General features: G+C 50.6%; 57 protein-coding genes, 1 tRNA gene, 1 other RNA gene and 1 other annotated feature (1 of these 60 cut by a window edge). Of the genes, 6 read left to right on the top strand and 53 right to left on the bottom strand.

Translation table 11 applies throughout. The annotated features are described in order from the left end of the window. The first annotated feature begins 112 nt into the window (after window positions 1-112). Window positions 113-196 (top strand) — tRNA-Leu (locus tag DW677_RS03150). 472 nt (window positions 197-668) lie between these two features. Here the strand turns inward: DW677_RS03150 and rplT are convergent. The 8 genes from rplT to DW677_RS03110 form a co-directional block, all read right to left on the bottom strand. Beyond that, window positions 669-1,025 (bottom strand): 50S ribosomal protein L20, encoded by a 357-nt coding sequence (rplT, locus tag DW677_RS03145; protein ID WP_117566480.1) that lies wholly within the window; start codon window positions 1,023-1,025, stop codon window positions 669-671. A gap of 37 nt (window positions 1,026-1,062) precedes the next feature. Beyond that, window positions 1,063-1,260 (bottom strand): 50S ribosomal protein L35, encoded by a 198-nt coding sequence (gene rpmI, locus DW677_RS03140; protein WP_021906099.1) that lies wholly within the window; start codon window positions 1,258-1,260, stop codon window positions 1,063-1,065. A 27-nt stretch (window positions 1,261-1,287) separates the two neighbouring features. Next, window positions 1,288-1,782, bottom strand: coding sequence for a translation initiation factor IF-3 (infC, locus tag DW677_RS03135; protein WP_015554700.1), 495 nt, complete (start codon window positions 1,780-1,782; stop codon window positions 1,288-1,290). Window positions 1,783-2,265: 483 nt separating this feature from the next. Next, on the bottom strand, window positions 2,266-2,580 hold the full coding sequence (locus DW677_RS03130) for a DUF1540 domain-containing protein (protein WP_015554701.1): 315 nt from the start codon (window positions 2,578-2,580) through the stop codon (window positions 2,266-2,268). Between the two features lie 166 nt (window positions 2,581-2,746). After that, window positions 2,747-3,205 (bottom strand): DUF6560 family protein, encoded by a 459-nt coding sequence (locus DW677_RS03125; protein ID WP_021906097.1) that lies wholly within the window; start codon window positions 3,203-3,205, stop codon window positions 2,747-2,749. Window positions 3,206-3,290: 85 nt separating this feature from the next. Then, a complete protein-coding gene (locus tag DW677_RS03120; protein ID WP_117566479.1) occupies window positions 3,291-3,905 on the bottom strand; it encodes a YcxB family protein in 615 nt (204 codons plus the stop codon). 10 nt (window positions 3,906-3,915) lie between these two features. Beyond that, a complete protein-coding gene (locus tag DW677_RS03115; RefSeq protein WP_117566478.1) occupies window positions 3,916-4,485 on the bottom strand; it encodes a hypothetical protein in 570 nt (189 codons plus the stop codon). Window positions 4,486-4,570: 85 nt separating this feature from the next. Continuing rightward, a complete protein-coding gene (locus DW677_RS03110; protein WP_117469802.1) occupies window positions 4,571-5,488 on the bottom strand; it encodes an AEC family transporter in 918 nt (305 codons plus the stop codon). A gap of 325 nt (window positions 5,489-5,813) precedes the next feature. Between DW677_RS03110 and DW677_RS03105 the strand changes: the two genes are divergently transcribed. The 3 genes from DW677_RS03105 (at window position 5,814) to DW677_RS03095 (ending at window position 6,602) form a co-directional block, all read left to right on the top strand. After that, window positions 5,814-6,008: a hypothetical protein gene (locus DW677_RS03105; RefSeq protein WP_015554706.1), complete on the top strand. Its 195-nt coding sequence runs from the start codon at window positions 5,814-5,816 to the stop codon at window positions 6,006-6,008. Beyond that, window positions 5,971-6,285, top strand: coding sequence for a DUF3837 domain-containing protein (locus DW677_RS03100; protein WP_117469803.1), 315 nt, complete (start codon window positions 5,971-5,973; stop codon window positions 6,283-6,285). Before DW677_RS03105 ends, DW677_RS03100 begins: the two co-directional genes overlap by 38 nt. A gap of 71 nt (window positions 6,286-6,356) precedes the next feature. Beyond that, window positions 6,357-6,602 (top strand): hypothetical protein, encoded by a 246-nt coding sequence (locus DW677_RS03095; RefSeq protein ID WP_015554708.1) that lies wholly within the window; start codon window positions 6,357-6,359, stop codon window positions 6,600-6,602. Window positions 6,603-6,748: 146 nt separating this feature from the next. On the opposite strand, the gene DW677_RS03090 is transcribed toward DW677_RS03095, so the two are convergent. From DW677_RS03090 to pheS, 21 genes are all read right to left on the bottom strand, one after another. Further along, on the bottom strand, window positions 6,749-7,021 hold the full coding sequence (locus DW677_RS03090) for a hypothetical protein (protein ID WP_117566477.1): 273 nt from the start codon (window positions 7,019-7,021) through the stop codon (window positions 6,749-6,751). A gap of 272 nt (window positions 7,022-7,293) precedes the next feature. After that, window positions 7,294-7,637, bottom strand: a transfer-messenger RNA (tmRNA) gene (gene ssrA, locus DW677_RS03085). 193 nt (window positions 7,638-7,830) lie between these two features. After that, entirely contained in the window at window positions 7,831-8,301 is a 471-nt protein-coding gene (gene smpB, locus DW677_RS03080) for an SsrA-binding protein SmpB (RefSeq protein WP_015554767.1), read from the bottom strand. A 137-nt stretch (window positions 8,302-8,438) separates the two neighbouring features. Beyond that, window positions 8,439-10,769: an RNB domain-containing ribonuclease gene (locus DW677_RS03075; protein ID WP_117566476.1), complete on the bottom strand. Its 2,331-nt coding sequence runs from the start codon at window positions 10,767-10,769 to the stop codon at window positions 8,439-8,441. Window positions 10,770-10,998: 229 nt separating this feature from the next. Beyond that, a complete protein-coding gene (secG, locus tag DW677_RS03070) occupies window positions 10,999-11,232 on the bottom strand; it encodes a preprotein translocase subunit SecG (RefSeq protein ID WP_021906090.1) in 234 nt (77 codons plus the stop codon). A gap of 224 nt (window positions 11,233-11,456) precedes the next feature. Further along, a complete protein-coding gene (locus tag DW677_RS03065) occupies window positions 11,457-16,010 on the bottom strand; it encodes a type II secretion system protein (protein ID WP_117566475.1) in 4,554 nt (1,517 codons plus the stop codon). After that, entirely contained in the window at window positions 16,011-16,577 is a 567-nt protein-coding gene (locus DW677_RS03060; protein ID WP_117566474.1) for a type II secretion system protein, read from the bottom strand. Window positions 16,578-16,580: 3 nt separating this feature from the next. Further along, the gene (locus tag DW677_RS03055; protein ID WP_117566473.1) at window positions 16,581-16,925 is read right to left on the bottom strand and encodes a hypothetical protein; all 345 of its coding nucleotides are present in this window, start codon (window positions 16,923-16,925) and stop codon (window positions 16,581-16,583) included. A gap of 27 nt (window positions 16,926-16,952) precedes the next feature. Beyond that, window positions 16,953-17,678 carry a hypothetical protein gene (locus DW677_RS03050; protein WP_117566472.1) on the bottom strand — a complete coding sequence of 242 codons (726 nt, stop codon included), beginning with the start codon at window positions 17,676-17,678 and terminating at the stop codon, window positions 16,953-16,955. A gap of 3 nt (window positions 17,679-17,681) precedes the next feature. Beyond that, complete coding sequence (locus DW677_RS03045) at window positions 17,682-18,374, bottom strand: hypothetical protein (protein ID WP_117566471.1); 693 nt, start codon at window positions 18,372-18,374, stop codon at window positions 17,682-17,684. Beyond that, window positions 18,371-19,009, bottom strand: coding sequence for a hypothetical protein (locus DW677_RS03040; RefSeq protein WP_117505353.1), 639 nt, complete (start codon window positions 19,007-19,009; stop codon window positions 18,371-18,373). The genes DW677_RS03045 and DW677_RS03040 overlap by 4 nt, the downstream gene beginning before the upstream one ends. Window positions 19,010-19,020: 11 nt before the next feature. Next, window positions 19,021-19,986, bottom strand: coding sequence for a pilus assembly protein PilM (pilM, locus tag DW677_RS03035; RefSeq protein WP_181968286.1), 966 nt, complete (start codon window positions 19,984-19,986; stop codon window positions 19,021-19,023). Between the two features lie 16 nt (window positions 19,987-20,002). Then, window positions 20,003-20,779, bottom strand: a complete 777-nt coding sequence (locus DW677_RS03030; RefSeq protein WP_117566469.1) for an A24 family peptidase — start codon at window positions 20,777-20,779, stop codon at window positions 20,003-20,005. Window positions 20,780-20,821: 42 nt separating this feature from the next. Continuing rightward, window positions 20,822-21,385 (bottom strand): type II secretion system protein, encoded by a 564-nt coding sequence (locus DW677_RS03025; RefSeq protein ID WP_158553094.1) that lies wholly within the window; start codon window positions 21,383-21,385, stop codon window positions 20,822-20,824. A gap of 39 nt (window positions 21,386-21,424) precedes the next feature. Then, window positions 21,425-21,850 (bottom strand): prepilin-type N-terminal cleavage/methylation domain-containing protein, encoded by a 426-nt coding sequence (locus DW677_RS03020; protein WP_117505344.1) that lies wholly within the window; start codon window positions 21,848-21,850, stop codon window positions 21,425-21,427. 56 nt (window positions 21,851-21,906) lie between these two features. After that, window positions 21,907-22,332 (bottom strand): type II secretion system F family protein, encoded by a 426-nt coding sequence (locus DW677_RS03015; RefSeq protein ID WP_117566468.1) that lies wholly within the window; start codon window positions 22,330-22,332, stop codon window positions 21,907-21,909. After that, window positions 22,329-23,123: a type II secretion system F family protein gene (locus DW677_RS03010; protein WP_117566467.1), complete on the bottom strand. Its 795-nt coding sequence runs from the start codon at window positions 23,121-23,123 to the stop codon at window positions 22,329-22,331. Before DW677_RS03010 ends, DW677_RS03015 begins: the two co-directional genes overlap by 4 nt. A gap of 137 nt (window positions 23,124-23,260) precedes the next feature. Continuing rightward, on the bottom strand, window positions 23,261-24,316 hold the full coding sequence (locus DW677_RS03005; protein WP_117503068.1) for a type IV pilus twitching motility protein PilT: 1,056 nt from the start codon (window positions 24,314-24,316) through the stop codon (window positions 23,261-23,263). Between the two features lie 22 nt (window positions 24,317-24,338). After that, window positions 24,339-26,018 (bottom strand): GspE/PulE family protein, encoded by a 1,680-nt coding sequence (locus DW677_RS03000; RefSeq protein WP_117566466.1) that lies wholly within the window; start codon window positions 26,016-26,018, stop codon window positions 24,339-24,341. A gap of 230 nt (window positions 26,019-26,248) precedes the next feature. Beyond that, entirely contained in the window at window positions 26,249-28,663 is a 2,415-nt protein-coding gene (pheT, locus tag DW677_RS02995) for a phenylalanine--tRNA ligase subunit beta (RefSeq protein WP_117566465.1), read from the bottom strand. An 18-nt stretch (window positions 28,664-28,681) separates the two neighbouring features. Continuing rightward, a complete protein-coding gene (pheS, locus tag DW677_RS02990) occupies window positions 28,682-29,704 on the bottom strand; it encodes a phenylalanine--tRNA ligase subunit alpha (protein WP_015554773.1) in 1,023 nt (340 codons plus the stop codon). A gap of 230 nt (window positions 29,705-29,934) precedes the next feature. After that, window positions 29,935-30,162, bottom strand: a binding site (T-box leader). A gap of 414 nt (window positions 30,163-30,576) precedes the next feature. Here pheS and DW677_RS02985 point away from each other — a divergent pair. Next, a complete protein-coding gene (locus DW677_RS02985; protein ID WP_117469810.1) occupies window positions 30,577-31,041 on the top strand; it encodes a methylglyoxal synthase in 465 nt (154 codons plus the stop codon). A 295-nt stretch (window positions 31,042-31,336) separates the two neighbouring features. Here DW677_RS02985 and DW677_RS02980 read toward each other — a convergent pair whose 3' ends face one another. The 3 genes from DW677_RS02980 to DW677_RS02970 all read right to left on the bottom strand — a co-directional run bounded on the left by DW677_RS02980 (window position 31,337) and on the right by DW677_RS02970 (window position 34,905). Continuing rightward, window positions 31,337-31,813, bottom strand: coding sequence for a DUF523 domain-containing protein (locus DW677_RS02980; protein ID WP_117566464.1), 477 nt, complete (start codon window positions 31,811-31,813; stop codon window positions 31,337-31,339). A gap of 249 nt (window positions 31,814-32,062) precedes the next feature. After that, a complete protein-coding gene (typA, locus tag DW677_RS02975; protein ID WP_015554775.1) occupies window positions 32,063-33,904 on the bottom strand; it encodes a translational GTPase TypA in 1,842 nt (613 codons plus the stop codon). Window positions 33,905-34,251: 347 nt separating this feature from the next. Then, a complete protein-coding gene (locus DW677_RS02970) occupies window positions 34,252-34,905 on the bottom strand; it encodes a YigZ family protein (RefSeq protein ID WP_117566463.1) in 654 nt (217 codons plus the stop codon). 303 nt (window positions 34,906-35,208) lie between these two features. On the opposite strand from DW677_RS02970, the gene DW677_RS02965 reads away from it, so the two are divergent. Beyond that, on the top strand, window positions 35,209-37,902 hold the full coding sequence (locus tag DW677_RS02965) for a transglycosylase domain-containing protein (RefSeq protein ID WP_117566462.1): 2,694 nt from the start codon (window positions 35,209-35,211) through the stop codon (window positions 37,900-37,902). 378 nt (window positions 37,903-38,280) lie between these two features. Here DW677_RS02965 and DW677_RS02960 read toward each other — a convergent pair whose 3' ends face one another. From DW677_RS02960 to DW677_RS02860, 21 genes are all read right to left on the bottom strand, one after another. Continuing rightward, the gene (locus DW677_RS02960) at window positions 38,281-39,249 is read right to left on the bottom strand and encodes an electron transfer flavoprotein subunit alpha/FixB family protein (protein ID WP_117552896.1); all 969 of its coding nucleotides are present in this window, start codon (window positions 39,247-39,249) and stop codon (window positions 38,281-38,283) included. A gap of 84 nt (window positions 39,250-39,333) precedes the next feature. Next, window positions 39,334-40,110 carry an electron transfer flavoprotein subunit beta/FixA family protein gene (locus DW677_RS02955; protein WP_117566461.1) on the bottom strand — a complete coding sequence of 259 codons (777 nt, stop codon included), beginning with the start codon at window positions 40,108-40,110 and terminating at the stop codon, window positions 39,334-39,336. A 137-nt stretch (window positions 40,111-40,247) separates the two neighbouring features. Then, on the bottom strand, window positions 40,248-41,384 hold the full coding sequence (locus DW677_RS02950) for an acyl-CoA dehydrogenase family protein (RefSeq protein WP_015554780.1): 1,137 nt from the start codon (window positions 41,382-41,384) through the stop codon (window positions 40,248-40,250). A 208-nt stretch (window positions 41,385-41,592) separates the two neighbouring features. Continuing rightward, window positions 41,593-43,029 carry an FAD-binding oxidoreductase gene (locus DW677_RS02945; protein ID WP_117566460.1) on the bottom strand — a complete coding sequence of 479 codons (1,437 nt, stop codon included), beginning with the start codon at window positions 43,027-43,029 and terminating at the stop codon, window positions 41,593-41,595. A gap of 415 nt (window positions 43,030-43,444) precedes the next feature. Next, complete coding sequence (locus tag DW677_RS02940; protein ID WP_117484045.1) at window positions 43,445-44,113, bottom strand: GntR family transcriptional regulator; 669 nt, start codon at window positions 44,111-44,113, stop codon at window positions 43,445-43,447. Between the two features lie 241 nt (window positions 44,114-44,354). Further along, window positions 44,355-44,960: a bifunctional phosphoserine phosphatase/homoserine phosphotransferase ThrH gene (thrH, locus tag DW677_RS02935; RefSeq protein ID WP_117566459.1), complete on the bottom strand. Its 606-nt coding sequence runs from the start codon at window positions 44,958-44,960 to the stop codon at window positions 44,355-44,357. Window positions 44,961-45,136: 176 nt separating this feature from the next. After that, window positions 45,137-46,354, bottom strand: coding sequence for a hydantoinase/carbamoylase family amidase (locus tag DW677_RS02930; RefSeq protein ID WP_117484043.1), 1,218 nt, complete (start codon window positions 46,352-46,354; stop codon window positions 45,137-45,139). 268 nt (window positions 46,355-46,622) lie between these two features. Continuing rightward, window positions 46,623-47,795 (bottom strand): PucR family transcriptional regulator ligand-binding domain-containing protein, encoded by a 1,173-nt coding sequence (locus tag DW677_RS02925; RefSeq protein ID WP_117566458.1) that lies wholly within the window; start codon window positions 47,793-47,795, stop codon window positions 46,623-46,625. A 663-nt stretch (window positions 47,796-48,458) separates the two neighbouring features. Next, window positions 48,459-48,815, bottom strand: a complete 357-nt coding sequence (locus tag DW677_RS02915) for a SpoVA/SpoVAEb family sporulation membrane protein (RefSeq protein ID WP_015554806.1) — start codon at window positions 48,813-48,815, stop codon at window positions 48,459-48,461. A gap of 125 nt (window positions 48,816-48,940) precedes the next feature. Next, window positions 48,941-49,999 carry a stage V sporulation protein AD gene (locus DW677_RS02910; protein WP_117469819.1) on the bottom strand — a complete coding sequence of 353 codons (1,059 nt, stop codon included), beginning with the start codon at window positions 49,997-49,999 and terminating at the stop codon, window positions 48,941-48,943. A 288-nt stretch (window positions 50,000-50,287) separates the two neighbouring features. Next, the gene (locus DW677_RS02905) at window positions 50,288-51,694 is read right to left on the bottom strand and encodes an ATP-binding protein (protein WP_117502936.1); all 1,407 of its coding nucleotides are present in this window, start codon (window positions 51,692-51,694) and stop codon (window positions 50,288-50,290) included. A gap of 90 nt (window positions 51,695-51,784) precedes the next feature. Then, complete coding sequence (locus DW677_RS02900; protein ID WP_015554808.1) at window positions 51,785-52,228, bottom strand: SpoVA/SpoVAEb family sporulation membrane protein; 444 nt, start codon at window positions 52,226-52,228, stop codon at window positions 51,785-51,787. Between the two features lie 149 nt (window positions 52,229-52,377). Then, window positions 52,378-52,800, bottom strand: a complete 423-nt coding sequence (locus DW677_RS02895; RefSeq protein ID WP_117502937.1) for a stage V sporulation protein AB — start codon at window positions 52,798-52,800, stop codon at window positions 52,378-52,380. Beyond that, entirely contained in the window at window positions 52,790-53,422 is a 633-nt protein-coding gene (locus DW677_RS02890) for a stage V sporulation protein AA (RefSeq protein ID WP_117566456.1), read from the bottom strand. The genes DW677_RS02895 and DW677_RS02890 overlap by 11 nt, the downstream gene beginning before the upstream one ends. Then, a complete protein-coding gene (locus DW677_RS02885) occupies window positions 53,419-53,643 on the bottom strand; it encodes a hypothetical protein (protein ID WP_117502939.1) in 225 nt (74 codons plus the stop codon). Before DW677_RS02885 ends, DW677_RS02890 begins: the two co-directional genes overlap by 4 nt. A gap of 104 nt (window positions 53,644-53,747) precedes the next feature. After that, window positions 53,748-54,467, bottom strand: a complete 720-nt coding sequence (locus DW677_RS02880; protein WP_117469822.1) for a SigB/SigF/SigG family RNA polymerase sigma factor — start codon at window positions 54,465-54,467, stop codon at window positions 53,748-53,750. 4 nt (window positions 54,468-54,471) lie between these two features. Next, the gene (gene spoIIAB / locus DW677_RS02875) at window positions 54,472-54,903 is read right to left on the bottom strand and encodes an anti-sigma F factor (protein ID WP_117484338.1); all 432 of its coding nucleotides are present in this window, start codon (window positions 54,901-54,903) and stop codon (window positions 54,472-54,474) included. Between the two features lie 83 nt (window positions 54,904-54,986). Then, window positions 54,987-55,328: an anti-sigma factor antagonist gene (locus tag DW677_RS02870; RefSeq protein WP_015554814.1), complete on the bottom strand. Its 342-nt coding sequence runs from the start codon at window positions 55,326-55,328 to the stop codon at window positions 54,987-54,989. Between the two features lie 259 nt (window positions 55,329-55,587). Next, complete coding sequence (locus DW677_RS02865) at window positions 55,588-56,892, bottom strand: tetratricopeptide repeat protein (RefSeq protein WP_117566455.1); 1,305 nt, start codon at window positions 56,890-56,892, stop codon at window positions 55,588-55,590. Window positions 56,893-56,895: 3 nt separating this feature from the next. After that, entirely contained in the window at window positions 56,896-57,039 is a 144-nt protein-coding gene (locus DW677_RS18225) for a hypothetical protein (RefSeq protein WP_015554816.1), read from the bottom strand. 141 nt (window positions 57,040-57,180) lie between these two features. Then, window positions 57,181-57,671 carry the 3' end of a folylpolyglutamate synthase/dihydrofolate synthase family protein gene (locus tag DW677_RS02860; protein WP_147324917.1) on the bottom strand. It continues 865 nt past the right edge of the window, so only the last 491 of its 1,356 coding nucleotides appear in the window; its start codon lies off the right edge, out of view; the stop codon is at window positions 57,181-57,183.

The raw sequence follows: 57,671 nt of genomic DNA, 5'->3' as shown, positions 1-57,671 counted from the left end.
TTTGAATTTTGTAAAAAAAATGTTTTTTTAGCAATATTTAAAAAACTCTTGACAAATCCCACGCCTTATACTATAATATGTTTTGTCAATGAGATACGTCATCTGACGAGATGCAGAAGTGGCGGAATTGGCAGACGCGCACGGTTCAGGTCCGTGTGATAGCAATATCATGAGGGTTCAAGTCCCTTCTTCTGCACGAAGGCTTAAGTCGAAAGACTTAAGCCTTTTTTAGTTTCACATCAACAATCTCGCGATGCCGCGGCGCCCAAAGGGCCCCGCGTATCGTCTGGCTTCCGCCAATCCCATCTCTCCCTCCACACCCTTCCTTTTCCTTCCCTCATCCCGCCAATACACAGCGCCGACGGGCATCCGGGCACGGACGAGCCTGGGTGGAGGGAGCTGGTTTCCTCTTGGCTCGCAGGAAAATGCGTTGGAGGTCCGAGGACACTTGTTTGAGCAACGAAAGTTGCGAGTTGTGTCCTCGGACCTCCGCCCTTAGCATTTTTCCGGGAGCTTAGAGGAACCCTCCCGGAATCCCGTGAAGCGTCCGCGCCCGGAGGCCCGTCGGCGCGTAACTCCCACCACTATGAACCTCTCCCCAAAAAACGCAAAAAACCTCCCCGGCAGATCACTCCACCGGAAAGGTTTTTTCTATTCTCATCGACTAATTAAGCCAGTTTTGTTTTTGCTAACTCAGCAAGCTTTGCAAAGCCCTCTGCGTCGTTGATAGCCATATCGGATAATACCTTACGGTTCATAACAACACCAGCCTGCTTTAAGCCGTACATGAACTTGCTGTAGGAAAGGCCGTTGATTCTAGCTGCAGCGTTGATACGAGCGATCCAGAGCTGTCTGAACTGTCTCTTTCTCTCTTTTCTGCCAGCGTAGGAGCTTGTTAAAGCTCTCATTACGGACTGCTTTGCTACTCTATACTGTTTGGAACGAGCCCCTCTGTAACCTTTGGCTAACTTGAGCATTCTGTTATGTCTCTTCTTGGCATTTAAGCCACCTTTAATTCTTGCCATTGCTTAATTTCCTCCTTAATCTTAATTCCGAAACAAATTATAAATACGGTAAAATCTTCTTCATTACCTTGCTGTTTGTGATATCGGTAACGATGTCTTTTCTAAGATTTCTCTTACGCTTTGTGGATTTCTTAGTTAAGATATGGGACTTATAAGCTTTATTTCTCACTAACTGACCAGTTCCGGTCTTTTTGAAACGTTTTGCAGCTGCTCTGCTTGTTTTCATTTTAGGCATTGTTGTTTCCTCCTTAAAATTGTTCCCTTATCGTTTTGCAGTTAAAAACATTACCAGGCTTCTTCCCTCTACCTTGGAAGGCTTATCGACAACAGCGATATCGGAAAGTTTCTCAGCGAAATCATCCAGAATATACTTTGTCTGGTTCATATGAGCCATCTCACGACCGCGGAAACGAAGCGTAACTTTTACCTTGTTGCCTTTTTCGATGAACTTTCTCGCAGATCCGATCTTTGTATTAAGATCGTTTGTATCGATGTTCGGGGAAAGACGTACTTCCTTCACCTCGATCGTCTTCTGCTTCTTTTTCGCTTCCTTCTCCTTACGGATCATCTCATACTTGTACTTACCGTAATCAATGATCTTACATACCGGCGGCTTCGCTGCCGGAGCAATCTTTACAAGATCCAGTTCTGCGTCTCTCGCCATTTTATAAGCGTCTTTTGCAGACATGATTCCAAGCTGCTCACCATTTTCTCCAATTAAACGAACTTCCTTATCACGGATCTGCTCGTTAATCATTAACTCGCTAATAGCCGTACACCTCCAACTCTCATACTCTACATATGTCGATAGAAAAGAAAAAGCAGATAGGTAACTATCCGCTCGTAACTGCATTGGTTTGGCATGCTGCTGCATGATAAAAACCGATGTCTATGAACCCGGGTCACTTACTCGTGCCAGGGTGAGGCGGATACCTGCTTTCCTGTCAGTTGTTCTCACAACTTTTGTTATTTTACTATACCGCTATCGTTTTGTCAATCACTTTTCCCAGAATTTCCAATACTTTTTTCGGTTCAAGTGCACCTTCCATGATTCTGCCCGGTATTCTCCACAGACCTTTCATACTGCTCCCATGGATCTATCTTTGCAAAGACCCATATCGCAAATCCATAGTGCCTTTCTTTCAGGCAAAACAGCGGCTTTCCTGCTAAGTAAAAAAGGAACCGGCAACGGTCAGTCTGCTGTCATCAGCTTTCTCCGCAGCCAGTTCCTTCATTATTCCTACTTCTCCCTAAAGCTTGCACATTCCGTCTGCCCGACAGCCATGGCGCCGTCCCCGGCGATCGTGATCCGCTCTGCCCTGCACTGATGGTCATCATTGTAGAGACAGTTCGCTACATCACATTCCACCTCAAGCTTTGATTCCGGCGTCTTAAAAAGATTCTTAAAAAGACCGCCCCTGTTCTCCTCAAAGCTTCCGCAGCAGGTATCACAGCAGTTCTTCGCCTGCGCTCCCTCCACGAGGATTCCGCTCTTGCAGCAGCACTTCTCCGCATTATGGACACATGTCGTCACGGTACAATCCAGTTTTGTCATAAAATGGCCTCCTTTTTCCTGTTTCATCAGAGGTCATTATGCGCAGAAAGATCCCGAAGTATTCACTCTCCCGGGATTTTTCCTAAAACCAGCATAATTATTCAGTACCTTCATAGTTACGCGCAAAAATCCATTCCAGTTCAGCTTCCCTGATGGGATTTCTGCCTTATGCTTCCTCCACCGGATATTTCAGGCGTTTCAATCTCTCCATCAATGTACTGCTGTCCTTCATAAGCGGATAGATCGTAACGATGGACTGGTTATTCTTATCGATCAGCTCATAACTCACGATAGATCCCGTCTTTTTCTTCTTATAAACAACCGCTTTTTTCAAATCTGAAAACGGGACCACCTTTTTCTTTCCTATTACCGGGTTTACCTTGATCGTCTTGCCGTCAATCGTAGTCTTCCACAAAAGTCCCCACAGTGCAAATAAAATCCCCGCAATTCCGCAGATCACATAGAACGCCTTGATGAGCAGTTTTCCATCTGCCGCCGGATTCATAAAGAAGCTCCCCATAGTCAGCGCATCCACGATTCCCATGAACGGCACGACCAGCGTATATTTTAACTTCAATGTCGGCAGCTTTTCGATCTGCATTTTCTCTTCTTTTTTTATTTTCATCCCCAAAAGATCCTCTCCATTTAATTTTACACAGCTCCACCGTTCGGAACTATGGACTTCCATATAGAAATGGTCCTCCGTCCGTCTATACGTTTCTTACCTTCTCGATCACCTTATTGCACCGTTTTTCAAGGAAAGATCCGAATGTCTCCTTCTTTCCGCGGTAGAATCCCGCCTTCTCCACCGGGATCGCGAGGGATCTGTTCCAAAAGATCATATAATACTTGCTGGTCTCTTTGATCCATGCGATTCCCTCGTACTGGTACTCCGTGATGATGCCAGGCCGCTCCACCGTAAAGGTGTCCTCATAAAAATTCATGGTGCATCGGTCACCCTTTAATCCAGAGCTCTCCAGAAGCTGCAGAGCCTGATTTTTATCGGCAGATACGGAATTCGCCTTCTTTCCGGAAGTCTCCCCGTTCTGTCTCTCATTCATTCGCCGAAGTACTACAGCCGCCACAAGTCCGCAAAGCACCGCCTGCAGGATCCTCGTGGACTGATCAAGCTGTCCGAACGCCATGTAAACAGCTGCGCCCACAAGAAGCGCCATCAAAGTATCTTTCAGTCCGAAATCAGGAAGCTGGAACTTGATCTTCTTCCCATCGTTCTCCTTCGGCATCATCCGCGGCTTGGAAGCCACAACCTGGTGATAAAACATATCTTCATCATATGTAGATTTTACTGCGTATATCGGTTCCATCCCGCACCTCCTATCGTACTGCGATCTGTTCCATCGGAAGATGGCACTTTTCTGTCAGGAATCCTGCAAGCTCCGCGGAATTTCCCTGTACCGCGTCATCCTTCATGAAGTAACGCACCACATTTCCGCGCTCCACCAGCACATACATACCGGACATATCAATAAGGCGTCCCACGTTTTTATACTGCACACGGGATTTCTCATTCTTTCCGATAACCTCATATCCGTCCTCGTAGAAGCGGTATTCCCATTGATAGTTATCTTCCATCCTCCCCGCCTCGAACTGGAGATGGATCTGCTTTTTCGCGTCCAGCCAGCCTTTCAAAAGGGCATAGGTTCCAAACACGAATCCCATGGCACAGAGAATGCCGATCATCATGAGTGCGTCCCCGATCGTTCCGCCGATTACGACTTTTGCTGCCATGCAGAGCAGGAAAAGCCCAAGAAAGATCGACATGATCCTCTTTCCGCCGGACTGGAAACCGAGTTTCCGGACTCCCTTTTCCAGATGAAGCAGCTTTTCTTCCGTCACATGATGCCGGATGATAAACCGCGCGTCCTTTTCGTTCCGTAATTCCATTGTGTTCCTCCTTATTTTGTGTGATACAGCTATGCAGCGCCTCCGCGGTATACCTGATGCCGCCCTATGCACGACTATAAATTTCTTAGAAGATGATGATCGCCGCTGTCAGGCTCACGATTCCGAGAATGATTGATGCCGAGTTCACCGCGCTGGCAAGGTTCACATCTCCCTCAAGCATGGAGGTGTACGGAACGCCAAGGGCCGATACCGGGCCAAACATCAGGATTGCCAGGGTTCTGCGGATCTCCAGGGAAAACGGCAGAAACTGATAAAACAAAACTGCCAGGACTGCAGAAACTGCAAATCTCGTTCCCAGGATCTTCGCAACACTGCCCGTCTGCTCTCTCGTCATATGTAACTCCAGTCCGAGACCGATCATGGTCATAGAGAGGAAGGTGTTGGCGTTCCCCACAGTCTCAGCTACCTGGTCCATGAAGACCGGAATACGGAGTCCCGCCATCGTCAGTGCTGTCATAATTACATAGCAGTCAAACGGGATGGATTTTAAGAGCTGGATCACGATCCTCCGGATCTGATGCTTATCTCCGGCACCGCCTTTTCCTGCCACTGACGCAGCCACCGCATAGGAACCACCAGTACAGACCACCGCGTTTCCCGTATCAAAAAGGCTGGTACAGGCCACGCCCGGCGCTCCTAAGAATCCCTGGACGAAAGGCATCGTAAAGCAGCCGATATTGTATCCCGACGCGTTTACGAGGCCAAACGCCTTCTGGTCCCTCGTCCCTTTCGCAAAAAGTCCGTATCCGATCACCGCATACGCACCGCTGCACAGGAAACCGATCAGCACGATCACCAGCATGGAGACATCCATGGTCGCCTGGCTGAAGTTATGGATGATCGCTGCCGGGAGTGTGATCTTCGTGACGAGCTTCGAGAAGACCGGAAGATCCGACTGGCTTAAAAGACCAATTTTTTTCAGACCATATCCCATCAGGATGATCAGGAAAAAGCAGCCCGCTTTTAGTAAAACTGAACTCATATTTCATGTTCCTCTTTTTATGTATTTTCTCGCAGAAATAGAAACAAAATTTGTAACTGTTCAGTAGGTCTGCGCACTTGCTGCTCTGACCGTAAGGAAACATAGGCTGGAAGGCAAAAATCCCATCAGCGAAGCTGATCTGGAATGGATTTTTGCACGTAACTATGAAGGTACTGAATAGTTACCAAAATTTATTATATCTCAAAGTCACACTTGAATCAATCATTCTTTTTCCGCCTGTTTTGCCCGCTCCTCCACTGGACATGTTTCCATTCTGATGTTATACTTGTTCTGTTCTCATACAGTTTTCAGGGAGGTTTTTACCATGTCCGAAGAAAAAGATGCAAAAATCCAGGAACTGGAAGCCGAAATTGCCCGTTTAAAGGACGAAAATTCAAAGCTTCAGGAGACCGTCCAGTGGATGCACGACCTGATCTGGAAGATGGTCCGTGAACGCGAGGGACAGAAAGGAGATCCGTCCGATGGTACATACGCTTGTCCCGATGTCCGTGAAAATTAAGATCAAAAATTTTGAGACACCGGCGAGACTGATCAACCATATGGAATTATCCTGCGCAGTCGGCATGGCGTGCCGTCAGGCTTCGCTTCCGTGTCCGGAGGGAACTGCCGGAACAGATCTCAAGGAATTCGTAAAGTCGGTTCCGGACACGATCTATTCGAGTTCTGCCGTTGACGAAAAGCTGAAAGTGCTGATCCGCGATTATATCTACAAAAAGGGCGAGGTTCTGGATGATGATTCTCTGGTCACCCTGAAGCTCGGATATGAAAACACTTAAGTGATCGTGAGGATCCCGAATCATCACGCACTACGATCCAAGTCCGGATCACAGGAAAGGAGTTTGCAGCTATGGATTTTACACCAGCAGAATTTCCAACCACTGGAGTTTCTGAAAAAGAATTCATTGATAAGATGATCGCTCTGGCAAAGGCCGGCGAAGACGAGATGGAGCATTTAAAATGCGTATTCTACACATGGGCTGTTTTTTATGAGGCTGACGAGGAGACCACCAGCGGTATCGCTGAGTTCCTCGCAAATGCGGCTGAGATTGCAGAGAAAGACGCATTTATCAAAAGTCTGACTTGCATTTTATAAGAATTCGCACGTCCGCGCAGTGCAGAGGCTGACTATTTTTTCTATGCCGTGCTCATATAAAAAGATACCGGTATGACCGCGAAACGCACAGCTCATACCGGTATCTTTTTTGTTTAACAGGAAGACACATTCTTTTTTATCTTCATTTATTCTTCAGTGCTGTCCTCTTCCGGGCAGAGATACTCAATCAGAGCGTCCTGCTCTTTTCCGGAAAGGCGGAAGAAACCTTCGCCCACGCAGAGGTAACCGTCCTCAACATAAACTTCGCTGGAATCGAAATACTCGCCCTTCGCGAACTTGCGGTTTAACTCCGCGTTGATCTCGCCATAGTTCTCCACCTGAAGGATCTTGTTTTTCTTCTGCTCGATCTTCATTAAGTGATAATATGCTTTCTTTAAATAGTTGCCCCGTTTTTTCATTAGAGTTCTCCTTTACTTTCGTTTCATATTTCTCCCGGCAGTTCTTGGTTCCGGGAAGTGTTCTGTAATTTAAAGTGTAAAGCATGAAAATAATTTTGTCAATCTGTGCTGTTCTCTTTCCAGTATAAATAGCTTTTCATGTAATATTTCGTGTGATACTTCCCCCGTAGATATGCACTTTTAGCGTTTTATTTGAGCTGATAACATCTTTTAATATTTCTCGCAAACAGGCATAAAATAAGGGAAATCCCGATTTCTCAAGACTTCCCTTATAGTGGACCTGAGGGGAATCGAACCCCTGTCCGAAAACCTATTCCCTGTTCTTCTACTATCATAGTCTGTTATTTAGAATTCCCGCCCGAACCCGAAAGCAGACATCCTGATCCGTTTGGTAGCTTCATCATACGCCCGCGTGCGCAAAGCTTTGCACGTGTCGTTTCCTGCTTTAAATGATGCCGGTTACTTAAAATGCAGGTATTCTAAGGCCGACAGCTGCCTAAATTAGGCTGCGTATGCTAATTCGTCGTTAGCGTTTATATTTAGGTTTGCCATTTAACGCATTGCATGCGGATAGCTTCACCAGCTTCAAAGCCCCCGTCGAAACCAGTACAAGCCCTTACTGGCACTCTCTTCGGAGTTTATCGCATCGCCCGATCCGCAATGGACCGCAGACATTCTTCCGATGCGTTCGCTTTTGACAGTGTTCAAAATCCAGGCGACCCCGAATTCTATACTGGTACTGTTCTCGCGTAACACAAATTTTACCATCACTCGCCCAAATTGTCAAGGGTCCGCAGTATAGATCCGCTCTAGTACAGGTTTTTCACCTTGAATTCCTTCTCCAGCTCTCTTCTCTGATCCTTCTTCGCGATATCAGCGCGCTTATCGTAGAGCTTCTTACCTCTTGCGAGACCAATCTCCACTTTTACGAGACTTCCCTTAAAGTATACCTGGAGCGGCACTAAGGTATAACCTTTTTCCTGGATCTTTCCCTTTAATTTGTTGATCTCGTAGCGGTGCATCAGGAGTTTTCTCTCGCGGAGCGGGTCCTTGTTGAAGATATTTCCCTTCTCATACGGGCTGATATGCATGCCGTAGATCATGACCTCGTCGTTTGTGATCCGCACGAAGGATTCCTTGATGCTGCACTTGCCCATACGCATAGACTTTACTTCCGTTCCCGCAAGGGCAATACCGCACTCGAACTTATCATCGATAAAGAAGTCGAAATACGCTTTTTTATTGTTCGCGATCAGCTTAAAGCCGCTGCTCTTTGCCATAATCCTATCCTCTTTTCTGTTCCAGCCGGGAACTCATCCGACCGGAACTTATCTCTATATTATAATACCATTTCACTGCAAAGCAATGTTTTCCGGGAAATTTTCGCCGCCAATCCGTCGTGTCCGAATCATTTCGCCTAATCAAATTTTCTTACCGGCAGAAAATCAATGGTCTTCAAATATCTGTCCACAGAGACCACCTGGATCTTCACCGTCTGTCCCAGCTTATATTTCTTTCTCGTCCGCTCTCCCACTAACTCATAGTGTTCCTCATCGAACACATAGTAATCGCCATCCAGGTTCGCAAGGCGTACCATGCCTTCCACAGTATTCGGGAGTTCCACATAGAAACCGTAGTTGCTGATTCCAGAGATCACACCGGTGAATTCCTCGCCGATATGGTGTTCCATGAACTGGACCTTCTTCGCCTTGTCGGTCTCCCGCTCCGCCTCGTCCGCAAGGCGTTCCCTGGATGATGTCCAGACCGCAACCTCCGGCAGGATCTTCTCGTAGTGGGCCACGCGCTTCTTCGTAAGCTCACCGTGAAGATTCTCCTTGATGATACGGTGGATCTGAAGATCCGGGTATCTGCGGATCGGGGAGGTGAAGTGGGTATAATAGTTCGCCGCAAGACCGAAATGTCCCATGCAGTCCGTCGTGTACTTCGCCTGTTTCATGGAGCGGAGCGCCAGTCTCGCGAGAAGCGCCTCCTCCGGGGATCCGGCCACCTTTGCAAGAAGCTTCTGCATCTCCTTCGGGTGAAGCTCCCCGTTCTGGAGACGGATCGAGTAACCGAAATTGTTGATCAGGATTCCGAAGCGCTTGATCTTCTCCCCATCCGGCTTCTCATGGCTGCGGTACAGGAACGGCGCCTGCTGCCAGTAGTAATCTTCCGCCACGGTCTCGTTGGCCGCCAGCATGCAGTCCTCGATCAGCATTGTCGCCGCGTTCCGCTCGTATGGCTTGATCTCCACCGGGCGTCCCTTTGCGTCCAGGATGATCTTGCACTCCGGGAAATCGAAGTCCACAGCACCTCTCGCCATGCGCTTTTCTCTTAAGACGCGAGCGGTCTCGTCCAGAAGCAGGAACATCGGGACGAAATCCTCGTACTCTTCCAGGCACTTTTTCGCGAATTCAGCTTTCTCTTTCGCTGCGTCTTTCTTTTTCTCGAGATCATCTGCCTGTACATTTTTCAGACTCCGTTTCGATTTTTTCTGTTCATCATTCTCAAAACGCTCGTCCTGGTTCCGTCCTTTTGTCTCTTCTAACTCAGCGTCCTCCCCGCTATTCTTTCCATTCTTCGCTTCCAGGATCGCATTCACCGCCGTGTACGTCATTCTCCGGTCAATGTTCACCACAGACTCGCAGATCTTATGCCCCACAATAATACCCTTTTCATCGATATCCATAAGACAGCTCATCGCCAGCCTGTCACATCCTGCATTCAGGGAACAGATTCCGTTGGAAAGTCTGTGGGGCAGCATCGGGATCACGCGGTCCACAAGGTACACGCTGGTTCCCCGCTTGTACGCCTCCTCATCGAGAGGACTCTTCTCCTTTACATAATGGCTCACATCCGCGATGTGAACGCCGAGATGGTAGATCGTCTCCCCGTTTATCGTCTCCTTCGACACACTGACTGCATCGTCCAGATCCTTCGCATCCTCTCCGTCGATGGTCACCATCGGCACATTTCGAAGGTCCACTCTTCCGTTCTTCTCGATCTCCTCCTCCACATATTCCGGCGAGAGCGCCTCCGGAACATGGGAGACCTCCTCCATCACCTCTTCCGGGAACTCCTCCGGCAGCCCGTAGGCCCGGACGATGGACAGGATATCCACTCCCGGATCATTGATATGACCCAGAATTTCCTTTACATGGCCTTCCGGATTTTTATTTTTCGCCGCGTAAGTATCCAGCTTTACCACAACTTTGTGCCCGGATACCGCGCCATTTTCCTTTCCCTGGGGGATAAAGATATCCATGGTGATCCGCGGGTTGTCCGGGATCACGAAACCGAAATTCTTGTTTTTCTCGAAGGTTCCGATCAGGGTCTCGTTGGCATGCTTCAATACCTTTAAGACTCTCGCCTCCGTCCGGCCGCCTCTTCCGTTCTCATTGATGACGACCTGGACCGTATCCCCGTCCATGGCATCCCCGGTATCATCCGGCGGGATAAAGAGATCATCCTCCCTGCCCTCGATAGTCACAAAGCCGAAGCCCCGGTGATGAGCCGCAAAAACTCCCGTCTGGGCGAAGACCTCGGATCTCGCATATTTTCCCTTTTTCGAGATTCCAACCTTTCCAGACGCCACCAACTCATTTAAAACTTCTTCCAGCTCGCCGCGCTGCTCCTTTGTGACACCAAGAAGCATCGCCAGCTCTTTTAATTTCATCGGAACATATGTCGGATCCTTCATCAGGTCCAGCAGCATATTTTTCCGCTCTTCCATTAACTTTTCTTCCATTCTTCTCCTTAAATAATATCCGGTAAAATCCAAACAATCTAAAAGTTCCCAGTGCAGTATTCACACCGGGCAGCCGCAAATGATCAAATTAATAAGATTCTGCAGACCATATTATAAATAATAAAGAGCGCGCCCTTTTGTCACCCGGAATCTTCATCGAAATTTCCTGTTAAACAAAAAACACTCCTGCACGGAAGTTATCGCTGCAAGAGTGTTCGTCATCTTAGAATTAAATTACCTTTAAATTTAATACCAGGGCAAGTACAAAAATCAGGATTGCCGCAATTTTTGTAAACTTTTCAAGGTTGCCTTCCATAGAACGGCCTTTATTTTTTCCCCAGTAGCTCTCAGCTACACCACTGATCGCGCCAAGTCCGGAAGTCTTTCCTTCCTGCATTAACACGATCACTGTCATTGCGATACATAAGATAACGAATACGATCGTCAGAATAATTCTAATCACCGACTACACCTCCTGTCCACAGATAAAGCCATCATAACATAAAAACTCAGGGCTGTCAATCTCCAGCTTGCGCGCTGAAATCTCAGGCAGCATGCAGGCAGTTACTGACATTGCCCGTGTACAATAACTACGGACTTACTGTCTGCCGCGCTCGAAAGCGCATGGGGACGGTACGAAGCAGGCAGGCAGAAGAATGCCTGCCTGCTTCGGAAGTTTTTTACGGATCACTGGAGCTTTTTCCAGTCGATCCAGTCGCCGTAATAGACGGTCTGGTCTTCCCCGTTTTTCGTCCATATCTTATATGGGTAGGAGCTCCCCGATAAGTCTGCGCTGAAACTGAGCGTTTTATCCGCATTGTTTTCGTTTCCGGAAGATAAGATATTAGACATGGACTCCTCTCCCGGCACTGCCGCCAGATTTACAGCAGGCACACTCCTGTTTCCAACCATGTATCTTCCCTTCAGACCAGGAATCGCCAGATATGTACAGCTATAAAATGACGTTTCCGATCCGTTGACGTTTCCGGCCATGATCCCGGTATTTCCCGGCCAGTCCCTGCTGATCGTCGGACCGCCGTCCTGTTTTTCCGTCTTTCCGCGGCGGTCAATATTTCCCGCAAAGTAACAATCCTGAAATTCCAGTTTCTTGTTTCCTGTGACACATCCGATCAGACCGCCCGTTCCGCCGGAATACCCGCCGGAACTGCCGGAATCACTGATCCCGGCTGCCACAAAACACTGCCCAACCGTCATTTTTCCATCCAGAGTGCCGATCAGGCCGCCGACTACCCAGACTCCTGTGATGCTGACTCCATCCGTGAGATCCCATGTACGTTCTGCATCCGTCCGATGATCAAGCCCAGCATATGGGTAGGAGTCATTTCTTCCCGCTACGTAAGAATTTTTGATCATTCCCTCTGATGCAGCGAGTTTCCCGATGAATCCACCGCAGCCCTCCGTGTTCGTTCCGCCCGCAATATACCCGGAATAGATACACTGATCCATCGTAAACGTTTTCGTCTTCACAGAGCCTATAAAACCGCCGACAGTCCCTCCGTTATACCTTCTCCGGACCAGGGCATTTCTGCCATGAAGAGATACCCGCTCCACATCGACCTCATCGACATCCGCGCTGCCCACAAGACCACCCGTAGAGTTTCCATATCCGCCGGAAGCGATCTGGATATCGTCTCCATATATCTCGATATCTTTTAATACGAGTTTTTTCTCATCGGCATTTCCGCTTCCAACGCTCTGGATCAGGAGCGCCGCGTTTCCGCTTCCCTTCGCGATTGCCCTGGGATCCTTCAATTTCAGGTTTGAAATCTCCATGCTGGGAGCGCTGACAAATAAGGACGCACCCTGATCCTGGTGAGTACCACCCATCTCCATGTTCAGTCCCGCGATCGTAAATCCACCTCCATCATAGAAACGGATCTCCGGATTATTGATCGGAACAAAACATCCCTTCTCAGAAAGTCCGCTCGTGCCGCCGTAAATGATCCAGTTTTCATACGCCGCATCCATCTCCCCGCAGTACGGTCCGGCACCGTATTTTGTCACCGCTCTGATCTCATCATCTGCTGTCCAGATAATATTGTCCCTTTGGATGACCCGCGTTACCTTGATCCTATTATGCTTCCACTCTGTATTTCCAAAGAAATTTAAGTTTTCCAGATGTCTCGCGTTGGAGACATAAGCCGTGTATGTCTCATCCCCGTCGTCGTTCGGCGCGATACTCTGAAACAAGCTGTTCACTGTTGTCCGCTCCGGTTCTTCCGGAATCCGGATCCCATCGCAGACACCGATCTCGATATCTTCCCCGGCTTTCATATCCATCCTGTTTTCGCCATTCCAGTTGTCCCATAAGGCCTGATATCCGCCGCTGTTCACCGAAAGGTTGTCCACATACAGGCGGATCTTCATTTTCCCATCCTCAGTAATGGAATATTCCAGCCTCTTTTCAATATCATTGCTCTCGTTCAGCCACACACCCGGTTCGAGAGTAAAACCATCCTGCGTTTCCGCCCGGACGATAGAAAATTTTGTTCCGGAGAAGTCTTCTCCATTTGAGACTGGCTTCACGATATAGTAAATACTCTTTCCACTCTGGGTTCCTGTCACAGAAAACGTCACATACCTGTTTCCATCTGCCGGAAGATCGATCTCCTGCTCCACATAGAGCCGGTTTCCGTTGGTGACCGGTGAATCGGCTGGCTCTGGATCAGGAGTCGGTATCGGCTCTTCCGATCCGGCCGGGATCATCCGGACCCAGTCGCCGATATGGACTCTCACATATTTTGACAGACCATCCCGCTCACCCGCAGACACAGAACCATCTTTCTTCATCAGATCGAGGACCGTCGGCATCGGATATGTCTTTTCCAGTGTTCTGTCATAAGGAAACCCCTTGCTGTCTCTCGTTTTATCCGACGCAAACTCTCCGTTCAGGTCCTCTGAATGCACCGCTGCCCTGGCTCCATTTACATAAACAGAACTGTAACAGAACGGAAACTCCGAGGCTGCCCGTCCGGAAACTCCGAAGTTTCCCGCAATAGAACCATAAACTCCCACAAAAGCAGCTTCTCTCTGCGGCTGGTCCGCATCCGGAGCTTCTCCCTGTTCCGTGTTCCGGGACCTTGTGACGGCGTTTGAGTACACCGATGCCGTCACATAGGAATGGGAAACTGCGCTGCCCGCCGGAAGAACTCCCGCCAGACCGCCTGCTCTCGTGTTTCTAGATACGATGTTATACCGGCCTGTTGTTTTCTCAAATTCTGCCTGCCCCGGCACAGGATCTCCTAAAAATTTCCCTTCCGAAGTATGGCCGCCGACATAGCAGCCGTCGATCATGACTTTTCCAGCCGTGACAGCACTTCCAATAAGACCGCCAACGTAATCCTTTCCATCTACATAGACGGATGACGCACTGGCGGAGATCTTTAAATTTCCATCTGTCACACTTCCGATGAGACCGCCAGCCGCTCCATAGGAGGAAAAGATCCTGAGCGCGGCCTCTTCCTCCCCTGAAAGTTCTGTCCGATCCGGTTCAGATCCGGCGGACACTTTGCTGCGGAAGCTGTTCTCCACAAGAACTCCTGTAAGAGAAAGACTCTTTCCATCAAAAGTCCCGACAACACCTCCCGCGTCCACGCTTGCGCCGGATGCTGCGTTCCTGGTTCCATTTACAGAAATTTCCGGGTACTGGATCAGGACATCGCTCACGTCGATCTGGCTCTCCCCGCTTCCGCGCCCGATCAGTGCACCGGCACAGGCTGTCCCATTTGCAGTGACGTTCATCCGGCGCAGTATCAGATGATCTACCGTCAGATTCTTTGTCACATTTCCAAAGAGACCGCCGTTCACCCCGTCCTCTGTTTCGATCCGGATCCCGTCGACAGAAAAGGTATTTCCGTGGTAATCCAACGCAAACTGTGGATCCACCGGCACAAAACAGCCAGCTTTCGCGCTTTTCTGCTCTTCCCGCTCTTCTCCTGCTGTCATGTAATAGACGGAGATCTGGGATGGATCGATCTGTTTTCTCCGGAAGTTTCTATGGATATCTGCCGCGTCTTCCCGGAATTCTTCCCAGGAAAGGGCCTTCTGCTGCACAGCCGCGTATCTCTGGTCCGAAGAGTCATCTCCTACTGTGGATAATGCCAGCCTTTCCCCGTTTTCAACAGGATCAAACTCTGAGATTCTGTAATCGAGGTTTTCCAGATGGCGCAGATCCCCGATCGCAACTTTGTCTTCTTTTTTACTCTCAAAGAGACTGTTTGCCTCAAGAAGCCCGCTGCTCTGAAGGACACGTGATCCACCCGGTGCGAACAGTTTTGCGCATACCCGGATATCCTCTCCGGGAATCAATCGTTCTGTTCCCTCGAAATTGCTCGCAAGCTCTTCATTCAGATCCGCAAACCGCAGGCCTTTTTCCGTCACATCATCCAGCACATAGTAATAAGCTTCACTTGTGGCGATCCCATTCTGTCTGGAACCATCTTTCTTCAGATCAAACCAGCATTCCGCCCCGCTGGACATTCCTTCCAGAAACAGTTTCAGATCATAATCCTTATTTGAGAGCATGTTCGGATCATATACTTTCACATAGAGGACCGGCCCGTCAAAAAGCTCCATGGAGATCGGCTGAAACTCCGGCGCTGTCGGCTGATCTCCACTCCCAGAGCTCTCACCGCCATAATATCCGACTGCCTGTCCATGACCCGCAAAAGCGTTGTTTGTTCCGCAAAACCGTTCTCTCTTATCGGGATCGGCGGCCGCCTCTGTGAGTGCTTCACTTCCGATATCCTCCCGTACAAACTGATATCTGTCGGAATACCATACCCCCCGGACACTTCCCGTTCCTGGTTCATAAAATACAAGATAGTTTCCGTCTGTCCTCACGGTCTCATCGATGGAACCAAACGGGAGAAGTCTCTCCCTGATCTCACCGGTGGAATCATTTTCCCCTCCGTCATACAGGACCACATAGACCGCATCGGAATCGCTGGCCTTTATCCCGAGCTTCCCCTCAGACTCCCCCTGTTCCAGCAGACGGGCCATGATTCCCTGGGAGCTTTCCAGACTAAGCCTGTTCTGGGCCGCGAGGAAGATCTCTTTCGCGGTCTGGTCCATCTCCAGCCTCCGCAGACGGCTTTGATAGCGGAGCACTGCCACAAAAGAAGCACCGGCAAGGATCGTGATGATCGCGACGACCACCAGAAGTTCTGCCAGTGTAAATCCCCATTTCCCCCTTTTTCTATTATTACCCGTATCTTTCATCTAACGTTCCTCCAGATTGACTGCCCTTACTTTTAACTCCGGCAGAACAGCCACAGGGGTTCCTGTTCCGGTCCCCGATCTATTTTTTTCGTACACAGAAATATTTTTTACTGTAAAACAGGCATTTCCATAGGTACATCTCTCAAAGGCCGTATAAAACCGGTCAGCCATCGCTCCCTCTGACAACAGAGGAATCCCTCTTTCGACAGTCCCATTTTCATACACTCTGCTGATCCCGTGCTCCGGGTCCACGGAAAACCGTACCCACGCGTGTTCTTTTCCGCTCAGAAACAGGCTGCTCTCTACAGGATCTGTCTCCGCGTTTTCATCCACGTCGAGGGCAGAAGAAAGTTCCCCTGTCATCAATTCCACCGTCGTTGCAAGAACCTGTTCCGCATCCGCCCTTCTCACGACCTTTTCATAGGCATGCTTTACTGCCATGACACCGCCGCTGATCACCAGGGTCAGCATGGAAAGGATCAGGAGTGACGCTAAAAGTTCTGTGAGTGTCATTCCTGAATCAGAAAAAAGCCGCCGGATACCGGCATTCGTTTCATTTTTTTTCATAGGCTATCTGACATACCTCCAGATCTTTTTCGAATCGATATCCGCATGATAAAGTTTCACCGGGTATGTTCCTGTTCCGTTCTCTCCGGACGGCGAACCAATATCTACCCGTTTTCCTCCTGTTTCCGCGACAGTCAGGGTTCCCCCGGCTTCCTTTTCGCTTTTTTCCCCCTCCAGGCCATTTCTCTCCGAATAGTAGGTTTCGATCTTCTCCGTCCCAAGAATCAGCATTTTTCTTGAAGCCGTGAGGGCCGCGGCAAACATTGAGAGTCCAAGGGCGATCACCAGGACAGAGATCAGGAGTTCTGTCAGGGTCTCACCATTCTCGGATGTCAGCTTTTTTCCCATTCTCTGTCCTCTCCTCTCCATTTCCTCTTACATCTCCTCGATCGTTCCGCGTTCCCATCGGATCGTAGTCGTCTGGGTCGTGGTCGTGATCGTCCACTCTTCAATAACATTTCCGTCCGCGTCTTTTGTCTCATTGTGCTCCACGGATACATCGGTATCGGTCTGGACTTTAGATGGAACCGTAAGTTTTCGTCGGCAGAGATCCTCCGGATGATCCGTGTCTGTCTCTGCATCGGAGATGACCGCTGTTATCCCGTAATCTGAGGACATGGAAACATGAATATCCGCCTTCAGCTTTTTCAGGTCTTCCTGTCCCGCTCCGCTTCCACTGTTTAATGATACCGAAAGGTCCTTCTCCGAACCATCACCGCCCGGAACTGCATCTCCTAACGGTTCATAATTTGCTCTCACATAGGATTCCAGAAGGGAATTTCTTCCCTCCCCGCTTCCACCGGCTAGAGAAAATGAGATCTGGTCACTGACAGGCTCCGACATTCTGGAATCCTCCACCAGAATTTCCTTCACGGTGATCACATTTTTATCATCCTTCAGTTCGTCCCGGAGAAATGCCGCCGCGGATTCCACGGCAAACCGTTTCTGGTCCGCTGCCGGAAGCTGGCCCATTTTTCCCGCGGTCGATGAGGCAGCCGCCAAAATGATCGAAGCTCCCACCCCGCACAGTACAAAAAACAGGAGTGCCGCGGCGAGGCTGGCGCCTTCTTCGCTTTTTAATCTGTTTCCCGTCTTTTTCATTCGTTAATTCTCCAAAACAGCTTCCGCAGCCGTCTCAAGATCCGATCGTTCCAGATCCGACACATCCGCATTTGCGAGACCGCCTGCTTTCTCCGTACTCTCCTGGGACTCCAGGCCCTCCACAGTATCCGCTCCATAGCTTGTCTCATAAGCCGTCATAAGAAACGTCACTGTCACAGGATCCTGTTTGATATCATCCTGGTGATCCGCGCTTGTTCTGGAATTACTTGAGATCGAAAGGTCATGGACCATGGTGCGGAATGGACTGTTCAGGATCTCTTTCACCATTTCCTTTGCTGCCTCGAAATTTTTCGCGTCGAATTTGACCGCGACATTTCTCCGGATCAGGCTGCCGTCCTGCTCCGGCTCAGAAAACTGAAAATCGAAATCAACCGCGTTCCCAAAGATCTTATTCAGTTCCGCAATCTCCTCTTTAAACGAATTATATGACGGGATCTCCGGAAGCCCAGCCTCTTTATTCGCTGTGATCTCCTTCTGCATCGATTGGATCTTTAGGGCCTTCATCTCCTCAATGGAGAGCTCATCTTCCAGCTCTGTGGTATCCGCCGCCTGGATCCTCTGCCTGATCGGACGGTAGATCCCGAAAAACCATATGCTGCCCAGACACGCGAGGACAACAAGGACCAGGAATATCTTTTCTTTTTTCGTCAATACATGGTTTAATATAGATCTCATGATGTCTCCCCGCTCTCTCCTGGAAGTTTAAACATGACAGTCAGTGTCGCGTTTACCGCTTTCTGCGCCGCCAGACGATCATCTGCTCCCGCAGTCTGATCTTTTTGTGTCGATTCGATGGATGCGGTCACATACCTCACCGCATCATCCTGCTCGATCCCACCTACAAGCTCCGACAGGACAGTTCCTTTCGGCAGAATACAGCTGATCACCATCTGGTCATCGCTGACCGAAATATCAGAGATCGACTTGCACTGCGGGAAGATCTTTGTTTCCAGCGTGTTGATCATCACCAGGCGGTCCGGTGTATTTTTTTCCTCGTCACTCATAAAGGAACTTCCGTAGTGGGCATACTCTGCGGACACATCATTGAAAATACCGTTGGCGGCCCGCATCGTCTCAAGCTGGGATGCCATATTCTGATAGACCATCTCCGCGTGGTCCGCCTGCTGCATCGGCAGAAGCACTCCAACACGTACAAACACGTACAAGGCAACCCCGAACAGGGCAAACGCCGCAAGTTCAAGTACCACCGTACTTTTTTTGATCCTGCGCTGATACAGATTGATCCTTCTTTTTTCCGGGTATCTGGAGCCGCCGATCTGCATTCCGGCAAGCATCTTTAAATCAGCCATTTTTCTCCTCCTTATGCCAGTAAAACGCCGTAGGTCTGTGGGCTGTCCAGCCACTCCGGCATCTTTTCAAGATCCACCTCCGGGGCAAGCTCCCCAAGACTCTTCACAGGAAGATCCAGGTTCGCCCGGATCGCATCGGTCAGCTCCTTGAATCTCGCGCCGCCGCCGCAGTAATAGAGCGTGTCAATGGTATTATCCGTATTGTTGAAGCTGTAAAAATTCAGGACACGCATGATCTGGATACCGATGCTTCGATACCGTTCATCCAGTGTACTTTTCAGATTCTTTTTATCATTTTCATCCCAGGCGGATTCGTCGGGGTCCAACCCCAGTTCCCGGATCATCTCCGGGTCCCGGTTCCAGATCTTCTCGATTTCCATGCATCCGGTCTCCATCGTTCTGGTGATCTCATAGATACCGTCGTTGAAGAAATGGACCATGACAGCCCTGGTTCTGAGATCAAGCACTGCAAAATCTTTCTTTTCTCCATGAAGCGCCCGCTCCAGGATCCTCTCCAGACCGATGGCGGAAGGAACGATGCCCACGATCTTTAATTTTGCAAGTTTTGCAATTTTTTCAAACTGCTGGCACAATTCTTTTCTGCAGGCAGCCGCGAGAAGCTCCATCCCATCGTCCGTCCGATCGATCATCGCGTAATCATACTGAAACGCGTCGAGCCGCTCTCCGATATAATCCTGGAATTCATATGGAAGATTCAGCTTTAACTGTTCCGTTGTCATGAGCGGCAGCTTAAATTTTTTCACGTAGGAATCCTCCTGGCGCAGCACAAAGACAACCTTTTTGCAGCGGATCATTTTTTGAGCCAGAAGATCCCGGATCGTCTCCGCGCAGAGTCTGGCAGCCGGTTTCGCTCCTTCTTCGATCCGTTCTGAAATATACTCCTTCAGTACGCCTTTTTCCATATACGCGATCTTGATCCGGTAATTTCCAATCTCAATTCCCAAACAATTTTTCATCTTGAAGTTCTCCATTTCAGAACAGGCCAGTATACCAGCCGGTCAATTTTTCTCCGTATAATATCATAATAAAACAGGCCGCCGCGATCGCAGGGCCAAAAGGAACACGTTTTTCTTTCCGGAAAAACGCGAACCCCAGACCAAAGAGACAGCTTAAGATCAGGTAAAACAGGATATCCCAGGCCGAGCTCAGGTAAAGTCCTGTCATAAAAAACAATTTGATATCGCCCCCGCCAAGACTTTCCTTCCCTGTGAGCTTGTCAAAGACCAGAGATACGAGAAGCATCCCCCCGCCGAGGATCAATCCAAGGAAGAGACCTCCAAAGATTCTCTGGATCGGGTCCGGGAGAAGCAGGGCGGTCGCTAAAAATATCACACAGCCCGCAATCTGCAGGCGGTCGGGGATGATCCATCCATGAAGGTCGGTCAGGCTGAGGATCATAAGGACTACTGTCAGAAGAATTCCCCTGAGACTCATCACAGACATGTCATAGCGATACACGATCATACAGCAGGCAATTCCCGCTACCAGTTCCACAAAAAAGGCTTCTGCCGGTATCTTTGCCCTGCAGTAGCGGCAGTGTCCTTTTAAAAGGAGCCAGGAAAACAGCGGGATCAAGTCCAGCACTCCCAGGACATGCCCGCAGTGGTCACAGTGGGACCGCCCGGCAACCACTGACTCTCCGGAAAGAAGCCGTCCCGCCGCGCAGTCCGCAAAGCTTCCGAGGCAGCAGCCCAGGATGAATGTGATCGTTAGGATGTATATTGTAATTCCCGGGCTGATGTGCAGCATATTGATACTCCTTTATCTTTTTGCTAAGGATCCTTTGTAGTCCTATTTTCGAGGGCCGAATGGGTTCTGTCCCTGGATCTTTCCTACGTTTCCATCCTCGTCGTAGTACGGGGCTGTCTGGATAATATTTTCGCCGGCATTTTTTTCATTGTTCAGGTCTAGGAAAACATAGATATTGTCACAGACCTGGTTGTTTATGGCTTTATTATACTCTTCTTTTGCTTTTGCGTTAATATCATTCCAATGGACGTTTGTATAAGTATCTGTAATGATTCCTTCCTTTACATTATAAACAAGATACATATACTGATTTTCTTCCGTCCCTGTCAGTTTTTCAGCTTTCCCTCCATATAACTCACTTGCTGCAGCTGCTTTTGCCGCACGGATATTCGCCTGATTCGCCGCCCTGACTGCTTTTGTCCGTTGCGCGGTGAAGATTGGAATGCTGATAGCAACCAAAATTGCAATAATCGCTACTACTACAAGAAGCTCAGAAAGGGTAAAACCTCTTTTTTCCTTCATTTGTTTCATAAATAATCCCCCGAGGGTCTTATGTTTCAATTGAATATTTTGTTTTGGTATGAAGAAAGGATGGGGACCCCCCATCCTTTCCTTCCACTGATTGTGGTTCCCAAATTTCATTTATCACTTTGCGTACAAGGTCACACTAGCATCAGCATCAGCAGCTTTATCATTTACTACCCTACTAGACACTTTTACAAAAATTTCATCATAAACTTTTGTTGTAGAAATTGATGCACTATTGATTTCTACTTCATCAATACCCTTTGGAAGTGTATCTACAGCAACAGTGCCCTCTTTAAGATCATATTTATATGTTTCTGATGCACCATTGTTTTTAGTACTATCTGTCATATATGCAGCAATTGCTGCAACTTTAGCTGCTCTTAAGTTGGCATTATTCGTTGCCCTTCTAGCCTTACCAAGCTGGGAAGTAAAAATCGGCACAGAAATCGCAACAAGAATTGCAACGATCGCAACTACAACAAGTAACTCTGCCAGTGTAAATCCCTTTTTATTCTCACGGAACTTCTTCAATAAACCTTTCATCGTTCTCTTCTCCTTTGAGTATATTTAAACGGGTTTATGACCCGTTTTTATCAATTTTACATCAGATCATACATCGTAAAGATCGGCAGATAGATCGAGATCACGATAAAACCTGCAAAGAACGAGAGCATCACTAAAAGTGCCGGCTCCAGCATTGTCAGGAGTCTCTGGGAACGGTAGTCTGCCTCATTGCTGTAATAGTCAGCAACATTCTCCAGGTTTTCCTCCAGTTCACCTGTCTCCTCTCCGATGGAACACATATCGATCATGGTCTGGGGAAAGTACGGTCTGTTCTGCAGGCATTCCGTGAGGGAACGTCCCTGCTCGATCCCGCCTTTCATGGAGTGGACTTCTTCCTGAAACAGCGCGTTGTCCATCACTCTCGCCGTGGTCTCCACCGCCTGATCCAGCGTGATTCCAGCCGCCAGGAGCACAGACATCGTATTTGCGAACTGGGCCGCGGAACTCATCTGGTTGATCACCCCCACCAGAGGAACCGTAAGGGCGGCCTTCGCCTTCCAGATCTTTCCTTCCTTTGTCCTTCCAAAAGCTTCAGACCTGCCCAGATAAGGAACAGGACTCCGAGCATCACAAGCCACCACTTCTCGAAGAAATCAGAAAAGCCGATCATCATCCGTGTCATCAGCGGAAGATTTCCTCCGAGATCCGCAAACACATTCGCGAGTGTCGGAATAACCTTCGCCATCACGATGATCAGGACCACCACTGCGACCGCCACAACAAACATCGGATACATCAGTGCGCTCCGGATCTTCTCCGTTGTCTTGTACGCCTTATCATAGTACTTATGTAATCTGTCGAAGGAGCGGTCCAATGTACCGGACTGCTCTCCCGCACGGATCGTCTCAATAAACGTCAGTGGGAAGCGCTCGCTGTACTGTTCCAAGGCGGATGCCACGGTACTTCCGGAATCCACCTGCTCCGCGGCCTTCTCCATCACCTTCTGGAGACGCTTGTCTCCGCACTGCCCCGCCAGCATCCGCATCGCGCGTCCCACCGGCATTCCGGAGCGGAGCGTGATCGCGAACTGGGAACACAGGATTGCCAGTGTCTTCGTCTTTATCCTTTTATTTCCGATCTCCATACTCAGGATCCCGGAAATCTTCTTTTTCTCATCATGCGGACTGACGTTTAAAAGGACCGGGTAATTGTGCCGGATCCTGGCGATCGCATCCGCTTTATTCTCTGCCTGGAGCACACCGCGGACTTCTTTTCCGTCCCTGCCGAGCGCCCGATAGGAAAATTTCGGCACTTTCTGTACCTCCGGTTCTTACGATATCTCCTTCTTTGACGATATCTTAACATCCCCAACAGATTTTGTAAATAACTTCCATATGCTTTTCTGCTAAATTGTCGCAAATTTCGTCACAATTGCGACCTTTCTGCCATCTAAAACCGCAGCAGATTCTTATTCATCCCGGCAGGATCGTCCGCGGCTTCCACCGCCGTCTCCGGCATAATGATCCCCTTCCCCGCAAGCTCCATCAGCGAGTGGTCCATGGTCACGGATCCATCCTTCGCTCCCGAGAGCAGGAACGATGACATCTGCGGGGTCTTGCCGTCACGGATCAGGTTTTTGATCGGCGGAGTGATCATCATCAGTTCGCAGGCCGCTACCCGCCCATGCCCGTTCGCGCAGGGAACAAGCTGCTGGGACAGCACCGCCTTTAATGTCATGGATAACTGCATCCTGATCTGGGGCTGTTTGTTCTCCGGAAAGACACCAACGATGCGGTCAATGCTGTCCACCGCGGAATTTGTGTGGATCGTGGAGAAAACGAGATGACCTGTCTCTGCAGCCGCCAACGCCGTCTCGATCGTCTCCGGGGTACGCATCTCACCGATCAGGATCACATCCGGATCTTCCCGGAGCGCCGCGTAGAGTCCCTTCTCATAATCCTCCACATCGGTGCCGACCTCCCGCTGGTTGATGATCGCGCGCTTCGGCGTGTAGACATATTCGATGGGATCCTCCAGCGTAATAATATGAAGCGGCCGCTTCCGGTTGATCTCCTCCAGGATCGCTGCCAGCGTCGTGGATTTTCCGCTTCCGGTCTCCCCGGTCACAAGAACGATCCCTTTATTCCACCTTGAAAACTGCCGCACCGCCGGCGGAAGTCCCAGATCATCGAGCTGTGGGATGCTGCTGCTCAAAAGCCGGAGTGCCGCCGACAATGAGCCCTGCTGGCGGAACAGGTTGATACGGATCCGGCGTCCCGCGATGGCAGCACTGAGATCCAGCTGCCCTCTATGAAGGATCTCCGATACATCTTCCCCCGCCAGCTGGCGCCCGTATTCCTCACAGTCCTCATGGGTCAGAGTCTCCTCCGTCAGATTCGTGATAAGACCGTCGATCCTGCATTTCGGCGGAAGTCCCGCGATCAGGTGGACATCCGAAGCACCCTTCTCCGAGGCGATGGTGATCAGTTCCTCTATTCTGTACATATCGTTTCCTTTCATAATGCCTTTACAGCGTCATCAGCGTCCGGATCACCTCATCCACGGTGGTGATACCCTTATCCACCAGCTTCCTGGCATGTTCTGCCATAGTCACATAACCACTCGCCTCTCTCGCGGCTTCCATAAACCGTTTCCAGTCCGCCCCGTCAAGAATGCATCTGCGGAGTTCTTCCTGAACCATCATAACCTCGAATACACCGATCCTTCCACGGTATCCGGAACGGAAGCACTGGTCACAGCCGGCGCCGTGCCAGTAGATCTTTCCCGGGACATCCGGAACTCCGGCAAGCTCCAGGGACTTCTCCGACGGCACGGTCTCCTGCTTGCAGCTCGGGCAGATTCTTCTGAGAAGCCGCTGGGAGATCACACCGCGGAGTCCTGCCGCGATCAGATACGGAGGAACTCCCATATCTCTCAGGCGGTCAATGGCGGAGATCGCGTCCTCCGTGTGGACCGTGGTAATCACAAGATGTCCTGTCATCGCCGCGCGCATGGCGATCTCCGCAGTCTCACCGTCACGGATCTCACCGACGCAGATGATATCCGGGTCCTGACGCAGGATCGAGCGGAGTCCCGACGCAAAAGTCAGACCTACCTTCTCATTGATCTGCACCTGGGTCGCCCCGTCAATGTGATACTCCACCGGATCTTCCAGTGTGATCAGGTTCGTGCGGTCGGAAAGGAGTTCCCGGATCAGAGTGTACATTGTGGAAGATTTACCGGATCCGGTCGGTCCCACGATCATGATCACTCCGGAGGTCAGACCGAGAAGCTTATCGATCTTCGCGTCCTCCGATGCCGGAATCCCAATTCCACGCCGGTTTAATGTCTCCTCATTTCTTCTCAGGATTCGGATCACGACCTTTTCGCCGTGGATCGTCGGAAGCGTGGAGGTACGCATGTCCAACTCTGTCCCCTTCATCGGAAGGACCGCCCGGCCATCCTGTGGGATCCTTTTCTCCACAATATCCAGCTTCGCCATGATCTTCAGGCGGGAAACCACGGAATCCTTTAATTCCTGCGGGATCGTCATGATCCGGTGCAGCTGCCCGTCGATACGCATGCGGATCACCATATTGTCCTCCGTCGGCTCGAAATGGATATCTGAGGCATTCTCCGAAACCGCGCGCTCAATAATGGAATTTACGAGCCGGATCATCGGCGTTTTATTTTCCTGGATCTCCTGCTGCCTCTGAGGCTCAGTCTCCCGGGTCGCCGCCGTCTCCGCCCGGATATCCTCCATGGCGCGGGCAGCGCCCTCATTTCCGTATAAAACATTGATGGCACGTCTCACCGCCGGTTCCGACGCGATCATCGGCACGATCCTCTTTTTTGAGGTGCGCTTTGCCTCCTCGATCGCCATGAAGTTCAATGGATCCGCCATCGCCAGAAAGAGCTGATCCCTGGAAACACGGACCGGAACCACATTCATCTTTTTCGCCAGGTTCTTTGGTACATATCTGGACATTTCCGGCGTGATATCCACCTTCGAGAGATCGATATATTCGATGCCAAGCTGGATCCGCAGTGTATCGATCAGCTGTTTTTCCGTTATATAGTTATGTTTGACCAGAGTCGTTCCCAGTCGTTCTTTTTCCTGTGCCTGATATTTTAATGCCTCGCCGAGCTGCTCCTCCGTGATCAGCCCAGCCTCAAGAAGCATATCCCCTAAACGTTTTGTATGCATAATTTGTCACCTCTGCAAGGATTCGGTCATATCTGACTGCCAATTTTCTGAACAGACATGTTCTTTTGTATTGTACCATAGGGAAACGTTCTTTTGTAATTTTTCTGGCGAACGTCTGATTTTTATCTTCCAGCCTTTTTGTTTAAGCGAAAAAAGCAGTCATCCGGTGCAGGTTCATGCCTGCATCAGATGACCGTTTTTTCAAACATTTGATCAATATTCCATTGATCCTACCGGATATCAGCTCCAAGACGGAACTTCAGGTTTCCGAGGATCTTCTTTACGAATCTCTCGATATCCTTCGGATCAAGTGCCTTGTCCTCCGGGACAAAGGTGATCTTAAATGCCATGCTCTTCTTACCCTTTCCGAGCTGCTCGCCGCGGTAGATATCGAAGAGCTCTGCGTCACCGACCTGCTTGCATGCCTTCCTGATCTCATTGATCAGGCTGCCGCAGCTTACATCCTCGTCAACGACCATAGCCAGGTCACGGGTAACCGTGTCATACTCGGAGATCGGTTTGTAGCGCAGACCTTCCGGCATATGGGAAGCAAGTGCCGCGAAGTCGATCTCACCGAGATAGATCTGGTTGTTTGCCTTGCTGTCTTTCGGGAGCTTTAACTCACCCGCAACGCTGTTTGCAAGCTTACCGAAGGAACCGACGCGCTCGCCATCACAGAGAATGTATGCGGAGATTCCCGGATGAAGATACGGAATATCCTCTGCTCTCTCGTAGTCGAAGCTTACGCCGAAGGAAGCTGCAAGCTCTTCCATGGTTCCTTTGACGGTAAAGAAGTCTTCTTCCTCGCCGAATGCCGCGAATCCCACATGCGGAATCTCATTCGGAAGTTCTGTAAGCGGAAGTGCCTTCGGATAGTACACGTTCGCGTACTCAAAGAAACGTCCTGCCGTGTTGCCCTTCTTCACATTCTCAACAACTGTATTCAGCATGGACGGAGCCAGGGTTGTTCTCATGATGGAAAGGTTTGTGGTGATCGGGTTTAACAGGCGGATCACGTTGCGCTCCTTCGCGTCCTCAGCGATATGAAGCGCGTCAAGGTCAGCGTCAGAGTAGAATGCCAGAGTGGATACCTCGAAATAGCCCTGGGATACCATCACCTGTTTTAATTTTGTTCTTCTCTTCTGTGCCGGTTTTAATCCACCGTTTGTAACTGCGGAATCCTTTAAGAAGGTCGGAACGATGTGCTCGTAACCGTATTCACGGATCACTTCCTCCGCGAGATCCGGCTCACCAACCTCGATATCCTCACGGTAGCGCGGTGCTGTCACAGTAAGAACATCACCGTCGCGCTCTACCTCGAAGCAGAGTCTGCGGAGAATGTCAAGAACATTCTCTGCCGGAACCTCGATGCCGAGGATCTTATTGATGCCACTCAATGTCGCGGTAAATTTCTTACCTTCTCTCGGTGCGCCTGCGCTCACATCGAATGCGCTGGCTGTGATCTCGCCGCAACCGAGTTCTTCGATCAGGTGAAGGGCACGTGCCATACCGATCTCTACGGTATACTCAGCAATACCTTTCTCGTAGTGGCTGGACGCATCGGTGTTCTGTCCGAGGCTTCTCGCTGTCTTACGGATGTTGTCACGCATGAATTTTGCCGACTCAAAGAGAAGCTGCGTGGTGTTCTCTGTGATCTCACTGTTCATGCCGCCCATGATACCCGCAAGGGCTACCGGTTTGCTGCCGTCGCAGATCACGAGATTGTTCTCGTTTAACTTGAACTCTTTTCCGTCCAGAGTCTGGATCATCTCGCCGTTCTCCGCGCGGCGGACGATGATCTGGCTGCTCTCTAAGGTGCTCATATCGAAAGCATGCATCGGCTGTCCGATCTCAAGCATCACGTAGTTTGTGATATCGACCACATTGCTGATGCTCCTTAAGCCGCAGAGTGCTAACTGGCGGCGCATCCATCTCGGGGACTGGCCCGGAGTGATGTTTCTGACACCATGACCTAAGTAGCGCGGGCAGAGATCCTGTGCCTCTACTTTGATGTCAAGGTTTTCATATTTATAATCGCTCTCTTTGTAGTCGAGAGCCGGCATTTTAAGCGGTTTGTCTAAGACTGCGGCAACCTCTCTCGCGATTCCTAAAACAGACTGGCAGTCCGCACGGTTCGCCGTTACAGAGATGTCGAAGATATAGTCGTCTAAGCCAACGACTTTCGCGATATCTGTTCCCGGGACGGTGTCCTTCGGAAGGTCTAAGAGACCGTAGACCTCAGAACCTGGATACAGGTCCTCGTTTAAGCCCAGCTCTTCACCGGAGCAGAGCATACCGTTGGACTCGATGCCGCGCATCGGTTTTGCCTTGATCCTGATGCCGCCCGGAAGTGTGGAATTGTCGAGGGCTGCCGGTGTGTGCATTCCTGCATACACATTCGGGGCGCCTGTGACGATCTGGATATCGTTTCCATACTCGCCGCAGTCTACTTTACATGTGCAAAGATGCGTTCCCTCCACCGGGGTACATTCTTTTACAACACCGACAACGACACGGTCGATCTCAGCGGAGAGATCGATCAGTTCCTCTACCTCGAATCCGCAGCCGAAAAGCTTATCCTCTAACTCCTGGGCTGTCACGTCAATGTCAACATATTCTTTCAGCCAACTAAATGGTACTTTCATGATCTTCTCCCTCCCCTATTAGCCTTTGAACTGCTTCAGGAAACGAAGATCATTCTCATAAAGCAGGTTGATGTTGTTGATACCGTATTTTAACATGGCGATACGCTCGATACCGATACCGAAGGCGAGACCGGAATACTCATTCGGGTCGATGCCGCAGTTTTCAAGCACCTTGTGGTGTACGATACCGCCGCCGAGGACCTCGATCCAGCCGGTGTGTTTGCAGAGCGGGCAGCCTTTTCCACCGCACTCGAAGCAGCTTACATCGACCTCAACGCTCGGCTCCGTGAACGGGAAGTAGCTCGGACGGAGACGTGTCTTAACTTCGCTTCCGAAGATCGCCTGTACGAACTTGTCCAGCATACCCTGAAGGTCGCAGAGTGTGATCTTCTTATCCACAACAAGACCTTCCATCTGATGGAACATCGGGGAGTGGGTCGCGTCACTGTCGGAACGGAATACACGTCCCGGTGCCAGCATCTTGATCGGCGGCTTCTTCGCGTCCATGACACGGATCTGTCCCGGGCTTGTGTGGGTACGGAGCAAGATATCTTCCGCTACATAGAAGGTATCCTGCATATCTCTTGCCGGATGGTTCTTTGCAACGTTTAATCTTGTAAAGTTATGGTCGTCATCCTCGATCTCCGGGCCGTCGTAGATCTCGAAGCCCATTCCGGCGAAGACATCGATCATCTCGTTCTCTGTGACGGTGAGCGGATGAAGTCCTCCTGCCGGGCGCATCTTTGCCGGCATGGTGATGTCGACCTGCTCGCTCTTGTTGCGGGCTGCAAGCTCCAGCTCATCCATCTTATTTTTCATTTCCTGGTAGCGTGCTTCTACCTGATTCTTAAATTCGTTGATCGTCTTACCAACGTTCGGGCGCTCCTCCTTTGGAACGCTTCCAAGACCTTTCATCAGGTCCGCAATGCTGCCTTTCTTTCCAAGGAAGTTCTGCCAGAACTCACCAAGCTGTTCCTTGGACTCTACACTGCCGAGAGCGGCTTCCATCTGCTCTTTCAGTGCCTTGATCTTCTCTTCCATAGTCCACCTCATTCTTTCGGTATGGTTTGGTTATCTATCAGTGCGGCGGTCAGGCTTTTCTGCATGGCCATATCTTCTTGTTTTCGCTTTCACGAAAACAAGAAGCACGGGGCGTTCCCCGTATGATGATTTTTCCTGAAAAAGGCTTATGCAAGCGAGCTTGCAGCACCTTTCTCAGGAAAAATCATCGCATGGCTGAACTGTTAACATGAAAAAAGCCCCGTCCCGCGCTATGGGACGAAGCTGACTCTCCGTGGTACCACCCAGATTCCGCATGATTTATATGCGGCACTCTAACGTCTGTAACGGGACTTCCCGTCCTGCACTACTGGAATTTCTTTCGCACAGGCTGCTCAAGAGTGAATTTACAAAAGTTTCCTTCGGAAGGTCTTTCAGCCGGTGAACCTTCTCTCTGTCATACCGGAATTTCCTTGTACTGTCTCTGTCATTGCGTTTTACACATTGACGATGGTAGCACAATCCGTAATATTTGTCAAGTACGGGCAGTCCGTCGGAATGGGATCCATGTTTTAACCGTTACTGTTTACGCCTTGCGCAAACAGTAACTGATTTTGCCGATGCTTCGCATTCCAAATCGGCAAAATCCACTACCACCACTGTACTGTACGGAATTTTCAGTTCAGAAAATTCCTACCCGTGTACAGTAACTTTTAACCTTCCTTATTAATTTTCCGTTTATATCTGTGAATTTATTTCGAAACATTGCCCGCATTTCTTGACACAATTCCCGTTTTATGGCATTATCACCTTGTGGCAGCAAATTATCTGCATATTATCTTTTATTTCATCCATTCGCATTCGCAATATGCAGGTTTTTTCGAGACAACACCTGTCAAAAAGGAGGAATTTCTATGGATTTTCTGACACTGACCATCGGCAAACAGAAAAACATCGCTCTGATTGCCCATGACAGTAAGAAACATGAGATGATCGAATGGTGCGAGGCAAATAAAGAGATCTTAAAGGGACATTTCCTGTGCGGCACAGGAACAACCGCGAGAATGATCACCGAAGCCACCGGTCTCCCGGTAAAAGGCTATAACAGCGGTCCTCTCGGCGGTGACCAGCAGATCGGCGCGAAGATCGTGGAGGGTCGCATCGACTTCGTTGTTTTCTTCTCCGACCCCCTGACCGCCCAGCCCCACGATCCGGACGTGAAGGCGCTTCTTCGGATCGCCCAGGTCTACGACATCCCGATCGCAAATAATAAGGCAACGGCAGATTTCATGATCTCCTCCCCGCTTATGAACGAGACATATGACCACCGGGTCATCAATTTCCATGAGGCGATCGCGGACAGGGCGAAGACGCTGTAAGATTATTGATTTCAACCAGGCGGCACAGATATCAGAAAAAGCAGAAAAACATTCAATGTGGATGTTCTTCTGCTTTTCTTGCTTGCCAGTATTTAAATATACACAGATCTAAGAAATAATTCTATATTTGTAACTGTTCAGTACCTTCACAGTTACATGCAAAAATCCATTCCAAATCGGCTACGCCGATGGGATTTTTGCCTTTTAGCTTAGGTTTTCTTACGGTCAGCGCAGCAAGTGCGCAGACCTACTGAACAGTTACCTATATTTTTCTTATTTTTAAACCTCTAAACCATCAAGTGAGCTCTCCGCTGTTGATCACTGCTTCCAGTTCCTTCAGTTGGCTCTCCCCGTACACTTTCAGTCCATACCCGGCAAGCAGCGCCGCAGTCTTTCCCATTCCCTCGCGGAGTTTATGGGAAAAAGTCCCGTCATAGATGCCGTTTGAGCCGCATGACGGGCTTCTTTCTTTTAAAATCGCAATAGTGCAGTCATATTTTTTTGCCTCCCGGAGCGCAAAATCGGCGCCGAGGAGAAATTCTGCCGTGACGTCCTCGCCTTCCGTGTTCATGACCGCCTCGTCCGGCATATGGATCTCGGAGGCCGCCCGCGGGGTCGGAAGTCCGCCCGCCTGTTCCGGGCAGACCGGATGGAACTTTGCCTTTCCTTCCATTTTTTTCATAAAATCGAGCACATCCTGATTGCGGTTGTTCGAGCCGTCCCACTTGCAGTTTTCGCCGATGAGACAGGCACTGATCAATATCTGAAGCATAATTCTCCCTCTTTCAATGCACGCCGGACAGAGTTCCAGGCTCCTGCATCAACACATTCTGCTGCTCAGATGGCAGGAATCATCACACAGGTTTCTTATTTCTCTCAATCCGGCTGTATGATAAAAGCAGGATCGTCCCACACTTTTTCATGCGGAAGCGGTCCTGCTTTCTTTCTATCTTTTCATAAGATCACGCTGCGTCTTCGTGATCCTATCTTCGTACGTTTCCGCGCAGATGGTGATCAATGATTACATCTGGCTCTTCTTGCTGATCATTGCTCTCTTTCTGAGGGTCGGATCAAGGATCTTCTTTCTGATACGAAGGCTTGTCGGTGTGATCTCAAGAAGCTCGTCCGTATCGATGAAATCCAGACACTGCTCCAGGCTCATAATCTTCGGCGGAACAAGCTTTAATGCCTCGTCGGCGCTGGAGGAACGTGTATTTGTTAACTTCTTTGTCTTGCAGACATTGATCTCGATGTCCTCCGCCTTCGGGCTCTGTCCGACGATCATACCGGAGTAAACCTTTACGCCCGGTCCGATGAACAGGGTACCTCTCTCCTGGGCGTTGAACAGACCGTAGGTGATGGACTCACCGGCCTCGAACGCGATCAGGGAGCCTGTCTTTCTGTAGCTTAACTCGCCCTTGAACGGAGCGTATCCGTCAAAGCTTGTGTTCAAGATACCGTTACCCTTTGTATCTGTCATAAACTCACCGCGGTAACCGATGAGACCTCTGGACGGGATGGAGAACTCAAGTCTTGTGTAGCCGCCGTTTGTCGGACTCATTCCCTGAAGTTCACCCTTTCTGCTTGTAAGCTTCTGGATGACAGCTCCGGTAAACTCATCCGGAACATCAACGTAAGCGAGCTCCATCGGCTCTAACTTTCTGTTTCTCTCGTCGTATTTGTAGATAACCTCTGCCTTGCTGACTGCGAACTCAAAGCCCTCACGGCGCATATTCTCGATCAGGACGGACAGGTGAAGCTCACCACGGCCGGATACCTTGAAGCAGTCTGCAGACTCTGTCTCTTCTACACGGAGGCTGACATCCGTGTTTAATTCACGGAACAGGCGATCGCGGAGGTGACGGGAAGTGATGAACTTACCTTCCTGGCCTGCCAGCGGGCTGTCGTTTACCATGAAGTTCATGGAGATCGTCGGCTCGGAGATCTTCTGGAACGGAATCGCCTCCGGCTTCTCCGGGGAGCAGAGGGTATCACCGATATGGATATCCGGGATACCGGAGATCGCTACGATCTCACCGATGGTCGCGTTCTGTACTTCGACTCTCTTTAAGCCGTCGAATACATAGAGCTTACCGATCTTAACCTTCTTCATCTTGTCCGGATCATGATGGTTTACGATCACGCAGTCCTGATTTAACTTTAAGGAACCGCTGTCGATCTTACCGATACCGATACGGCCTACGAACTCGTTGTAGTCGATGGTGCTGATAAGGACCTGGGTCTCAGCCTCCGGATCACCTTCCGGCTCCGGGATATAGTTGATAATGGTCTCGAATAACGGGCTCATATCCACTTCAGGATCATCTAATTCTTTCTTTGCGAAACCTGCACGGGCAGACGCGTAAACGAACGGACAGTCAAGCTGCTCATCAGATGCGTCGAGATCCATGAATAATTCAAGAGTCTCGTCGATCACTGCATCCGGTCTTGCCTCCGGGCGGTCGATCTTGTTGATGCAGACGATAACTCTTAAGTCAAGGTCAAGTGCTTTCTGGAGAACGAACTTCGTCTGCGGCATCGGTCCCTCGAAAGCGTCGACAACAAGGACAACACCGTCTACCATCTTAAGGACACGCTCAACCTCGCCGCCAAAGTCCGCATGACCTGGGGTGTCGATGATGTTGATCTTCACACCCTTGTAGAATACGGCTGTATTCTTGGAGAGGATGGTGATTCCTCTTTCTCTCTCGATGTCATTGGAGTCCATGACACGCTCTTCTACTTCCTGATTTGCACGGAATACGCCGCTCTGCTTTAATAACTGGTCTACCAGGGTCGTTTTACCGTGGTCAACGTGGGCGATGATCGCAATATTTCTGATATCTTCGCGTTTGATCTTCATAATCAATCCTCTTTCTTCATCTATAACTGTCCTCTCACCGATCATTTCCCGACCCGTTTTGCACAGTCATCTTACATTGTATACACTACATTTCCTAATTTTTGCATTACCGACTCAAAATTATAGCATTCATGAAATCAAAATGCAATATATAATCTTTCAAAATTCGGGGCAGATCTGCCTTTTCTGTGTGTTTTTTTCTGTCCAATCGGCAGTTAGTTTTCTCTCACCCATTCAAAATGTCAGAACCCCCGTTTATACTGGCTTGCTGCGGCATTCAAGGATCAGCCTGATATCCCCTTCAAGACATAACTTCTGTATGTGCAGACTGATGCCCCGGCCGGCAGTTAAAACAGAATCACTTCCTTATTAAGTGTGCCGTACCACACCTCATCGCCCTTCCCGATCTTCGCGCCGCCGCTGGTCCCCTCGGTGATCTTCTTTTCCAGGCCATCGTACTCTGCCACCGGGACGAGAACGGAAAACTCCACCTGATCCGTGTACACGCTGTCCAGCACCGTCATATTTTCCTGTCCCAGAATGTACTGGATCTTTCCGACACCTGTATAGTCCGTCACGATCTTCATCTCAAAGGCGCACTTCTTCTCAACGATCTCGGAAGCCGCAAGTCCCTCCTTCACAGCGCCGGAATAAGCCCGCACAAGACCGCCTGTTCCAAGCAGGGTCCCGCCGAAATATCTCGTCACGACGACACAGACGTTGTGGACATCCTCGCCTAAAAGCACGTCAAGCATCGGCCGGCCCGCCGTCTGGGCCGGTTCCCCATCATCGCTGCATCTTGTGAGCTCGTGGTTCATGCCGATGGTAAAGGCCTGGCAGTTGTGGCGGGCGTCCCAGTATTTCTTTTTGATCTCGGCGATAAACGCCGCTGCCTCCTCTTCGGACTCCACCGGTTTCAGGTTCGCGATAAAGCGGGATTTCTTCACTTCGATCTCCGCTGTGCCGCCTTTGTATAAAATTTTCACGCTGTCAAGAGCCATATCTTCTCTCCTTCATATCCCGTCCAAACCTGCTGTCCGTCCCGTATATTTTTCCGTTATTTCCGGTTTCCAGGCAGAACCGGACAGGCAACCCTCATAATTCCGCATTGCGGAAAGATATCCCTGTCATTCATATTTTTGTCATGTCTTTGACGATTCCGACCACAAAATGTAATTTTTCCTTCATATTTTCCCACTTTGCGGTCAAAAATATCATAATACAAACCAAACTTTTCCACAATAACTATTTATAAATGAATGAAACTTTGCTATAATTAGGGAATGATAAAGGAGGCATCCTGAATGAATTATGGAAAAAACGAGGTGGAAAAGACACTCCGCAAGACAAATTCCAGATCACAGAAGATCACCTCACATCTGGTGCTTCTTCTCACAAAGATCATCCTGATCCTGGTTCTGTTTGCAGCGGTGCTTGGAATCAGCTTCGGCTACGGAATCTTCAAGGGCGTTATCGACGCGGCCCCGGAGATCGATGTAGCGAGCATCGAGCCAAGCGGTTATGCCACCATGGTCTATGACAGTAAGGGAAACCTCACGGAAACGCTCGTAAAATCAGGAGCGAACCGTCTTGAGGCATCCTACGAGGAACTTCCCCAGTGCCTGATCGACGCTTTCGTCGCGATTGAGGATTCCAGGTTCTGGTCCCACAAAGGCGTTGATGTCCGTTCCATGGTCCGTGCGGCCGTCGGAATCATTACCGGTGACTCCAGTGCCGGCGGCGGAAGTACCCTGACCCAGCAGCTCATTAAAAACAATATCTTTGAAGGCGGCAATGAGGACACCTTCGGGGAGAAGCTTGAGCGAAAGATCCAGGAGCAGTATCTGGCGATCCAGTTAGAGAAGATCATGGATAAAAAGATCATCCTCAAAAACTACTTAAATACCATCAACCTCGGAAACAACACTCTGGGCGTAAAGGCGGCGGCTCTCCGTTACTTTGATAAGGATGTTTCGGACCTTACACTCTCCGAAGCGACCGTCATCGCCGGAATCACCCAGAACCCGTCGAGATTCAACCCGCTCTCCGAGAACGGAAGAAAACGCAACGAAGAAAAGCGCCGCGTGATCCTCCAATATATGTACGAGCAGGGAATGATCTCGAAGGACGATCAGGAAGAGGCTCTCGCTGATGACGTTTACTCCCGGATCAAAAACGTGGATATCGTCACAAAAGAGACCCAGACGCCGTACTCCTACTTTACCGACGAGCTGATCGATCAGGTATTAAAAGCCCTGCAGGACAAGAAAGGCTACACGGAGACGCAGGCCTACAATCTCCTCTTCTCCGGCGGTCTTGAGATCCACACCACCCAGGATCCGGATATCCAGTCCGTGGTGGATGAAGAGATCAGCAGACCGGAAAACTACGACGTTGTCTACTACTCGATCGACTACCGTCTGTCGATCCAGCATCCGGACCAGACAACAACGAACTATTCCGATGAGACATTAAAAACATACTTCCGCAAGGAACTCGGCGAGACAAACTTCGACGGTCTCTTCTCCTCAAAGGAGAAGGCGGATAAGGCCATCGCGAAATACAAAGCTGCAGTGACAAAAGACGGGGATACGGTTCTCGGCGAATCTGTCCACTATGTACTTCAGCCTCAGGCGTCCTTCGTCCTCATCGACCAGTCCAGCGGCTATGTGAAGGCGCTCAGCGGCGGCCGCGGCCAGAAAGAGGTCAGCCGTTCCTTAAACCGTGCCACAAACACCCTGCGCCAGCCTGGTTCCACCTTCAAGGTCATCACATCCTTCGCCCCGGCGATCGATACCTGCGGCGCTACCCTGGGAAGTGTCTACTACGACGGCCCGTACACCATGGGCACAAAGACGTTCCGGAACTGGTACAGCAGCAAGGGCTACATGGGCTACAGCACGATCCGTGACGGTATCGTCTACTCCATGAACATTGTTGCCGTCCGCTGCATGATCGAGACTGTGACACCGCAGCTCGGCGTGGAATACGCGAGAAACTTAGGGATCACTTCCTTAACAGATACGGACTACAACGCTTCCACCGCTCTCGGCGGTATCACAAAGGGCGTTTCAAACCTGGAGCTCACCAATGCCTTTGCGGCCATCGCAAACGGCGGTATCTACACGAAACCAGTGTTCTTCACCCAGATCCTGGACCACAACGGAAAAGTGCTTCTGGAAAATGCGCCGGAGACAAAGCGTGTACTTAAGGACTCCACCGCATTCCTTCTCACGGACGCGATGTCCCAGTCCATGGAAAGCAGCCGCATGTTCGCGTCCTCCGGAGTCAGCTTGAACTCCACAAGTGCCGCGGCAAATATTCCGGGAATGTCCAACGCCGGTAAGTCCGGTACCACAACAAACAATAACGATATCTGGTTTGTCGGATTTACCCCGTACTACACAGCGGGAATCTGGTCCGGATGTGACGATAACCAGAAGATCTCAGCCGTCGGAAGCAGTACTTCCTACCACAAGAAGATCTGGAAAGCGATCATGACAAAGATCCATGAGGGGCTTGCGGACACCGGTTTCCCGGTTCCGTCCTCCGTCACAACCGCCCAGATCTGCCGGAAATCCGGAAAGCTTGCGATCCCCGGTGTCTGCGAGAATGATCCAAGAGGAAACGCCGTTTACACCGAGTACTTTGCAAAGGGAACTGTTCCAACAGAGGTCTGCGACCATCATGTACAGCTGACCGTGTGCAGCGAGTCCGGCGGACTTGCAACGGAATACTGCCCTGCGAAGACTACAAGGACCTTCATGGTGATTCCGGACGGCGAATCCGGCGGAACGGATGATTCTAAATACCGTTCTCCGGGAACCTGCACGATCCACAGCTCGACCTCCGTTGTTCTTCCGAGCGAAGAAGACACTGAGAACATGGGTTCCACAAAGGTCGAGACTGTTCCGGAAACCGTTCCGGAGACCACAAAAGCAGCGCCGAAATCGCCGCTTGACCAGGTATATATTCCTGTGGGACCTGGATATAATTAATCCTAAGTAAAGCAATACGCCGGATAGATTGAGTTCTATCTGGCGTATTGTTATAGAATTTTAGTAACTGTTCAGTAGGTCTGCGCACTTGCTGCGCTGACCGTAAGAAAACCTAGGCTAAAAGGCAAAAATCCCATCGGCGTAGCCGATTTGGAATGGATTTTTGCATGTAACTGTGAAGGTACTGAACAGTTACGAATTTTATAAGATTCCAGACACTGCCTGCGGCGAATTTATAGTCGATAAAATTCTCTGTTGATTCGCAAATAGTAGTAAGCTGCAAAGCACCGCTCAGAAAGTTATACTGCTGAAAAATCCCCCAGCTTTAATACCGGGGGACTCTCTCTATTTACATCATGGCTTTTGTAAATACGACCTTTATTCCGCTTTTCTTTTCTTCATCTCTTCGATCATCACCGGAAGGATCTTTGTGACATCCCCGACGATTCCCGCATCTGCCACATCAAAGATGGACGCATCCTCATCCTTATTGATGGCTACGATATAGCCGGAACCGATCATGCCGGATACATGCTGGGTGGCGCCGGAGATTCCACATGCGATGTAGAGCTTCGGAGCGACGATCTTGCCGGACTGCCCGACCTGGTGGGCTCTGGATACCCAGCCTTCCTCGATTGCAGGTCTGGTGGCTCCCACAACGCCTCCCATGACCTCCGCGAGCTCTTCCACAAGGGCAAAATTCTCCTTGCTGCCCATTCCTCTTCCGCCGGATACGATGATCTGTGCTTCCTCGAGGTTGACGGTCTCTGCGATCTCTTTTACTGTCTCAACGACCTTTGTGCGGACTGTGTCTGCGGAGGCGTCCTCAGCGATGACTTCGCCGGTTCTGCTCTCGTCTAATTTTTTTGCGAAAGAACCGGAACGTACGGTCGCAACATGCGGAAGGTTCTCTCCCATCTTCATGTCATTCAGTACATTTCCGTTGTAAGAAAGGGATGTGTAAACGCCGTCTGCAGTGATCCCTGTCACATCTGTCACACAGCCGGACTCAAAGACTGCGGAGACTGCCGGGGCGATCATCTTTCCCTCCGGGGTTCCTGCCATATAGACTGCCTTCGGCTGATATTTCTCCGCAAGTTTTACGAGGATCTGTGCCTTCTCCTCAGCCGGAAGTCCTTCCTCACCTGCCACGAGGACCTTGGAAGCTCCTGCTGTGATCACGGTCTTTGTATCAGTGTCCTTTCCAAATACAACAGCGATCACTTCCTCGCCGTTTGCCTTTGCAAGCTCTGCGGCCTTGCTGACTGTCTCAAGTGCTGCACCGACCGGTGCACCGTCTGCGCTCTGGGCGTAGACCATGATATTCTTTCCATCTGTATATTTCATCGTCTCAATTTCCTTCCATGCTTAATTCCGGCCGACATTCACGTTTTGTGCGGGCCAAAGCCGGTTCTGCCGATCCAGCATTCATCAGATTGCTTTTGCTTCGCTCATCATGGCGAGCGCCTGGCTTACCGCCTCCGCCGGATCTTCTGCCTTGATCTTCACACCTGCGGCTCTCTTTGCCGGTGCGTAGACCCTGAGGACCTCGACCTGTACAGCTCCTGCCTCTTCTGCAGCGAGCTCCTCGATCGGTTTCTTTCTCGCTGCCATCTTGCTCTTGATCGTCGGATAGCGTGGGTCATACTCCGGCTTATTGACAGCCACAACGCACGGAAGCCCTGACTCGATCATGCAGTAACCTTCCTCCGTCTCCTGCTTTACTGTCACTTTTCCCTCTCCTGCTGTGATATCAACGACATCTGCTGTTACCGGAGCGGAAAGCTCCTTCGCCAGGATCGTTCCCACCTGTCCGGAAGCGAAATCTGTGGTCTCTTTGCCGCAGAACACGATGTCAAATTTCTTTCCTGTCCTCTCCTCGATGGCTTCCTTCGCAGCCTTCAGTTCCTTTGCGATGATCTCCGGATCAGCGCTCTGGTAAGCGTCATTTGCCGCAAGGTACGCGTAGTCAGCGCCCACTGCCAGGCAGTTCTTTAAGGAGTTCTTAACGCTCTCATCGCCGATGGAAAGAACGGTCACCTCTCCTCCTGCCGCCTCTTTTAAGCGGACTGCCATCTCCAGCGCATATGTATCAAATGCGTTTACTACCGGTGTCACACCGTCAAGAGCCGGTGCCCCTGTCTTCGGATCCAGGGAGATCTCAACGGAATCGTCCGGAACCTGTTTTACACATACTAAAATTTCCATGTTTTCCTCCAAAATTCGTCCGGTTCCGGCAGAACCAGTTCTTCACGGATACTGCCGGACCGGTGTAATATCTCGAAATTTTGCGGCTTTCACAGCCGTTTCTCCGCCATTCATTTGCCTTTACGCGCAAATTGCTTTTACTTTCCTATCACGTTGTTTGCCACAACAATTCTCTGTACCTCATTGGTTCCCTCAAAGATCTGGAAGATCTTCGCATCTCTAAGAAGCTTCTCAACCGGGTACTCTCTGCTGTAGCCGTAACCGCCGAACATCTGGATCGCCTCAGAAGCAACCTCCATTGCGATATCGGACGCATAGCATTTCGCGATAGCGGATTCCTTCGTGTACGGAAGTCCCATATCCATCTTTGTTAAAGCATGGGCAACCATCTGACGGGCCGTCTCTGTCTTGATCTCCATGTCGGCTACCTTGAACTGTAATGCCTGGTTCTTGATGATCGGTTTGCCGAACTGGATCCTCTCCTTGCCGTATGCGACTGCCTCGTTGATGCCTCTCTGGGCGATACCTGTGGCAACGCAGCCCATCCATGCGCGGGCCTGGTCGAGAGTCTTCATGGCGATTCCGAAGCCCTTTCCTTCCTCTCCGATGAGGTTCGCTGCCGGGATCCTGCAGTCCTCGAATACAACGTCACAGGTATTGGAGGTACGGATACCCATCTTGTTCTCCTCATGTCCTGTGGAGAGACCAGGAGTTCCGGCATCTACCAGGAACATGGAGATTCCCTTTACCCCTTTGGATTTATCGGTCATGGCTGTCACGCAGTAGAAGGAAGCGACACCGCCGTTCGTGATGAAGCATTTTCTGCCGTTTAATACATACTCATCTCCATCTTTCACCGCTGTGGTCTTGCCTGCGCTGGCATCGGAGCCTGCACCCGGCTCTGTCAGACAGAACGCACCGAAGCCTCCGTCGAGGATCAGATCGCAGACATGCTGCTTCTGCTCGTCGCTGCCCGCGATGAGGACCGGCTTCATGCCGAGCCCACTGGCGGAGATCGTTGTGGCAAAGCCTGCGTCCGCGATCGCCATCTGCTCGATAAGGGCGGCTACATCCACACGGGAAAGCCCCGGGCCGCCGAACTCTTCCGGAACCTCGAGAGCCTGATAGCCCTGCTCGACCGCTTTATCATAAATTGCCTTCGGCCATTCGCCGGAAACATCGTATTCCTTGCACTGCTCTGCAACTTCTTTGTCACAGAAATTTTTAACGTCCTGCAGGAGATCCTGCGCCTCTTCAGAAATTAAGTATGCCATAATGAAATTCCTTTGCTGCTATGTCTTCTGCGGCCGCCCTGGAAAATATGCGGGCTTGCCGGACAGCAGCTTTCCTTTCTTTTTTATTTGCGCCGGCCGGTTCACGGGGGAGATTGCCGGCCGGCAGACAGTGTCAATAAATATATTGGTGTACGGCAGCCGTCTCACGGGGAGGAAAAGGACTGCTGCCGGGGCTAAACAGAATACTTTACGCCTCTTCCTTCGGATCATAGCAGATCTTGCCCGGGTTTAAGATCATCTTCGGGTCGAAGGTCTCCTTGATGCCGCGCATCAGGCGCATGTTCACCGGACCTGCGAACTCTGCAAGATAGCCTTTCTTTCCAAAGCCGATTCCGTGCTCACCGGAGATCAGACCGCCCAGCTCTGCTGCCTTCCTGTAGATGTCTGCCATGAACTCGGAAACCTGTTTCTTGAATGTCTCCTCATCCATGTCGTTCGCGCATGTATAGATATGTAAGTTTCCATCGCCCGCATGTCCGAAGCTCTTGACCTCGAAGTCATATTTCTCGGACGCTCCCTTGACGTATGTCAGGTATTTCGCGATCTGGTTGACCGGAACGACGACGTCGCACTCATCGAGAAGCTTTGTCTCCGCCTCGATGGCCTCAAGGAAGGAGCTTCTCGCTGCCCATGCGTCTTTCTTCTTCGCCGGGGTATCAGCAACGAGAACATCCACAGCGCCCGCGTCGAGAACAACCTCAGCCGCCTGCTCTGTGAGCTCCTCCAGCTGTTCCATGTTGTCGCCGTCGAATGTCACAAGAAGGTAAGCGCCGATGTCAACACCCTCGACCTGCTTCGGGAATACGCTCTTTCCAAGGTAGCGCTCGGAAGCGAGAACGATCTCTTTCTCCATGAATTCCAGTGCCTGCGGCTGGAAGTGGTTCATGAAGAATTTCGGAACCGTCGCAATACAGTCTTCCAGGTTCTCATACGGGATGATCAGGCTGATGGTCTCTTTCGGTGCCGGGATGAGCTTTAAGGTGAGCTCTGTGATGATACCTAAGGTTCCCTCGGAACCGATCATTAAGTTTAACAGGCTGTAGCCGGTGCTTGTTTTTGAGACGGTAGCGCCCAGCTTTACGATCTCACCGGTCGGAAGGACAACGGTCATGGCGCGCACATAATCTCTTGTGCATCCATATTTGACGGCGCGCATGCCGCCCGCGTTCGTGGAAACATTTCCGCCGAGAGTCGCAAACTTTTCACCCGGATCCGGCGGATATAAGAGACCCTGCTTCTGTGCATCCTCAGCGAGGTCATTTAACAGAACGCCCGGCTCCACGCGGACTACGAAGTTCTCGAGATCATAGCCAAGGATCTTATTCATCTTGCTCATGTCAATCATGACCCCGCCATCTACAGCTACTGCCGCGCCGGTAAGACCGGTTCCTGCTCCTCTCGGAATCACCGGGAGGGAGTTCTCATAACAGACCTTCACGATAGCCGCGATCTCCTCTGTGGTTGTCGCCTCGATCACGACCTCCGGCGCGCCCTTTCCGTAGATCGGCATCTCGTCGTGGAAATAGTCACTGTTGATCTCTTCGCCTGCGTATACTTTTCCCGGAACGATCGCTTTGAACTGTTCCAGGATCTCAGGCGTTACCTCATTATACTTCTTTGCCATGTTTGCTTTCTCCTCTTCTCATATATTGCCGCCACCCATATGACACATGTGCGGTTTTGTGTAATGCAATTGATTCTCTTTTATATTGGTAGTACCAATTATGATATATTTTAAACACCATGCACATTTGTTTGTTTATTGCGCACAATGTTGATTGTTTTCTCTTTATTGGTAGAACCAATTCGTTCTAAAAAATAACTGCTATCAATAAGCAGTGTATTTTTTCCAATACAAGGATATCGCTGTCCCGGATTTTTGTCAAGACTTTTTGTTTTTCTTTGCGCAAATTTCGCACAGATTGTCTGATTTTTGTCAGGCTTGTTAGAATTATATCATAGTCATGGTTCCCGCTCTTTTCCCTGACTCTCAAAGCACTGGCTTATCGAAATAATCAGTCGGAACTCTGCCATAATTTTTATAAGTACTGGTAAATATAGTGGAAATGCAGCTTCAGTCCCTCTCTCGCCTTCTCGATATTTCCCTCCGCGAAACCTTCTGCCAGTGTCCTGTGGGCGCGGCTTAAGAACTGCTCGCTGTGCATGCCCTCGATGATCTTTCCACGCATCTTCGGGATATACTCGTCCATGATCTTGTTGAGGGCCTTATAGTTTGCCAGCATACAGAAGTTTCCGGATGCCTCGATGAGAAGGTAGTGGATCGCCTTATCCCAGCGGACACGCTCCTCCTCCGTCTCCGCCCGCTCCAAATTGTCGAGATAGGACATCATCTTCTGGCGCTGCTCCTCCGTCGCCTGTTTCACCCCTGTCTCAATGGCCCCCCACTCCAGGGTAGAACGGAATTCCGTGATCTTATCCACGTCGATCTTCTTTAAAATATACATGAACGACAACATCTCCGCCAGAATCTCGTCAAAATTTCCGGAGACATAGTTTCCCGCACCTTGCTGGCTCTCCAGAACTCCCATGTTTTCCAGGATCCGGAGTCCCTCTCTCGCGGAATTCCGGCTGATCTCCAGCTTCTGGGCAAGTTCCCGCTCCGGGAGAAGCTTCTCACCCGCCTGGATCTCCCCGCTTCCGATTCCATGTTTTACATATTCAATGACTTTCTCGTAGGATTTCTCCATTTTTGATTCAGCAGTCCTTTCTTTTAACCAGAACTCCTGTACTTTCTACCCTGTTAGACTAATACACCGTTCAAACAGATCCAGCATCTCTCAGCAGACCGTACATTCATTCAAATAGAAAAGCACAGCCGCTGCCCCTTGAAACAGAGCTGACGTTCCATCTCCGCATCCATAACAAACTGCAGTCCGGCTGTGTTCTTAAATGTCTTTTTTGTGCGGAATCTTTTCCATAAGATTCCTGCTATTCTTCCATCGCCTTTTTGATCGCCTCAAAGAGCTCATCATACGTCTCGAACGCTGTGATCTCTGGATGGTCCTTCTTGATCTGCTCCGTGCTGCGGAACAGGAATCCCGCCTTGCTCGCCTCGATCATTCCGAGATCATTGTAGCTGTCTCCGCTGGCGATCGTCTCAAAGCCGATGGACTGAAGTGCCTTCACCGTCGTATACTTGGACTTCTCGATCCGCATCTTAAATCCCGTGATCTCCCCGTCCAGAGCGACCTCCAGGGAATTGCAGAAGATCGTCGGCCAGCCAAGCTTCTTCATCAGAGGCTTCGCAAACTGCGTAAACGTATCACTGATAATGATGACCTGACCAAGCTCACGAAGCTTATCCAGGAACTCCTTCGCACCCGGAAGCGGATCGATCTTCTCGATGGTCTCCTGGATCTCCTTCAGTCCCAGTCCATGTTCCTTCAGAATCCCGATTCTCCAACGCATCAGCTTATCATAATCCGGCTCGTCCCTCGTCGTCCTCTTAAGCTCCGGGATCCCGCTGGCCTCCGCAAACGCGATCCAGATCTCCGGCACTAAAACTCCCTCTAAGTCAAGGCATGTGATATACATAGCTGTTTTCTCCTCATTCCCGTGCTTTATTGTCATAATGAAAATATTATAACATTATCATCTAGAAAAATCTATAACCGCTTTACCCGCCCATAAAAATATGCTGCCCGCTGAATCTCCCAGCCAGACAGCATATCATTAAATTTATAGTCTTTTCAAAAAAATATTCCCGCCGATTATTTCGCCGTCTCTCCCTTTAAATACTCATACATCACCCGCGCCCCATCACAGATACTCGTAATCTCCGCATGCTCCGACGGATTGTGTGACACACCGCCCCGGCACGGAATAAATACCATACCGGAATCACAAATCTCCGCAAAAGACATGGCATCATGCCCCGCACCGCTCGGCATTCTCCGGCTGGAGATTCCAAGCCGCTTCGCCGCCTGCTCCAGACCGTCTTCCACTGACTCACTCATACTGATCGGAGGAATGCTGTTGATTTTCTCCGCCACATACTCAACGCCGCGCTTCTTGCAGCTCTCCCGCACCGCGGCCTTAAACGCCCGCTCCATACGGTCCAGACTGTCCTGATCAATGCCACGCATGTCCACACCAAGCTCCACCCGTCCCGGTATGACGTTCAGAACATTCGGATGGTTCTGAACCACGCCCACCGTCGCCACCGACTCGTACGCAGATTCCCACTTTCCGATCTTCTCCATCTCCAGAATGATCTCCGCAGCCGCACAGAGCGCGTCACTCCTCATATCCATCGGCGTAGCGCCAGAATGCTCTGCCATACCACGAAGATACACCCGATACCTCACTGGCCCCGCGATCGTCCCGACAATACCGACCTGCGTCTTACATTCCTCAAGCACCTTTCCCTGCTCAATATGTAACTCCAGATATCTCCGAAGTCCCGATATCTTCTTCGGATGAAGCGTCAACCCCCGGTGCTCAAAAATACTCTCCAAAGACTCCCCGTCCTTCGACATCAGATGTCCGATATCCTGCTTATAGACCTCATGTGTAATCAGTCCACTACCGATCGTACAGCACCCAAAATTACTGGACTCCTCACACCGGAACGCCCCGACCCGAAGCGGGATCCTGATTCCATCCTCCTTCGCCCAGCGCATCACCATAAGCCCGGCCATCACGCCAGCCACACCATCATACCGTCCACCCTCGATCACAGAATCCAGATGCGACCCGATCAGCGTATACCCGTCCTCGTCTGTATTCGTCACATAAGTATTCCCAACCTCGTCCGTAATCACAGAAGCCCCGAGCTCCCTTCCAAGCCCCTTAAAGACCTCATGCATCGCGTCCTCCGTTTCCGAATACCCCAGCCGCGTCACGCCGCCCTGCGACGTACTTCCGATATCATAAAAACTCTGAAATAACCTTTCACAATACTGAACATCCTCGATCCGACGCTCCATAACAAGTACCTCCTGAGTTCCCCTAAGTATTTTCTGATCTATCTCATCTTCATTGCATATTTACTTTATCTCTATTTCGCAACAAGAAATAATTCTGACAATACCATTATAATCCATAAGAACTCAGAATTATATGTTCTCCCAGCCAAAGTGAAACGCGCCTTTTTGTACGTACGGACAAAAACATTCTCCCTGGCATGCCAGTACACAGCGGGGGTGAGGCTTCGGGCACGGATGCGCCTGAAGCCTCACCCCCGCGTACCCCTCGTCACTCCTTCATCCGCCAAGCCAAAACTCCCATATACAACTTAAAACCATCCTCCGGCCTTTTAATATCCAACCCCGTAACCGCCTGAATCCTCCCCAGCCGATACTTCACCGTATTCCTATGCGTATGCAGCACCCCAGCCGTCTCATCCAGACTCCCCGAACACATAAAATACGTCCACAGAGTCTCTAAAAACTCCCGACTCTCCACCGGCGCCAAAATCCTCTCAAATACATCCCTTTTCCCCGCTGAAAAAAGATCCTGCAACACACAGTACATCTCAACCTTTTCATATACGCAGACACAATTCTCAGGCTGAAGCTTTCTCATGACCCTAATTGCCTTAAACGCATCACTGTATGTATCGCGAATCCCGGCGAGTCCAGTCCGGACCGGACCGATAGAACAGACAAACTTATCCGTTCCCGCATTCCACAGAGAACATATTCTCTCCTCTTCAAAAAAATCCACAAGCGTCTCCCGAAGCCTGCACTCATCCTCTCCCTCAGTCAGAATCAGATACCCCTTCTCCAACGGAACCATCACACACTCCCTGACCCCAGCAGTCTCTCTCATCCTCTCCAACAAAGTCCGCCCCAGAAACCTGATCCCCTTCCAATCCTGCTCATCCGGCACATACCGCTTTCTGAAATTGATCACCACCGCCGAAAACCAGTCATGCTCCACGTCCATCCCAAAAAGCCGTCCCCGTTCCTCCATCAGGATCTCATCACTGTAATTCTCGTAAAGAATATCCTTCACATACTTCTCCAGAATCTCCGAGTTTCCCTCCTCCTCAAAGATCAGATTCATCACATTCACAATAATATCAATATAAGCCAGCTCCCCCGGAATCTCCAAAACCGGCAGTCCCACCTCATCCGCCGCTCTCTTCACACTCTCCGCGACAGTCTTCACATACTGCCCCGTCTTCACCGCAATACAGCAGCACGTATCCGCCAGATCCCGGATCAAGGCACACTGATCCTCCTCACTCTTCCGCACCGAATAAAAACTCGTGATCAGAAAATCATTTCCCTTGAGCCACCTCTTGATCTCCGGGACCTCCATCACCGTCACATGCTCCACTTTCCTAAAAAGTCCCTCTTCCCCCGCCACCACGCGGACACCCCGCATAACCGAGAGCTTCAGGACATCACTTACCTTTGCCACAAAAGTCCCTATCTCCTTTACAAATCATTACACTTTTCCATTCAAGGAACAATTGTTAATTACGTTATCTCCTAAGCGGAAATCATAACTTACGTTATAGACCCTAATACACATAACTATTTTACCACATTCTACGATTATTCTCAATCTATCCTTGCCTTAATGCCACTCCACAAGCCCCGTCATACTGTCTATCTCGTTGCCTCTCGTCTTCCTGTTCCATCACCTTACAAATAATCGTATCAATCTGCACCGAATCAGCATGTTTTTTTTACACCCTTCAAATTTAATCATCCCTATTTTTCAAATAATGTTTTTACATATAAATTCTCACCATAACAATGCCGTTTAAAAAATTCCAAATATTTTTTACTCTTCCACAAACTCCCGCGCCTTTTTGTCCCTCCGGGACAAAAACAGCCAACCCAGGCATGCCAGTGCACAGCGGGGGTGAGGCTTCGGGCACGGTCGCGCCTGATTTTGGGGGCTGGCTTCCTCTTGGCGCGCGGGAGAATGCGTTGGAGGACAGGGGACACTTGTTTGAGCCGCAGGCGAGTTGTGTCCCCTGTTCTCCGCTCTTAGCATTCTTCCGGGTGCTTAGAGGAACCGCCCCAAAAATCCCCCAAGCTTCCGCGCCCGAAGCCTCACCCCCGCGTACTCCTGTCACTCCTTCATCCCCGGCCTGAAGATAATCGCACCCAGATATCCAAACACCAACGCCCCACTGATCCCCACAGCACTGGCTGTAAATCCCCCTTTAAAGATTCCAAGCACTCCATCCTCTGCCATCGCCTTCACAACCCCTTTCCAAAGTGTATTTCCAAATCCAAGCAGCGGCACAGTCGCTCCTGCCCCGGCCCACTCGGCAAACGGCTCATACACTCCCAAAAATCCAAGGACACTCCCGCTGACCACTAACAGCACCATGATCCTCCCCGGCATCATCTTTGTCTTATCCATCAGGATCTGCACCAGCATGCAGATCAGACCACCCACAAGAAAAGCTCTGATATATTCCATAGCCACACTCACTCCACTTCTCATTCCTAAGATTTATATTTTCACACTCTGTATGATCCACGTCCGTCTTCCCTTAACATTTTTCCAACAGATTGTTCCTCCTTCGAAAATCCCCGGCTAAGTTCTTACAGAAAATCCGGCGTCTCCAGCACCACCCCATGCGCGATCCCCGGCACACTCTTCCCCTCATTAAAGCTCACCGTAGAAAGCAGAGCCCCCGTCGGCAGAAACAGCACCCTTTTCCACTCCCCATTCCTGATCTTCGGCAAAACAAACCCGCAAAGCACCGCCGCTGAACACCCACATCCGCTTCCCCCGGCATGGGTATCCTGCTCCTCCGGCGAAAACATCTCGATCCCGCAGTCCATATACCGGCTCTCGATCCGGTATCCTGCCTTCATAAGATAATCCAGCAGAAGTCTCCGTCCCACTGTCCCCAGATCCCCGGTGATGATCTTATCATAATGTGTCTCGTCCACCCCGAGATCCCTGAAATTTTGCAGGATCGTATCAAGCGCCGCCATCGCCATCGCAGCCCCCATATTCATGGAGTCATGAAAATCCATATCCACAATTTTTCCCGTCGTCACCGCCGTGATCTTCGCAAGCGGCGCTTCCTTCCCCCGGCAATCCCCGGAGGACACGATCACCGCTCCGCACCCAGTCACCGTCCATGTAGCCGAATACGGCCTCTGATTCCCATATTCCAACGGAAAACGGAACTGCTTCTCCGCCGAAGCGAAATGGCTGGAAGCGCCTACAAGAACATGATCCGCAAATCCACCCTCCACGCACATGGCGCCCAGCCCCAGACCTTCCCCCATGGTGGAGCATGCTCCGTAAAGCCCGAACATTGGGATCTCCAGATTTATATTTCCAAAAGAAGTGGCGATGAGCTGTGCCAGAAGATCCCCCGCAAACGAATACCTGATTTCTTCCTTCGAAAGCCCGCTCTTCTCGATCACAAGACCTGCAGTCCTGCTCTGAAGCTCACTCTCCGCCTCCTCCCAGCTTTTCTTTCCCAGCATGGGATCCAGCTCCACCCGGTCAAAAAAAACGCCAAGAGGTCCGTCTCCTTCCTTCTTTCCCACTGTCGACGCAGCCGCCATGATCAGCGGCGGATTTTCAAACACCACACTGGCACGCCCGCGCTGCTTTCTTAACGTTCCTGTTTTCTCATCCATTTTTCTATCCACTCCCATCTTTATTTTGGTCTCAATTCACCTATCAGTTACATCCATACATATCGTACTTTTTGAACAAAAACGACTCCAATCGTACTAAATAAATATACCTTAACACTCCAGTACCCGCGCAGTCATTCGCAACAGACTTCATCCTCACATAGGTACACCAAAATAAGGTCTCCATGCAAATAGAATCCCCAAAATAAACAAAAAGATGCAGGAATCCGAAGTCCACCTCGAATTTCCGCATCTTTTCCCACGACACACATTCTATAAATTTTTCACTCACATCGCCTGAAGCAGCCCCAAAATCACCGAGTACACCGCCTCATTCTTTTTCACCACAAATGCCAGCTCCTCCTTTGCCTGGTTCAGCCTGTGAAACAGCCGCCTTACACTCCGGTTCCCAGACCGCAGATATCCCGTCTCATCATAAAAATATCTCTCATCCAGCAAAACGACAAGCCGCTCCACATCCTCGCTGCTCCCGGCATTCTCCTCAAAATACCGATATCCCAGCGCCAGATACCCTTTTAAAAGCTTCTCTGCTTCCTCCTCATCATTCCCGTACCCAGCCGAGACATGGGGATACATCCGTCTCCCCTTTCCTCTGGTCAGGCGCATCATATTCTGGATAAAAACAGACAGCTCTGCGTTCGTCCGGATCCGGTTCGTCATCCGGAATGTCTGCACACCCGGCACAGATTTCCACACCATCTCAGCGCTCTCCCCCAGCTCATCCGGCGAGATCACATCCTCGCAGTCCCCGGAAAAGATCACCGGCCGCCGGCTACTGATCCCAGCCAGCAGCTCCCTCGCCCCAGGCTCAAGAAGATGTGCCTCATCCACCAGAACCGCGGAACACTCTTCCAGACCGCACTCCGCCCCAATTTCGGAATCTGGCAGATACTCCACCCGCCGGAGTCTCTCATGAAGCCGCTTCCAGTCCTTCTTGCTCTCCCCGCAGTGGATCATGCAGACCCTCTGCTTCCCGGAAAGCTTCATAGCGATATCGTAGAGCAGCAGCGTCTTTCCCGTCCCCGGAAGTCCCGTAAACCAGTACGCCCCGGTCCGCTCCGCCCGGATTTTCTTTAAGATCTGGCGTTCAATATCCCGCTGCTGGGCAGTCAGGAAATATTCCTTGTTCAGGAATCGCTCCGGCTCTGTGAGAGGCGAGATCAGATACAGTTCCGCCTGAAACAGCTCCTCCACATCGCCCTCATAGTCCTTTCCTCCATCCCTCAGATCCGCGCAAAGCTGTTCCCAGTCCGCGTCCACGATCCGGTCGTGGTTCGTAAGGCGGACAAGTCGGTTCTGGCTGCTGATATATGTATAGGACCGGATCGTCTTTCCCTGCACCGCGAGATAATATCGGTTCTGTATCAACTGTTTCCGCAGTGCCTCATCGGAGACTGCTCCGCTCTTCAGCTCCACATTCACGATCTGGTCCTCCCTGATCTGCAGAAGGTCAAACTCCTTTCCCAGTCTCGGAATCTGAAACGAGTAAAAGAACCAAAGCGCATACACCTCGTCCATATGCGTCTCCAATTCCCTCACAAAGGCCTTCATGCTGTCAAGCTCCCACTCCCGCATCTTCAAAAAGTACCCACGCCCCGACATCTGTCTCTCCAGCTTCTGGACGCAGGAAATATTCTGGTTTCTTGTGAGCGTATAGATCGATACTGATTTCACGTTTTCCTCCGCTTATTCCATGCTGACGCTGTTCATATGCTACACAGCCGCCGCATCTTCTCTCTCCATTATACGTTCCTGCCGGTTCTTTTACAAGTATCTCCAGAAATACTTCACCATCCCCAGCACCCAGCTCGCAAGGATCCCGTAGAGGATCACCGGTCCCGCGATCGTAAAGATCTTGCAGCCGATCCCGAAGACATGGCCCTCCGCCTTGTACTCGATTGCCGGGGACACCACGGAATTCGCAAATCCTGTGATGGGAACCAGGGCTCCGGCTCCACCGAATTTTACGATCTTCTGGTACACATGAAACCCCGTCAGGATCACGCTGAGGCCGATGAGACTCAATGTCGTCCACGCCGCCGCGCTCTCTTTCTCGATCCCGAAGGACATGTAGACGGATGTGAATACCTGTCCCAGCATGCAGATCAGTCCGCCAACGAGAAACGCCCGCCAGAGGTTCTTCCAGGTGTTGTGGACCGGTGTCACCTGCTTCACATATTTTCCGTACTCTTTCTTATCGATCTCCATAAATTCCTCCATGTATACTTTCAAATTGAACGTTCGTGAGACTTGGCGCGTGATTCTGGTCAGCGAAGCTGACAGATTCCTATCAGAATCACTGCGCATCCTCGCGAAGCGTTTATCTCAGTCGGAGATCAGACTCCCACTGAGATAAATCATCCGAATCCCCGCAGAAAATACACTGCCGATCCAAATGCCTTTCCCGCAGCCACCGCCAGGATCACATACTGCAGCCCCACCGCCAGCCCGATCCGGCGGTTCAGGATCGGCAGTGCCTTTAGCGTTTCCGCCAAAGACATCACAAGGCATCCCACGAAAATTCCGACAGCCGTCCCACACACTGCGAGCACAAACTTTCCAGGGAACGGAAATGCCACGCTGTAGAAGTCCGCCAGATTCCCCCATGTTCCCCCGAGGATCAGAAGCGTCTCGTAGAGGATCACATGCCCCGCTGTGTGGGTCACGCCGATGAGTCTCGGGAACACGCCGATGATGGCGAGGAAGGCAAAGATCCCGGCAGCGATCACTGCCCCGGCACCGAGGCCTGCAAAGGCCAGAATCCCAAGCTTAAGATACATCGACCCCTGACTCCTTTCTCCCGCCATTTTTGATCAACGTCTTATTTAAGTTCTCCTCGTAGAGCCGCATCTCCACCTCTATGGGCGTAGGGTCCACCGTGATCTTCCAGGAGGCGAAATGGTTGAAGAACAATAAAATCCCCAGGGCCAGTCCCACGGAGTAGGACGCCTCCAGGATCGTCGGCCCTTCCGCCCGGGTCCCGATGATCATCTCATAGAACTTCGCGAACACATCCGTCACGTTTGCGTCGTTGTTGAATGTCATGATGGCAAACGCCGCCCCGAAAAACGCCACCGCGGACACCATGGCCGTCTTCATCCACTCCCATACCAGACTTTTCTTCTTCCCTGCCCGGTATGTGACCACGAAATCCGATTCCCCGACATTGTCCACCTGGATATTCTGGCCGGTCTTCTCGATCTTTTCCACGAGTTCCATGACATTTCCAACAAACACTGCCTCTTTTCCCTTCCCGGAAAATGAGGTGATTTTCACGGCTTTCGCCTTCGCCTCCGCAGCCCTGTCGCTGCTGTGGACATCGGCGATCATTCCGAGGTACACTTCCGGCTCATAAACTTCCTTCACCTGGGGAAGCTTTAAGTAGATCGTCGTGCTGCTCATGCGCTCCACGGCTTTCTGTCCATATCCCCAATGGTCTTTAAAACCCCTGTGACAGTGCCTCGGCAGACTTCCATTTCCGTCCCCGGCACCATCACGAATGTCCCCGACTGCTCCGCTTTCTTTGCCGGGACCGCCACGAGAAAATACCAGAACACAAACACCAGTCCTGCCAGCGCCAGCACCGCAAAAATGATCTCCACGTAGTCCTTTAACGGTTTCATAATATTCCACCTTCTCATCCTGTTTATCGCATTGCTTTACGCAAATAGGATGTTCCGAATCAACGGACATTATACATAACCATGAGCAGAATCATTTTCATCTTTTATGAAGTCAGTCTCTCCCTCATCTCCCTCAAGATCTTCTTCTCCAGCCGCGACACCTGCACCTGGGAGATTCCAAGCCGCCCTGCGATCACGGTCTGGGTCATATTTTCAAAATACCGCATTTTTATGATCTGCTGTTCCTTCTCCCCGAGACCGGATAAAAGCTCCGCCAGCACGATCCGGTCCAGGACCCTGTCATTCTCCGATGTCTTTTCCGCGATCTTATCCGCCAGACAGCCTCCGGATTCATCCCCGGCATCGAAGGGCTCGTAGATGGATCCGACTCTCGCCCCAGCTTCCATGGATGCCGCAACCTCCTCACGGCTGGCTCCCACCGACCTTGCAAGCTCCTCCACTGTCGGCTCCCGCCCGAGGTCCGCCTCCAGCTTTTCTCTCGCCGCCCCGACTTTTCCCGCCAGTTCCTTTAGCGGCCTGCTGACCTTGATCATCCCGTCATCCCGGAGAAATCTCCTGATCTCCCCGGTGATCATGGGAACGGCATAGGTGGAAAACCGGACGCCCAGTTCTGTGTCGAAATGGTCGATGGCCTTTATAAGACCGATGTTCCCGATCTGGAACAGGTCATCCGGTTCCGGTCCTCTCCCGATAAATCTCCGGACAATACTCCAGACAAGGCCCGCGTTCTCCATGACGAGGCGGTCCCTCGCCTCTTTATCCCCTGCGTGTGAACGTTTTAAGAGTTCCGCAGTGTCCGCCATCCCGTCACCTGCCGATCTTCTTTTTCATGGTGACGGAGGTTCCCTTTCCCGGTGCGGAGACCACCTCCACCCGGTCCATGAAGGCCTCCATGAAGGAGAATCCCATGCCGGACCTCCCGTCCTCCGGACATGTGGTGAACATGGGTTCCATGGCCTGCTCCACGTCACGGATCCCGACTCCCTCATCCCGCACCGTCACAGAAAACAGCCGCTCCTTTTCCCATGCCGTCGCCGAAAGATAGATCTTTCCTTCCTGTCCCCGGTATCCGTGGATCACCGCGTTCGTCACTGCCTCTGAGACGGCGGTCTTGATATCGTCCAGTTCCTCCAACGTCGGATCCAGGCGGCTTGCAAAAACGGCTGCCACGACTCTCGCGAACTCCTCGTTCTCCGACCGGCTCTCCATAATGAGTTCCATAGTCTCACACTCCGGCATTCCTACATTTTTCCCGTTCTCTCCAGTCTGCTCTGCCTGTACTTTCGGCGTTTCCTGTACGGTCTGTCCTGTCTCTTCCATCCCTATACCTCCCTGCTGTAGATTGCTTCTTCTTTTGACTCATACTGATGCATCAGCCCCAGAATTCCCGCAACCTTTAAGACCCGCATCACCTGCGGGCAGGCACCGTAAAAACTGGTATGGCCTGCTTTCATCTGCTTGTAGCGGTTTAAGAGGACGCCGATGCCGGAGCTGTCCATGAACCGGGTACGCGTAAAATCGAAAATGATTCTGGAGACATAATTTTCCGCCATCAGAAGGTCCGTCTCATATCTCAGATTCCGGCAGTTGTGATGGTCGAACTCCTTCGGCAAATGAATGATGAGTGTGGGGCCTTTTGCCTCGTATACGAATGAATCTTCCATAAATTTTTCCTCCCATTTCAAAATTTTGCAGCCAAATTCAGCCCACAGCCTGTATCCCAATGCGAGGCTGATTTTCACAAATTTTTCTTACCTCAAAACAGCTTTCTAAATCCATTCTCCTGTAGTTTTCTAGTCTGAAACAACAAAAAAGAGACCTCACAGTATTTTCTTCTGTAAAGTCTCTTTTAAGTTTTTTTGAAGTAAGTTTTATCAACGAACCTCTATACACTCTCTGTGAAACAGAAACCAGAATTGCTCCTTAGTATCCTCTCTCTTCCTTCGCCTTCTCCGCAAACTCCGAATCCGCAAAGTTCATGATGACCTGTCCGAACATCTGGTTCGCGTTGTCGGTATCGCCCTTTGCCTTGTATACCATTCCCATGTTGTAGATGACTTCCGGGTTCTTGTCGTTGAATTCCATGTATCTCTCATAATAGCGGAGCGCTGAGTCGTAGTCCCCGACAGAGTTTGACTGGGCTGCTGCCGCCATAAGGACTGCCGGGGCGTTGGCATCCATGTCCGCCTTGATTTCATTTAAGATCGCCACAGAGCTGTCATCCGTGATCTTCGACTGATCCATATCCACATAAGTCAGAACCGCCGTGTTCGTATCCCCTTTGCGGTACGCGTCCAGGATCTTTGCGAGCGCCGCGTACTGGTTCACCGTGCTTCCGGAATCGCCCTTTAAGTCATTTAACTGGCCTTCCGCGTCCTCCTTCTGCTTCTGGTAATCCTCAATCTGGAGCTTCAACTTGTCCGTCTCCTGGTTCGCGAGATTTAACTTATCCGTGTAGGACTGCATCTCCTGATTATGTTCATAGTTTAACGTTCGCTCCCTCGCCGGCATAATGAGGAACACGACCATGACCGCCCCCAGGACAAGACCGATACCGATGTTGATGATGGACTGCCAGCCCGTGTTCTCCTTGTAGGTCGGAGGCAGAATAACGTCATCGTCCTGCATCTCCCTGTGGGAAAACGCGTTCTTCATCTTCCGCTTCTCGACCTCCGCCTTTCCGGTCCGGCTCTTTACGTACTCCATGTACCGGGTGGCTTTCTCGTTATTGTTATCGATCTGAAGTACCTTGAACAGGGATTTTCCGGCTTTCGTGTAGTCCCCGTGCTCCATGTAGAGAAGCGCCAGAAGCAGATGCGCTTTCACGAAGTTCGGCTTCTCGTCGACAATCCTCTTAAGCTGCAGGACCGCCAGATCATCACTGTCATTCTGGGCATAGAATAATGCCTGATTGAACTTCTTCACCATCTGGCTCGCGATCTCAAGCTGTCCCGGCTTTCTCTGGACCTCATCGAGGTAATAGTCTGCCCGGTTTCCGTCCGGCTGGAGATTGATGCTGATGACCCACTGGATCAGCGCATCTGACGTCTCACCCATCTCGTAAAAGATCAGTCCAAGAAGGTTTCTGGCATCCGTGTGGTATTTATTAAACTGCAGGGCGCGTTTTAAGAATCTCGCCGCCCCGGAAAGGTTTCTCTCCTTTGCCATTTCCAGACCGCGGTTGTAGTAGCTGTTGGCCGCGTACTGGATCTTCTGCATCTCATCCATATATTACTTTTCCTTTTTGATATCCTTCATGATGTCCATCATAATATCTGCCATATCTGTGAGGTCACTCTTTACGATGGCGTCGCTGACCGCCTCCACCTCAAGGCTCGGCTTGAAGCGCTCGATCTCTTCCTCAAAGTTGATCATTTTTCTTCCTCCTTTGATGCCCCGGCAACAGCATTCTGTCACCGGCACTCACCGCAGATCAATCTGCACCTGAAAATGCTCTGTTGATCAAATCTGCGGTTCCCTGTTCTGCTTTATTTGCCGCATACCGGAACGGTCCGGTTAACTTGTGCTTTTGCTGATCTGTTCCTTTACTTCCCCTGCAAGATACAGTGACCCCACGATAAGCGAGAGATCCCGTTCCCCATGCAGGCCAAGCAATTCCTTCACGGCATGTTTCACATCCCGGCTCACCCGGTACTCCGTCTCTTCTCCATATTCCGCCCGCAGCTTTTCTGCCGCCGCTTCCAAATCCTCCACGGAGAGGGTCCGGTGTGACTCCATTTTCGATAAGATCCACAGATCCGGTTTCAGCCGCTCTGCAATCTCACGCAGCATCCGTTGATGATCCTTGTCCGCGGAGACCGCAAACAGGATCCGCACATGATCCGGCTTCCGAAGTTCCTTTAATCTGCAGGCCGCGTCGAGAAATGCCCGGATCCCATCCGCATTGTGGGCCCCGTCGAGGTAGACACCAGTGCTGATCTCCTCCATTCTTGCAGGCCATTTTGCCTTTTTTACTCCCTCTGCCGCCTGTCCAGGCGCCACCGGAA

The organism is Clostridium sp. AM25-23AC, assembly GCF_003435125.1.
GTDB lineage: Bacteria > Bacillota > Clostridia > Lachnospirales > Lachnospiraceae > Pilosibacter > Pilosibacter fragilis.
This window is presented reverse-complemented; position numbering and strand designations above follow the sequence as displayed.

Excerpts from the sequence above, each read along its gene's own strand:
- rplT (WP_117566480.1), bottom strand. The coding sequence starts at position 1,025 with ATGGCAAGAATTAAAGGTGGCTTAAATGCCAAGAAGAGACATAACAGA.
- rpmI (WP_021906099.1), bottom strand. The coding sequence starts at position 1,260 with ATGCCTAAAATGAAAACAAGCAGAGCAGCTGCAAAACGTTTCAAAAAG.
- infC (WP_015554700.1), bottom strand. The coding sequence starts at position 1,782 with ATGATTAACGAGCAGATCCGTGATAAGGAAGTTCGTTTAATTGGAGAA.
- DW677_RS03130 (WP_015554701.1), bottom strand. The coding sequence starts at position 2,580 with ATGACAAAACTGGATTGTACCGTGACGACATGTGTCCATAATGCGGAG.
- DW677_RS03125 (WP_021906097.1), bottom strand. The coding sequence starts at position 3,205 with ATGAAAATAAAAAAAGAAGAGAAAATGCAGATCGAAAAGCTGCCGACA.
- DW677_RS03120 (WP_117566479.1), bottom strand. The coding sequence starts at position 3,905 with ATGGAACCGATATACGCAGTAAAATCTACATATGATGAAGATATGTTT.
- DW677_RS03115 (WP_117566478.1), bottom strand. The coding sequence starts at position 4,485 with ATGGAATTACGGAACGAAAAGGACGCGCGGTTTATCATCCGGCATCAT.
- DW677_RS03110 (WP_117469802.1), bottom strand. The coding sequence starts at position 5,488 with ATGAGTTCAGTTTTACTAAAAGCGGGCTGCTTTTTCCTGATCATCCTG.
- DW677_RS03105 (WP_015554706.1), top strand. The coding sequence starts at position 5,814 with ATGTCCGAAGAAAAAGATGCAAAAATCCAGGAACTGGAAGCCGAAATT.
- DW677_RS03100 (WP_117469803.1), top strand. The coding sequence starts at position 5,971 with ATGGTACATACGCTTGTCCCGATGTCCGTGAAAATTAAGATCAAAAAT.
- DW677_RS03095 (WP_015554708.1), top strand. The coding sequence starts at position 6,357 with ATGGATTTTACACCAGCAGAATTTCCAACCACTGGAGTTTCTGAAAAA.
- DW677_RS03090 (WP_117566477.1), bottom strand. The coding sequence starts at position 7,021 with ATGAAAAAACGGGGCAACTATTTAAAGAAAGCATATTATCACTTAATG.
- smpB (WP_015554767.1), bottom strand. The coding sequence starts at position 8,301 with ATGGCAAAGAGCAGCGGCTTTAAGCTGATCGCGAACAATAAAAAAGCG.
- DW677_RS03075 (WP_117566476.1), bottom strand. The coding sequence starts at position 10,769 with ATGGAAGAAAAGTTAATGGAAGAGCGGAAAAATATGCTGCTGGACCTG.
- DW677_RS03065 (WP_117566475.1), bottom strand. The coding sequence starts at position 16,010 with ATGAAAGATACGGGTAATAATAGAAAAAGGGGGAAATGGGGATTTACA.
- DW677_RS03060 (WP_117566474.1), bottom strand. The coding sequence starts at position 16,577 with ATGAAAAAAAATGAAACGAATGCCGGTATCCGGCGGCTTTTTTCTGAT.
- DW677_RS03055 (WP_117566473.1), bottom strand. The coding sequence starts at position 16,925 with ATGGGAAAAAAGCTGACATCCGAGAATGGTGAGACCCTGACAGAACTC.
- DW677_RS03050 (WP_117566472.1), bottom strand. The coding sequence starts at position 17,678 with ATGAAAAAGACGGGAAACAGATTAAAAAGCGAAGAAGGCGCCAGCCTC.
- DW677_RS03045 (WP_117566471.1), bottom strand. The coding sequence starts at position 18,374 with ATGAGATCTATATTAAACCATGTATTGACGAAAAAAGAAAAGATATTC.
- DW677_RS03040 (WP_117505353.1), bottom strand. The coding sequence starts at position 19,009 with ATGGCTGATTTAAAGATGCTTGCCGGAATGCAGATCGGCGGCTCCAGA.
- pilM (WP_181968286.1), bottom strand. The coding sequence starts at position 19,986 with ATGAAAAATTGTTTGGGAATTGAGATTGGAAATTACCGGATCAAGATC.
- DW677_RS03030 (WP_117566469.1), bottom strand. The coding sequence starts at position 20,779 with ATGCTGCACATCAGCCCGGGAATTACAATATACATCCTAACGATCACA.
- DW677_RS03025 (WP_158553094.1), bottom strand. The coding sequence starts at position 21,385 with ATGGGGGGTCCCCATCCTTTCTTCATACCAAAACAAAATATTCAATTG.
- DW677_RS03020 (WP_117505344.1), bottom strand. The coding sequence starts at position 21,850 with ATGAAAGGTTTATTGAAGAAGTTCCGTGAGAATAAAAAGGGATTTACA.
- DW677_RS03005 (WP_117503068.1), bottom strand. The coding sequence starts at position 24,316 with ATGTACAGAATAGAGGAACTGATCACCATCGCCTCGGAGAAGGGTGCT.
- DW677_RS03000 (WP_117566466.1), bottom strand. The coding sequence starts at position 26,018 with ATGCATACAAAACGTTTAGGGGATATGCTTCTTGAGGCTGGGCTGATC.
- pheT (WP_117566465.1), bottom strand. The coding sequence starts at position 28,663 with ATGAAAGTACCATTTAGTTGGCTGAAAGAATATGTTGACATTGACGTG.
- pheS (WP_015554773.1), bottom strand. The coding sequence starts at position 29,704 with ATGGAAGAGAAGATCAAGGCACTGAAAGAGCAGATGGAAGCCGCTCTC.
- DW677_RS02985 (WP_117469810.1), top strand. The coding sequence starts at position 30,577 with ATGGATTTTCTGACACTGACCATCGGCAAACAGAAAAACATCGCTCTG.
- DW677_RS02980 (WP_117566464.1), bottom strand. The coding sequence starts at position 31,813 with ATGCTTCAGATATTGATCAGTGCCTGTCTCATCGGCGAAAACTGCAAG.
- typA (WP_015554775.1), bottom strand. The coding sequence starts at position 33,904 with ATGAAGATCAAACGCGAAGATATCAGAAATATTGCGATCATCGCCCAC.
- DW677_RS02970 (WP_117566463.1), bottom strand. The coding sequence starts at position 34,905 with ATGGCTCTTGACAGCGTGAAAATTTTATACAAAGGCGGCACAGCGGAG.
- DW677_RS02965 (WP_117566462.1), top strand. The coding sequence starts at position 35,209 with ATGAATTATGGAAAAAACGAGGTGGAAAAGACACTCCGCAAGACAAAT.
- DW677_RS02960 (WP_117552896.1), bottom strand. The coding sequence starts at position 39,249 with ATGAAATATACAGATGGAAAGAATATCATGGTCTACGCCCAGAGCGCA.
- DW677_RS02955 (WP_117566461.1), bottom strand. The coding sequence starts at position 40,110 with ATGGAAATTTTAGTATGTGTAAAACAGGTTCCGGACGATTCCGTTGAG.
- DW677_RS02950 (WP_015554780.1), bottom strand. The coding sequence starts at position 41,384 with ATGGCATACTTAATTTCTGAAGAGGCGCAGGATCTCCTGCAGGACGTT.
- DW677_RS02945 (WP_117566460.1), bottom strand. The coding sequence starts at position 43,029 with ATGGCAAAGAAGTATAATGAGGTAACGCCTGAGATCCTGGAACAGTTC.
- DW677_RS02940 (WP_117484045.1), bottom strand. The coding sequence starts at position 44,113 with ATGGAGAAATCCTACGAGAAAGTCATTGAATATGTAAAACATGGAATC.
- thrH (WP_117566459.1), bottom strand. The coding sequence starts at position 44,960 with ATGTATATCACATGCCTTGACTTAGAGGGAGTTTTAGTGCCGGAGATC.
- DW677_RS02930 (WP_117484043.1), bottom strand. The coding sequence starts at position 46,354 with ATGGAGCGTCGGATCGAGGATGTTCAGTATTGTGAAAGGTTATTTCAG.
- DW677_RS02915 (WP_015554806.1), bottom strand. The coding sequence starts at position 48,815 with ATGGAATATATCAGAGCTTTTCTTGTGGGTGGTCTGATCTGCATGCTG.
- DW677_RS02910 (WP_117469819.1), bottom strand. The coding sequence starts at position 49,999 with ATGGATGAGAAAACAGGAACGTTAAGAAAGCAGCGCGGGCGTGCCAGT.
- DW677_RS02900 (WP_015554808.1), bottom strand. The coding sequence starts at position 52,228 with ATGGAGATCGATAAGAAAGAGTACGGAAAATATGTGAAGCAGGTGACA.
- DW677_RS02895 (WP_117502937.1), bottom strand. The coding sequence starts at position 52,800 with ATGTATCTTAAGCTTGGGATTCTGGCCTTTGCAGGCCTCGGTGCCGGG.
- DW677_RS02890 (WP_117566456.1), bottom strand. The coding sequence starts at position 53,422 with ATGAGCAGCACGACGATCTACTTAAAGCTTCCCCAGGTGAAGGAAGTT.
- DW677_RS02885 (WP_117502939.1), bottom strand. The coding sequence starts at position 53,643 with ATGAAACCGTTAAAGGACTACGTGGAGATCATTTTTGCGGTGCTGGCG.
- DW677_RS02880 (WP_117469822.1), bottom strand. The coding sequence starts at position 54,467 with ATGGCGGACACTGCGGAACTCTTAAAACGTTCACACGCAGGGGATAAA.
- spoIIAB (WP_117484338.1), bottom strand. The coding sequence starts at position 54,903 with ATGCCGGAGTGTGAGACTATGGAACTCATTATGGAGAGCCGGTCGGAG.
- DW677_RS02870 (WP_015554814.1), bottom strand. The coding sequence starts at position 55,328 with ATGGAAGATTCATTCGTATACGAGGCAAAAGGCCCCACACTCATCATT.
- DW677_RS02865 (WP_117566455.1), bottom strand. The coding sequence starts at position 56,892 with ATGGATGAGATGCAGAAGATCCAGTACGCGGCCAACAGCTACTACAAC.
- DW677_RS18225 (WP_015554816.1), bottom strand. The coding sequence starts at position 57,039 with ATGATCAACTTTGAGGAAGAGATCGAGCGCTTCAAGCCGAGCCTTGAG.